This is a genomic window from Microcoleus sp. MON1_C1 (assembly GCF_036701945.1).
Lineage (GTDB): Bacteria > Cyanobacteriota > Cyanobacteriia > Cyanobacteriales > Microcoleaceae > Microcoleus.
Map to the genome: position 1 here is coordinate 1 of NZ_JAUBRO010000045.1, position 56,994 is coordinate 56,994.

The 56,994-nt window shown below is 44.8% G+C and carries 44 protein-coding genes and 1 pseudogene; 22 read left to right on the plus strand and 23 right to left on the minus strand.

Features of this window, described 5'->3' with window-relative positions; translation table 11 throughout:
• Positions 1-337: 337 nt before the first annotated feature.
• From dnaB to QUA62_RS22310, 3 genes are all read right to left on the minus strand, one after another.
• Entirely contained in the window at positions 338-1,663 is a 1,326-nt protein-coding gene (gene dnaB, locus QUA62_RS22300; protein WP_333063067.1) for a replicative DNA helicase, read from the minus strand.
• A gap of 160 nt (positions 1,664-1,823) precedes the next feature.
• Complete coding sequence (gene rplI / locus QUA62_RS22305; protein ID WP_333108796.1) at positions 1,824-2,282, minus strand: 50S ribosomal protein L9; 459 nt, start codon at positions 2,280-2,282, stop codon at positions 1,824-1,826.
• A 269-nt stretch (positions 2,283-2,551) separates the two neighbouring features.
• On the minus strand, positions 2,552-7,651 hold the full coding sequence (locus QUA62_RS22310) for a PAS domain-containing protein (protein ID WP_333406769.1): 5,100 nt from the start codon (positions 7,649-7,651) through the stop codon (positions 2,552-2,554).
• A gap of 619 nt (positions 7,652-8,270) precedes the next feature.
• On the opposite strand from QUA62_RS22310, the gene QUA62_RS22315 reads away from it, so the two are divergent.
• A complete protein-coding gene (locus QUA62_RS22315) occupies positions 8,271-9,110 on the plus strand; it encodes a glycosyltransferase (protein ID WP_333406771.1) in 840 nt (279 codons plus the stop codon).
• Between the two features lie 2 nt (positions 9,111-9,112).
• Here QUA62_RS22315 and gloB read toward each other — a convergent pair whose 3' ends face one another.
• A complete protein-coding gene (gene gloB / locus QUA62_RS22320) occupies positions 9,113-9,886 on the minus strand; it encodes a hydroxyacylglutathione hydrolase (protein WP_333406773.1) in 774 nt (257 codons plus the stop codon).
• A 228-nt stretch (positions 9,887-10,114) separates the two neighbouring features.
• Between gloB and QUA62_RS22325 the strand changes: the two genes are divergently transcribed.
• From QUA62_RS22325 to QUA62_RS22385, 13 genes are all read left to right on the plus strand, one after another.
• Positions 10,115-10,318, plus strand: coding sequence for a hypothetical protein (locus tag QUA62_RS22325; RefSeq protein ID WP_190659093.1), 204 nt, complete (start codon positions 10,115-10,117; stop codon positions 10,316-10,318).
• A gap of 200 nt (positions 10,319-10,518) precedes the next feature.
• On the plus strand, positions 10,519-11,529 hold the full coding sequence (galE, locus tag QUA62_RS22330; protein WP_190659095.1) for a UDP-glucose 4-epimerase GalE: 1,011 nt from the start codon (positions 10,519-10,521) through the stop codon (positions 11,527-11,529).
• 96 nt (positions 11,530-11,625) lie between these two features.
• Positions 11,626-12,666, plus strand: coding sequence for a hypothetical protein (locus tag QUA62_RS22335; RefSeq protein ID WP_333406775.1), 1,041 nt, complete (start codon positions 11,626-11,628; stop codon positions 12,664-12,666).
• Positions 12,663-13,595, plus strand: a complete 933-nt coding sequence (locus tag QUA62_RS22340; RefSeq protein WP_333406777.1) for a beta-1,6-N-acetylglucosaminyltransferase — start codon at positions 12,663-12,665, stop codon at positions 13,593-13,595. The genes QUA62_RS22335 and QUA62_RS22340 overlap by 4 nt, the downstream gene beginning before the upstream one ends.
• Positions 13,596-13,862: 267 nt before the next feature.
• Positions 13,863-14,516 (plus strand): hypothetical protein, encoded by a 654-nt coding sequence (locus tag QUA62_RS22345; RefSeq protein WP_333406779.1) that lies wholly within the window; start codon positions 13,863-13,865, stop codon positions 14,514-14,516.
• A gap of 281 nt (positions 14,517-14,797) precedes the next feature.
• Positions 14,798-15,949: a glycosyltransferase family 4 protein gene (locus QUA62_RS22350; RefSeq protein WP_333406780.1), complete on the plus strand. Its 1,152-nt coding sequence runs from the start codon at positions 14,798-14,800 to the stop codon at positions 15,947-15,949.
• Positions 15,950-16,041: 92 nt separating this feature from the next.
• On the plus strand, positions 16,042-18,045 hold the full coding sequence (locus QUA62_RS22355) for an ABC transporter ATP-binding protein (protein ID WP_333406782.1): 2,004 nt from the start codon (positions 16,042-16,044) through the stop codon (positions 18,043-18,045).
• A 325-nt stretch (positions 18,046-18,370) separates the two neighbouring features.
• Complete coding sequence (locus QUA62_RS22360; protein ID WP_333406784.1) at positions 18,371-19,570, plus strand: glycosyltransferase family 4 protein; 1,200 nt, start codon at positions 18,371-18,373, stop codon at positions 19,568-19,570.
• Between the two features lie 118 nt (positions 19,571-19,688).
• Positions 19,689-20,654 (plus strand): glycosyltransferase family 10 domain-containing protein, encoded by a 966-nt coding sequence (locus QUA62_RS22365; protein ID WP_333406787.1) that lies wholly within the window; start codon positions 19,689-19,691, stop codon positions 20,652-20,654.
• Positions 20,651-21,760, plus strand: a complete 1,110-nt coding sequence (locus QUA62_RS22370) for a formylglycine-generating enzyme family protein (RefSeq protein WP_333406789.1) — start codon at positions 20,651-20,653, stop codon at positions 21,758-21,760. Before QUA62_RS22365 ends, QUA62_RS22370 begins: the two co-directional genes overlap by 4 nt.
• A gap of 113 nt (positions 21,761-21,873) precedes the next feature.
• On the plus strand, positions 21,874-22,848 hold the full coding sequence (locus QUA62_RS22375) for an Npun_R2821/Npun_R2822 family protein (protein ID WP_333406791.1): 975 nt from the start codon (positions 21,874-21,876) through the stop codon (positions 22,846-22,848).
• Entirely contained in the window at positions 22,845-23,717 is an 873-nt protein-coding gene (locus tag QUA62_RS22380; protein WP_333406793.1) for an Npun_R2821/Npun_R2822 family protein, read from the plus strand. The genes QUA62_RS22375 and QUA62_RS22380 overlap by 4 nt, the downstream gene beginning before the upstream one ends.
• A gap of 225 nt (positions 23,718-23,942) precedes the next feature.
• The gene (locus QUA62_RS22385) at positions 23,943-24,965 is read left to right on the plus strand and encodes an Npun_R2821/Npun_R2822 family protein (protein WP_333406795.1); all 1,023 of its coding nucleotides are present in this window, start codon (positions 23,943-23,945) and stop codon (positions 24,963-24,965) included.
• 14 nt (positions 24,966-24,979) lie between these two features.
• On the opposite strand, the gene QUA62_RS22390 is transcribed toward QUA62_RS22385, so the two are convergent.
• The 4 genes from QUA62_RS22390 to QUA62_RS22405 all read right to left on the minus strand — a co-directional run bounded on the left by QUA62_RS22390 (position 24,980) and on the right by QUA62_RS22405 (position 29,898).
• Complete coding sequence (locus QUA62_RS22390) at positions 24,980-25,930, minus strand: NAD-dependent epimerase/dehydratase family protein (protein WP_333406797.1); 951 nt, start codon at positions 25,928-25,930, stop codon at positions 24,980-24,982.
• 186 nt (positions 25,931-26,116) lie between these two features.
• The gene (locus tag QUA62_RS22395; RefSeq protein ID WP_190659115.1) at positions 26,117-26,491 is read right to left on the minus strand and encodes a hypothetical protein; all 375 of its coding nucleotides are present in this window, start codon (positions 26,489-26,491) and stop codon (positions 26,117-26,119) included.
• A 148-nt stretch (positions 26,492-26,639) separates the two neighbouring features.
• The gene (locus QUA62_RS22400) at positions 26,640-28,316 is read right to left on the minus strand and encodes an AarF/ABC1/UbiB kinase family protein (protein WP_333406799.1); all 1,677 of its coding nucleotides are present in this window, start codon (positions 28,314-28,316) and stop codon (positions 26,640-26,642) included.
• Positions 28,317-28,740: 424 nt separating this feature from the next.
• A complete protein-coding gene (locus tag QUA62_RS22405; protein WP_333406801.1) occupies positions 28,741-29,898 on the minus strand; it encodes a DegT/DnrJ/EryC1/StrS family aminotransferase in 1,158 nt (385 codons plus the stop codon).
• A 127-nt stretch (positions 29,899-30,025) separates the two neighbouring features.
• Here QUA62_RS22405 and QUA62_RS22410 point away from each other — a divergent pair, with 127 nt between their 5' ends.
• Positions 30,026-30,805 (plus strand): ABC transporter permease, encoded by a 780-nt coding sequence (locus tag QUA62_RS22410; protein ID WP_006634775.1) that lies wholly within the window; start codon positions 30,026-30,028, stop codon positions 30,803-30,805.
• A 162-nt stretch (positions 30,806-30,967) separates the two neighbouring features.
• On the opposite strand, the gene QUA62_RS22415 is transcribed toward QUA62_RS22410, so the two are convergent.
• The 8 genes and pseudogenes from QUA62_RS22415 to QUA62_RS22445 all read right to left on the minus strand — a co-directional run bounded on the left by QUA62_RS22415 (position 30,968) and on the right by QUA62_RS22445 (position 40,363).
• A complete protein-coding gene (locus QUA62_RS22415; RefSeq protein ID WP_333406803.1) occupies positions 30,968-31,735 on the minus strand; it encodes a hypothetical protein in 768 nt (255 codons plus the stop codon).
• Complete coding sequence (locus tag QUA62_RS22420; RefSeq protein WP_333406805.1) at positions 31,728-32,636, minus strand: ATP-binding protein; 909 nt, start codon at positions 32,634-32,636, stop codon at positions 31,728-31,730. Before QUA62_RS22420 ends, QUA62_RS22415 begins: the two co-directional genes overlap by 8 nt.
• A 75-nt stretch (positions 32,637-32,711) precedes the next feature.
• Positions 32,712-32,867 (minus strand): annotated as a pseudogene (locus tag QUA62_RS29480) (AAA family ATPase); the annotation flags it as partial.
• Positions 32,868-33,185: 318 nt separating this feature from the next.
• On the minus strand, positions 33,186-35,075 hold the full coding sequence (locus tag QUA62_RS22425; protein ID WP_333406807.1) for a hypothetical protein: 1,890 nt from the start codon (positions 35,073-35,075) through the stop codon (positions 33,186-33,188).
• Positions 35,076-35,234: 159 nt separating this feature from the next.
• Positions 35,235-35,909, minus strand: a complete 675-nt coding sequence (locus tag QUA62_RS22430; protein ID WP_333406809.1) for a nitroreductase family protein — start codon at positions 35,907-35,909, stop codon at positions 35,235-35,237.
• 127 nt (positions 35,910-36,036) lie between these two features.
• On the minus strand, positions 36,037-37,020 hold the full coding sequence (locus QUA62_RS22435; RefSeq protein ID WP_190659127.1) for a GntR family transcriptional regulator: 984 nt from the start codon (positions 37,018-37,020) through the stop codon (positions 36,037-36,039).
• A 215-nt stretch (positions 37,021-37,235) separates the two neighbouring features.
• Complete coding sequence (locus QUA62_RS22440; RefSeq protein WP_445301699.1) at positions 37,236-38,792, minus strand: adenylate/guanylate cyclase domain-containing protein; 1,557 nt, start codon at positions 38,790-38,792, stop codon at positions 37,236-37,238.
• A gap of 182 nt (positions 38,793-38,974) precedes the next feature.
• Positions 38,975-40,363, minus strand: a complete 1,389-nt coding sequence (locus QUA62_RS22445; protein WP_333406813.1) for an aminopeptidase P family protein — start codon at positions 40,361-40,363, stop codon at positions 38,975-38,977.
• 395 nt (positions 40,364-40,758) lie between these two features.
• Between QUA62_RS22445 and QUA62_RS22450 the strand changes: the two genes are divergently transcribed.
• Both QUA62_RS22450 and QUA62_RS22455 read left to right on the plus strand, forming a co-directional pair.
• Positions 40,759-41,202 carry a DUF4332 domain-containing protein gene (locus tag QUA62_RS22450; RefSeq protein ID WP_333406815.1) on the plus strand — a complete coding sequence of 148 codons (444 nt, stop codon included), beginning with the start codon at positions 40,759-40,761 and terminating at the stop codon, positions 41,200-41,202.
• 29 nt (positions 41,203-41,231) lie between these two features.
• Positions 41,232-41,591: a Spx/MgsR family RNA polymerase-binding regulatory protein gene (locus QUA62_RS22455; RefSeq protein ID WP_333406817.1), complete on the plus strand. Its 360-nt coding sequence runs from the start codon at positions 41,232-41,234 to the stop codon at positions 41,589-41,591.
• Between the two features lie 2 nt (positions 41,592-41,593).
• Here QUA62_RS22455 and QUA62_RS22460 read toward each other — a convergent pair whose 3' ends face one another.
• The 4 genes from QUA62_RS22460 to QUA62_RS22475 form a co-directional block, all read right to left on the minus strand.
• Positions 41,594-42,022: a GNAT family N-acetyltransferase gene (locus QUA62_RS22460; RefSeq protein WP_333286186.1), complete on the minus strand. Its 429-nt coding sequence runs from the start codon at positions 42,020-42,022 to the stop codon at positions 41,594-41,596.
• Positions 42,012-43,622, minus strand: coding sequence for a cyclic peptide export ABC transporter (locus QUA62_RS22465; protein ID WP_333406819.1), 1,611 nt, complete (start codon positions 43,620-43,622; stop codon positions 42,012-42,014). Before QUA62_RS22465 ends, QUA62_RS22460 begins: the two co-directional genes overlap by 11 nt.
• 99 nt (positions 43,623-43,721) lie before the next feature.
• The gene (locus tag QUA62_RS22470; RefSeq protein WP_333406821.1) at positions 43,722-44,324 is read right to left on the minus strand and encodes a Uma2 family endonuclease; all 603 of its coding nucleotides are present in this window, start codon (positions 44,322-44,324) and stop codon (positions 43,722-43,724) included.
• A 143-nt stretch (positions 44,325-44,467) separates the two neighbouring features.
• Positions 44,468-46,039: an NAD(P)H-quinone oxidoreductase subunit N gene (locus QUA62_RS22475; protein ID WP_333406839.1), complete on the minus strand. Its 1,572-nt coding sequence runs from the start codon at positions 46,037-46,039 to the stop codon at positions 44,468-44,470.
• Positions 46,040-46,304: 265 nt separating this feature from the next.
• Here QUA62_RS22475 and QUA62_RS22480 point away from each other — a divergent pair, with 265 nt between their 5' ends.
• From QUA62_RS22480 to QUA62_RS22500, 5 genes are read left to right on the plus strand one after another with little or no spacing between them, the layout of a single operon-like run.
• A complete protein-coding gene (locus QUA62_RS22480; protein WP_333406823.1) occupies positions 46,305-46,520 on the plus strand; it encodes a hypothetical protein in 216 nt (71 codons plus the stop codon).
• A gap of 35 nt (positions 46,521-46,555) precedes the next feature.
• Complete coding sequence (locus QUA62_RS22485; protein ID WP_333406825.1) at positions 46,556-47,536, plus strand: ABC transporter substrate-binding protein; 981 nt, start codon at positions 46,556-46,558, stop codon at positions 47,534-47,536.
• Positions 47,537-47,545: 9 nt separating this feature from the next.
• Positions 47,546-48,538 (plus strand): ABC transporter substrate-binding protein, encoded by a 993-nt coding sequence (locus QUA62_RS22490; RefSeq protein ID WP_333406827.1) that lies wholly within the window; start codon positions 47,546-47,548, stop codon positions 48,536-48,538.
• Positions 48,535-50,634 carry a SpoIIE family protein phosphatase gene (locus QUA62_RS22495; protein ID WP_333406829.1) on the plus strand — a complete coding sequence of 700 codons (2,100 nt, stop codon included), beginning with the start codon at positions 48,535-48,537 and terminating at the stop codon, positions 50,632-50,634. Before QUA62_RS22490 ends, QUA62_RS22495 begins: the two co-directional genes overlap by 4 nt.
• Positions 50,635-50,658: 24 nt before the next feature.
• A complete protein-coding gene (locus tag QUA62_RS22500; RefSeq protein ID WP_333406831.1) occupies positions 50,659-51,174 on the plus strand; it encodes a helix-turn-helix domain-containing protein in 516 nt (171 codons plus the stop codon).
• A 217-nt stretch (positions 51,175-51,391) separates the two neighbouring features.
• On the opposite strand, the gene QUA62_RS22505 is transcribed toward QUA62_RS22500, so the two are convergent.
• The 3 genes from QUA62_RS22505 to QUA62_RS22515 form a co-directional block, all read right to left on the minus strand.
• On the minus strand, positions 51,392-52,402 hold the full coding sequence (locus QUA62_RS22505) for a poly(ethylene terephthalate) hydrolase family protein (protein WP_333406833.1): 1,011 nt from the start codon (positions 52,400-52,402) through the stop codon (positions 51,392-51,394).
• Between the two features lie 243 nt (positions 52,403-52,645).
• Positions 52,646-54,004 (minus strand): response regulator, encoded by a 1,359-nt coding sequence (locus QUA62_RS22510; RefSeq protein WP_333406835.1) that lies wholly within the window; start codon positions 54,002-54,004, stop codon positions 52,646-52,648.
• Positions 54,001-56,994, minus strand: a 2,994-nt coding sequence (locus QUA62_RS22515; RefSeq protein WP_333406837.1) for a PAS domain S-box protein, incomplete at its 5' end; no start/stop codon positions are given. The genes QUA62_RS22510 and QUA62_RS22515, both read right to left, overlap by 4 nt.

Sequence of the window (56,994 nt, forward strand, 5' to 3'; positions counted from 1 at the left end):
TTTTCTTCCTTATATTTTGGTGCTGGGTCACAAAAACGATACATACTAATTGTAGCACTACTTTATGAAATTGGTATTACACCGGAATGATGTTGACGGTTGACTGTTGACGCCGTGAACAGTCAACCGTCAACCGTCAACCGTCAATAGTGAACTCGAATTTACTATTCCGATGCTAACGGATTTGATATTATAACTGCCAATTCAACTGACATAATATATAGCAATTCCTTGCAGGAGTCGTAAACTTTTGACCCCACCCCAACCCTCCCCTTATCAAGGGGAGGGAGTAAGAAATTCACAAATGATGCGAGGATTGCTATAAGCCCTGGTGGATTTACGATCGCTTCGGAGATGCCAGATTGCGAAAGCAGGTATATTGGGCGTCAAATAATAGTTTGATGATGCCTGTGGGGCCGTTTCTGTGTTTGGTAATAATTACTTCTGCAATTCCGCGATCGGGCGAATCAGGGTTATAGTATTCATCGCGGTAGAGCATAATTACTAAATCCGCGTCTTGCTCGATCGATCCACTTTCTCTCAAATCAGACATCATCGGTCGCTTGTTTGTCCTCGCTTCCACACCCCGACTCAACTGAGATAAGGCAATAATCGGCACGTTGAGTTCGCGGGCTAAACCTTTAAGACTTCTGGTAATTCGAGATAGTTCTTGCACGCGGTTGTCGCTGGTACCTTCCATTAATTGCAGGTAATCTAGCAAGACTAATCCTAGAGTTCCGCCTTGTTCTGCTTGGAGGCGGCGGACTTTCGATCGTATTTCTGTGACGGTAATATTGGGAGTATCGTCAATAAATAGTGGCAGTTCTGATAAATTGCCAATGGCTGTACTAATTGGTTCCCATTCGTTTTGACTGATTCTACCCGATCGCAATCGGTTGCTTTCTATTTTGGCTTCGCTGGACAGGATGCGCTGCACTAGCTGTTCTTTCGACATTTCTAAGCTGAAAACGGCAACCGGCAATTTTTGCTGTCCAGCGGCGATGTGGTGGGCGATATTGGTACAAAAGGCCGTTTTGCCCATCGCCGGCCTAGCTGCAACGATGATTAAATCCGATCGCTGAAAGCCTCCTGTCATAGCATCTAAGTCATAAAAGCCGCAGGGAATACCGGGAAGTGTCAGGCCTTCATTGCGATTTTCTAGGTCTTGAAATGTTTGGTTTAATGTTTCACCGATCGATACTAAATCCTGTTGCGGGCGTTCTTGAGTTATGCTGAAAATTTCTTGTTCGGCGCGGTCTAAGACTGTTTCTAGTGGTGTTGCCGTCTCGTAACCTAATTGTACTATGTTGTTGCCAGCTTCGATTAATTTGCGGCGCTGATATTTGTCTTCAACTAAAACTGCATATTGGTCGATGTTGACTGCAGAAACTGTGCGATCGACTAATTGTGCTAATTTAGTTAGTCCTCCTACTTGCTCTAACTGGTTGCGATCGGTTAGCGCAGTTGTTACCGTCATTAAATCGGTAGGTTGACCCTGTAAAAATAGCCCTAATGCCGATCGATAAATGACTTGATGAGCGGTGATGGCAAAAAACTCCGGTCGCAGCAGTTCGGCAATTCGGGAAATAGCTTCGGGGTCAATTAAAATCCCGCCCAAAATTGCTTCTTCTGCCTCTATATTTGTCGGCATCAAATCGCTCATTAGTCAATATTTCTCAGTCATTAGTTATTAGTTGCCAGTTATTAGTCGTCAGTTCTCAATCTGTAAGGAAGGCGTTACTCACTTCGCAAGTTAGCAGTGCTTAGTTGTTAGCTAATGACTAATGACTAACAACTAATGACTGATGACTGATAACTCTTAATTACATCGGAACAACTTGAATATCAACTTCGGCGGTAACTTCTGCGTGTAGTTTGATTTCAGCTTTGTATGTACCAGTTTGGCGAATTTCGGGTAGGGTGATGCCGCGCCGATCGACTTCTTGACTGGTAGAGTTGAAAATCAGTTCTGCTACTTCTTGGTTGGTGACAGTACCAAAAATCGCGTCTGCTTCGCCAACTTGCTTGGAGATGATGAAAGGCCCAGCCGATTGGAGGGCGGTTTTGCGGACTTCAGCTTGCTGCTTGAGCTCTAGCTGGCGCAGTCTTTCTTCTTCACGGCGGCGCTCTGCTTGCTTCAGAATGCCCGGAGTGGCTTTAAATCCCATTCCTTGGGGTACTAGGTAGTTGCGGGCGTAGCCCGGGGCTACTTCTACTACGTCGCCAGCTTTACCGAGTTTGCTGACATCTTTATTTAAAACTAATTGGACGCGCTTGGCCATGATCGTGGGTTGTGGGATTTTAACTGCAACTTTTTATAATAGCGAAGTTTGAGGGGCGATCGCAAGGAAGTTCGGCAACGGATTATTTAACGGATGTAACGGATATAACGGATGTAACCGATGGATGTTGAGATTCGAGGTTCGAGATTCGAGGTTCGAGGGAAGAAACAGGGATAATATTTTTAACGGGCAAATTCAGTTTGAAATTACGCAAAACGGGGGTGCTGTAATGAGCCAAATCAACTACAGTGCAATGTCTTACCGAGCACTCAGGCTTTATTTTCAAGGCGCTTGGCGACGATCGATCGCGCTACAGTAGCAACTAACTCAGTCGGCTCGATCGGCTTGGCTAAGTGTTTGTCAAATCCGGCTTGCAAAACTTGGCGCTCGTTCGCTTCTCCAGCATAGGCCGTTAAGGCGATCGCCAACAACTGCCGATACTCAGGCGCAAGCTGAGTGCGGATGCGATCGATCAACATATACCCATCCATATGCGGCATTCCAATGTCGCTGACGAGCAAATCCGGCGCAGTTTGTTCGATCGACTCTAGCACCTCAGCAGCAGATGACAGGGAAATCACCTCTGCACCCGCTTCCTCAAGCACGAAAGCGACAAAATCTCGCGAGTCAGGTTCATCATCTACCACCAAAATTCTCAATCCAGCTAGCGGCAAGGATGAGAGCTCGGGAGGAGCAGCCCCATGACGTTCTTCCTCCTCCTGCCTTCTAGAATCATCATTTAAAAGCGGTAATCTCACCGTAAACGTCGCTCCTTGACCTTCTCCGGCGCTTTCTGCAAACACCGTTCCGCCGTGAAGTTCAGTGAGTTGGCGGACGATCGCCAATCCCAATCCCAAGCCGCCAAATTTGCGAGTTGTAGCGCCATCTTCTTGTCGGAAATGGTCAAAAACATAAGGCAAGAAATTGGGAAGAATGCCTTTACCAGTGTCTATGACTTGAATTTGAGCTTGGCCTTCGATTTGCATTAATCGAACTTCAACTCGACCGCCTTCGGGCGTGAATTTCACCGCGTTTGACAGCAAATTCCAGACAATTTGCTGCAAGCGACTTGTATCGCCGAGAATTTGCCCGACATCGGGATTTAAAATTGTTTGAATTTGAATTTTTTTGGCTTCGGCTGCTAATTGCACGGTTTCCAAAGCAGACATGATAATGGTTGCCACATTCACCGGAGCGACATTCAATCTGAGTTTCCCTTGCAGAATCCGAGACACGTCAAGCAAGTCTTCGATTAGTTGAGATTGTAGTCTGGCGTTGCGCTCGATCGTCTCAAAGGCCTTGGCGCTTTGACTCGCGTTCAGCTTGCCACCGACGAGCAGTTGCGACCAGCCTAAAATCGGATTCAGGGGCGATCGCAACTCGTGAGAAAGCACCGCCAGAAACTCGTCTTTAATGCGGTTAGCTCGCTCGGCTTCCGCGCGAGCAGTTTGTTCTAATTGCAGAACCATATCGCGCTCGGTTTCCACTTGTTTGCGCTCTGTAATGTCGATAACAGAGCCGATATAACCCTCAAATTGTCCGCTTTCGGAAAATCTGGGAGCAGCCGCATCGATCGCCCAAGAATATCCGCCATCCTTGCGCCCGACGCGAAATTCTACGCGGTAAGGTTCCTGGCGTTCGTTGGCTGTCAAAAATGCTTTTTTGACCTGTTCTCGGTCTTCTGGATGCGCCGCGTTTACCCAACCGAATCCCAAACCAGTTTCCTCTGTTTGACCTGTGAATTCATACCAGCTTTCGCTCAGGAAAGTGCAATAGCCTGTGGAGTCTGTTACCCATACCATAAAAGGAGCGTTGTTAGCCATATTGCGGAATCGTTCTTCGCTTTCTTGCAGCGCTGCTTCGGCTTGTTTGCGTTCTGTGATATCCCGACAGACAACCACTCCGCCTTTGATTTCGCTGCTAGTATCAACTACCGGATAACCGCTGATACTGATCCAGCGACCTTCGGAATCTTCGCGGCGCACAAATACCTCTACATCATTGACATATTCACCTTTGATTGCTCTGGCTAGAGGTAGTTCAGCGTTGGGGAAAAGGGTTTTTTTGTCATGCAAAAATAGTCCGTAGGTGCTCGACCATTCCTCATAGGATTTTTCATTCGATAGCGGGCCGAATATGCCTACGGCGGCTCGGTTAAACAACACCAACTCCCCTTGTTGGTTTGCCAAAATCAAACCATCACCAATACTGTCAATAATTACTTGCAGTAACTTAGTTTGTTCTTGCAGGGCGACTTCTGCTCGTTTGCGATTTGTGATGTCGCTGGAGATGCCAATCAAGCCGATGACTTCTCCCGCCTGATTGCGGTAGGGAGCTTTCATTACCAGAAATGTCCGAATGCCATCGTGAGATTCTTCGAGGACTTCTGTTTGTCCAGATTCCATAATGCGCCGATCGTTTTCCGTGACTCTGGCTGCAAGTTCTACTACTGGGTATAAATCGATATCGCGACCACCAATTACTTCAGAAGCAGGTTTGCCCATTATTTCCAGCGTGGCTGGATTTGCATAAATAATCTGTCCTTCTCGATTTTTGACAAAAATTGGCGTGGGCGCTGACTCGTTAATCACATTCAAAATCGCATTTTTTTGCCGCAGTTCTTCTTCTGTGTGTTTGCGATCGCTAATATCGCTCCAATAAGCCGTAAGTCCTTCGGCCGCAGGATAGGCGCTCACTTCTATATACATCTGGAGCGAGGGCGAATACTCTTCAAACTTGACAGAAACTTGCTCGTTAACGACTCGATGGAATTCTTGATATGTCCTCGAATTGGATTCTGGCTCGGCGGGGAATACCTCCCAGATCGATCGACCTAGCAAGTCCGATCGAGAGCGAGAAAGCAGTTTTTCAGCAGTGGCATTAACGTAGGTATAGCGCCATTGTGAATCGAGCGCCATAAAGGCATCGGTAATACTTTCTAGAATATTGCTGACTTGTTGGTTGGCCGCTTGCAGCGCAAGTTCAGCGTTTTTGCGCTCGGTGATGATTTCGCAAAAAATCATGATGCCGCCAATCTCATTGGTGTTGGTTCGCCAAGGATGAATTTCCCAGCGCACCCAGTCGATCAAGCCATCAGGGCGGGGAAACTGATCTTCTTGGCAGATTTCGACTTCTCCCGCCAGACAGCGCTGGTGGACTTGTTTAAAACGATCGGGCAAATTGGGAAAGATGTCGTAGTGCGATCGGCCCACAATGTTTGGATCACCGAGCCCGTAACTTGACAGCCAGCGGTCGCTCACCAGCATATACCGCATCTGGCGGTCAAACATCGCCACTCCCGCAGGCGAATGTTTGACGAACAGCCGCAGTTGTTCTTCCTGCTGCCGCAACCGATTCTCCGATTGTTTGCGATCGCTGATTTCTTTGAAAAGTATGGCGACTTGTCGGCTCTGTGGCTCAGCAGTGCGGAACGCCAAAACATCGAACCAGCGGTTCATGACTTTCGAGCCGTGCTCAAAGCGCAGGGGTTCCCCCGTCAGCGCGACTTTGCCGTAAATCTCAAACCAATAATCTTGGATATCCGGAACGAGCTGTCGCACCGTTTGACCCACAGGTTGTTCTAGTCCGGTTTGTTTCAAGAAGGCCGGATTGACTTCCAAAAAGCGGTAATCGATCGGCTTTTCGTTTTCGTCAAACAGCATTTCGATGACGCAAAAACCTTCGTCTAGGGACTCAAACAAAGTGCGATAGCGTTCCTCGGAACGGCGCAAAGCAGCAAGAGCTTGTTTGCGATCGCTAATATCCATAAACGCCGCCACACAGCCGCGAACTGCGCCTTGTTCGTCAAATAACGGCACCGCATTCACCAACCAATCAAAGGCCACCCCGTCCTCGCGCACCATTTGAATTTCCACATCTCGCACTTCGACGCCGGAAGCCACGGCTAGTTGCATGGGGAGTTGTTCTCCCGGAATTTCCTGTCCGTTGCGGAGTCGTCTAAAGGGAAGGACTGCCGCTTGCTCTCCGGTTCCAGAAACATTGGTATCGGGCGACACTTTCAACATCGACTGGGCAAACCGGTTAGCGCGAATTACTTGACACTGTGGGTCGTCGGCGATCGTAATACCGACAGGTACAGCATCAAGTATCGATTGCAGTTCATTAATTCGTCGCTCTAGTTCTTGGTTGAGCCGTTGAATTTCTTTTTTGGTAGCTTTGCGTTCGGTAATTTCATGCACCGTCACATTCACGCCCAAAACGCGATCGTCCTGGGCTTTCAGCGGATAGAGACTCAACAGCCAATCCTGTTCGACTCCTGGCTGTGCTGAGTTCGTCCCGCGAACTTCGAGCTGTTGAAGTGGTATTTTAGTTTCAATAACTTGTCGGTAAAGCGGCTCTAAATCATCTGCCATTTCTGGCAAGATTTCGCGCAATGTTTTGCCGATGTGGGCGGCGGCTGGAACTCCGTTAATTTCTGCTAGCCGATCGTTGAGGCGGACAAACCGCAACTCGGTATCTATAAAGCAAAGTCCGATCGGCGCACTAGCATAAATTGCCTCGATTTCTGCTAGTTGTTGGTGTGCTGTTTGGGCTTGTTGAATAAAAACAGCCCGATCCGCCTTCTGCTGAGTCACATCTTGAAAATAAACGGCAAGCCCCGATGGGATTGGATAGGCTCGTACCGCATACCAAGCATTGAGCGGTGGATAAAAAGATTCAAAACTAACTGTAACTTGGAATGTGGCGGCGTGGCGATATTCCTGCTCAAACAAACTGCCCACTGATGCGGGAAACTCTTCCCAAATCCTGCGGCCAATCAAATCTTTCGAGGGTCGATTCAGCCACCGTGCCGCTTGCGAATTGAGGTAGGTAAATCGCCAGTCTCGATCCAAAGCAAAGAACCCGTCCGAAATACTTTCAAGGGTGTCTGAGAGTTGTTGCGCGGGCGCGTTACAGACTGGTTCGGGCTGAGGTTGAGCGATAGGAGTGAAGGTTGTTACTACCGCATAGGGAGTCGATCGATCTCCCTGAAATAAAGGTTGAGAATTGAGCGTCAACCAAATCAATTCTCCCTGTGGCCGATCGAAGCCCATGATGACATTTAAACATGGTTGCCCGGTTTGCAGCGCCACCATCGCCGGATGTGTGTCGCCGGGAAAATCCGAGCCATCTTCACGCAGAGTCTGCCACCGACTGTTGATTGAAGTGCATAAGAGCATCTGTTGTGCTGTCATCCCCAACAGATCCTGGGCGTGAGAATTGCACCCCTGAATGCTACCATCTGCCAATTGCAGAACCATCCCTACATCAGTTGGCAAAGGCGCGGCTGGGTAGAACGCTTTGTTAGAATCCGTTGAAACAGAGGGGTCGATTTTTGCTTGGGGTTCAGTATTGCGGGGGTTTTGCATCGGTTTCTAACAACGCTTATTTTACTTTGGGCAAAGCCAATCGCGCTCAATAATAGGGAAATAACCAGAGGAACTTTTGATTGGAGCAGGGTGACACTTCAAACCTAAGATGGATGTCGATCGTTGTGCGGTAATATCGATCTCTAGACAATTTATTTTATCGTAGAGTCCCACGTCTGAACCATTTGCGGGATTCAGCACAGGCGACGAGGAATTTTCTGGCTGTTTCAAATGCCAGGTTAGTCCATCTCATTATTTTTCGCGTGGCTGCATATTACCAATGGCTGTTGCTCGTTTTCGGGTGCGAACAGATGGCACTTGTGCACAGATAAATAAGTGGATGAAGCTTGAAAATACATAAGGTCTCTCTGGGAGCGAATGAAACGAAGCAATCACTCTTGTTATGCCCGCCTTACATTCTGTTACATTGTAAACTTTATTTGCGCCTACCTACTTAGAAACCCCGTTTCTTTGTGTAAATCTAACCGGAAATTTAGGCAAGACTTTGTTCGTCTCAACGGTAAACGGGCGCTCGCATTTACCTCAATACAGGGTCGCCTGCTTCCTCCAGTCCCAACGTTTGTGTCACGTTTGCCGTTCATCCCACAAACTTAATCGTATGCACATATTCACAGCCGCCGATCGCACCTATATTCTGGGGTTAGCAGCACTTCTCAAGTCTGTAGATCTGAATGTTAGCAAATCGGGGGAGGAGCCTGTCAAAATTAGCGTTGTATCTACCAGGATATATTCACAGCAAAAGGAACAGTTACAGAATTGCTGCAAATACCAGATTGAATGGCAAGAATTGCAATCTAATTACGACCAACTTCTTTCGGTATCAGCTTCTAAACTTCCTTACGTTAAATTGGAGCCGCGAAAATATACCAAAGAAACAGAAAGGCTGATTTGGCTCGACAGCGATACGATCGTTCTGGGTAGCTTAGAGGGGCTGTGGAACCTAGATTTTCAAACTCTGCCGATAGCAGCCGCAGCCAACGTCTGGGGAAATCCCAACAATTATCAAGATCGAAACCCTTATTTCAATAGTGGTGTTTTAGTTTACAACATGAAGCTTTGGGAGGAAGAGCAACTGTCCGAAAAGTTGCTCCAAAACGCTAGGTTTCACGTTTGGGGCGATCGCGATCAAGGTGCATTAAATTCAGTTTTAGTGGGAAGGTGGAAGCAATTAGACCAAATATGGAACAACCACAAGACTGATGATATGTCAAGTAAAGTGATGCACTTTATGTCAAGACCGAAACCGTGGGAAAGCTCCGCCCCCAATCAATTATGGCTTGATATGTTGTCTCAAACACCGTTTAAGGACGAACTGGAAAAAATTCCAAATAAGTTTAAGGGGCTGTCGAGCTTTCAGGTAAAATACAAAAGACTTGACCGATGGTTGAGCGAACCAATACTCAAGTTTAAGAGTTATCTGAAGAAACAAAAACTTTAAGGTCAAAATTGGTCTTTCATGCCGCGCAAGCGAGCGAAGGTTTGCACTGGATCGCGGGTGTTGGCGGCGGATTGGATGTTGGGAAAATCCCAGCGCAAAAATGGGTTTGTGCTTTTTTCGAGGCCGATCGATGATGGTATTGTAGGTTGCGATCGACTCCGCGCTTCCTTGACTTCGGCGAAGCGCTGCTGTAAATCGGGATTGTCGCCATCCACACTCAAGGCAAATTGCAGGTTGTTCAGCGTGTATTCGTGGGCGCACCAAACTCTGGTATTGTCGGGCAAATTTCGCAGTTGTCCTAGAGAGGCTAACATTTGGGCGGGAGTGCCTTCTTTGAGCCTGCCGCAGCCTCCCGCAAATAAGGTGTCGCCGCAGAACAATTCGCCGATTTCGCTGGGGTTGCTGGGGGGGAAATAGTAGGCGATGTGAGCTTTTGTGTGGCCGGGTACGAAGAAGACTTCGGCGATTCTGTTGGCGAAAGAAACTCGATCGCCCGCTTGTAAAAACACTTGCTGTCCGGGAATTCTGCCTCTATCTTCTGCCCCACCGTAAACTTTAATTTGGGGAAAGCGATCGATCAGTTCCTGATTGCCGCCGATGTGGTCGCGGTGGTGGTGGGTATTGAAAATTGCGGTTAATTCGGCTCCGAGTGCTTGCAGTTGCTCTACTACTGGCTGCGATCGCGCTGGATCGACGACGGCTGCTGTGTGGCTATCGGGGTCGTGCAGCAAGAAAATGTAATTGTCGGACAGTACCGGAAGCCGATAAACCTGCATAGAAAAGTGCCTCTCTAGGAAAAATATTATATAATTAAATTAGTTCTGAACGCTATCCGAAGGCTGATTGCAGATTTATTAAGTCCGCGTATCTATCTGGGGAAGTAAAACTCTGATACGTTATTTATGCTGTTGAGCCAAGTGATTTACGGTCGGGTAGGCACCAGTTTTGGGTCAATAAGTGCAATCGGCTTTAATTATTTTAGCATACAAGCGATCGAAGAATAAATGCGAACATCTCACAACAAATCGAACTTAACAATTTCTCAAAAAGTCGATCGGATTGTAGCGTCTGGTAAGATCACTCGCCGGGAACACTTAGTTTTGACTTCGGCTATCCTATCAGATGATAAAATTTCAGAAGAGGATCGACATCAAATCAATCGGATATTTGATTATATCCAAATTGGTCGCCTCAAGTTTATCGATTGAACAGAAAGACTTGCACAGTCAGCATCTATCTGGAGTATAAAAAGCGTTGTTTAGGAGTGCGATCGTTCTGTCCCGCACAGCAAAGCCTATATATTTCGCTTGAATTCTCCGGCTCACGCCTAGTGTGAAAGCGTCTGATGTGGCAGTCTCAAGTTAACAAGGCTCTTGGCAATCCCAGCTACAAAAACAGGCAGAAGAAAATGAGTGCAGACAAACCAACTATTTTGGTGACGGGCGGAGCTGGATATATTGGCTCTCACGCGGTATTAGCGCTGAAAAATGCCGGTTACGGTGTGGTGATTTTGGATAATTTAGCTTACGGTCACCAAGATATAGTAGAGCAGGCTTTGCAGGTGGAGTTTATAGTTGGCGATACGAGCGATCGCACTCTTCTCGATAACCTGTTTGCTACGCACAAAATTGATGCGGTAATGCACTTTTCTGCATACGCTTACGTGGGCGAATCTGTTACCGACCCAGCTAAATATTACCGCAACAATGTCATCGGTACTATTACCCTTTTGGAAGCAATGCTCGCTGCTGACGTGAAGAAATTTGTGTTTTCTTCTACTTGCGCGACTTACGGCGTACCGCAGAAAATCCCGCTCACAGAAGACCACCCACAAAACCCGATCAATCCCTACGGTGCTACTAAGTTAATGGTAGAACGGATTTTGTCGGATTTTGACGCTGCGTACGATTTCAAGTCTGTTTGTTTCCGCTATTTTAACGCGGCTGGGGCCGATCCGAACGGGTTGTTAGGAGAGGATCACAATCCAGAAACTCACCTGATTCCGCTGGTGTTGTTCGCTGCTTTGGGGAAACGAGATTCGATCGCGATTTTTGGCACGGATTACGATACTCCTGACGGTACTTGCATCCGGGATTACATTCACGTTAACGATTTGGCATCCGCTCACATTTTGGGATTAGAATATTTGCTAAATGGTGGCAAATCTGATTTCTTTAATTTGGGCAACGGTGGCGGGTTTTCGGTGAAAGAGGTGATAGAAACGGCTCGCCAAGTGACGGGAAAAGAGATTAAGGCTGTTGAGCGTGAGCGGCGTCCGGGCGACCCTCCTGCTTTAGTTGGTAGCAGCAAAAAGGCGATCGAAACCTTGGGTTGGTCTCCTGAATATCCCGACATTAAGAACATTATATCCCATGCTTGGCAGTGGCACCAAAAACGCCACTCGCAGGCAGAACTATAAAGATAGAAGGCAGAATTAAAATTTTAATTCTGCCTTCTATCTTTACAGGAAATGAGTTAAAATACAATATTATTTAGGTGCTCATTGAATTGGGAAATGAAAGAAAGTTTACCACCCATTTATTTTTATATTCCCAAAAGCCAGTGGCCTGTAGGAGATATGCCACAAATCCCCGAGGAATACGGCGACTGGATGAGTTCTTGGAACAGCAGGTACGGCCGAGGAAAGTATGACTGGACATTGCAAACTTATCTTTATTTGAAAGCAGATGGGTTGTCATGTAAACTAATAAATTTTGTGCCGAAGGAAGGAATTGTAATTTCCCATCGAGATTTTTGGTCGGACAACTTAAAACCATCTTCAAAGTTGTTGATTGTTTGTATAAAAGTAGATCGAGAACCTCACCCATATGCTCAGTTACAAGTTGTGCAAAATAATCAAGATGAATTATTAAAGCGCTCGCAATTTTTGTGGCAGAGTTATCCCCTGAGATTTTGGCTGCAATCCAAGTTAATTCCGCGCGATCATCGCAACCGGGGCGATCGTTTTGAAAATGCTGCTTTTTTCGGCGTTTTAGACACGCTAGCTGCTCAATTGCAACAACCACAGTGGGAGGAACAACTCAGCGCTTTGGGTTTGCGGTGGGAGGTGGTAAAATGCGATCGCTGGCATGACTACAGCGAAGTTGATGTAATCGTCGCTGTTCGGAGTTTTGAGGGCAGTAACACTTTTGACTCGAAACCAGCATCGAAATTGATTAACGCTTGGCACGCGGGAATTCCAGCCATTTTGGGGCGGGAATCAGCCTATCGCCATGAACGCAAAAGTGAACTTGACTACATAGAAGTAGCTTCGACAGAGGAGGCCATTGCTGCTCTCTTTCGTCTGAAAAATGATTTTAATTTTCGCCAAGAAATGGTAAACAATGGGAAGATCAGAGCTCAGGAAATGGGTAATACTCAAATTACTTTCCAGTGGCGTAATTTTTTGACAAACGTAGCTGTTCCTGCCTATTACCGCTGGTGTATGGCATCACTGGCGCAGCAGCAAATATTTTTGATGCGTCGCTATCTAATTCTGAAAGCGAACCGCGTACAAAGCCAGTTAAATCAACTTTTATCTGTCAAATCACCATGAAAATTTGCTATTTTATCCAAACGCATCAAAATCCTCACCAAATTTATCGACTGGTTCGTACCATTAAGCGAGCGAGTCCTGATGCTCTAATTCTGATTAATCACAACTTTAATCGATGCGATTTAGGATTGACCCCGCTTCAAGATTTGTCAGATATACATTTATTGCAAAATCAGGAGTATTTAATCCGAGGTGATTTTTCTTGTCAAGTTCAACCATACTTAAATGCAGTTAACTGGTTGTTTGAAAACAATTCTGATTTTGACTGGCTAATCAATCTGACTGGTCAAGACTATCCGACTCAACCCCTGTCAGAAACTGAAAACTTTCTCGCGAGCACAGACTGCGATGGTTTTATCAGCTATTGGGATATTTTTGCTGACCAAATACCTTGGGATCGAGACAAGGGTTTTAAGCGGTATTATTGTATTTACTGGCGAATGCCAGGGAAATCGAGCTACCTTTTTTTGAAAAATTTTCAGCAATTGTCGATCGTCAAAAAAATGACTTGGCTGAAATTTTATCTGACTTATGGACCACTGGTAGGGATACCGTGCCGCTCAACTCCATTTAACAATGAATTTATTTGCTATGGGGGTCGGGCGTGGTATACTCTTTCTCGAAAGTGCGTTGAATATATCAAAAATTTTGTTGACAGTCGCCCGGAGTTTGTTGCCTACTATCAAGGAACGGTCGTACCTGAAGAGTCTTTTGTACAAACTATATTGGTGAATAGCAAAACTTTTAATTTGGTGAATGACGATCGGCGCTACATTGATTATAGAGGAGCAGTTGCTGGTTCTCCCCGCACCCTGACAATTCAAGATTATGCCACAATTACTAATGGCAAGTTCCACTTTGCTCGCAAATTTGATATGCAACAAGATGCTGAAATTATGGACAAGCTAGATGCGGTGATTTTTAATTGAGTTAATGTCATACTCTGGAACTACTAAAACAAATAATACTTAATTTTGGATTTAATTATTATAGGGCGTCGCTGATCCCACCCAGAGAGAAAAGTGAAATTAGAAACCAAGGGATTTATCACTATATTAACCGGTCTTTACTCTTTCCAAGATTGTGTTCATTTTCTGGCTTCTGTCAGGAAGTTTCACCGGGAACCCATTATTATTTTAATAGATAGAGTCCCTCTAATTTTATATCCTTTACTTCGGGTGTTCGGAAATGTCATATTGAAACCTGCACTCTCTAATGAAAATCCTGTTTTAGCGTCGCGGCTAGCTAAGCTGGCTTTGTACGGGGAATCTCTGTTTGATAAAACTATTTATATGGATTGTGATATTTGTTTGCTGTCCCCAATAGATGAGGTTTTTGATTTTCTTGATGGGGTGGATTTGTTGGTGACGGAAGATGTGCAGCCTGCGATTGCTAAAGCGGCAAATTTATTAAGAGTGAAGCAGAATATTCTGTCAACTTTGCAGTCTGTCGGGTTGCCGCTAAATGAAAATAGCATTCAATACAATGGCGGATTTATCGCTTTTACGAAAAGCAGTAAAACTCAGGAATTGTTCACAAACTTTAAGAAATATTTCGATATGGTAGTGGCGCATCAAAATGTGCTACTATTGAAAGACCAAGGCGCTTTTGCGGCGGCTGTTGAATCGGTGAAACCGAAAATGGCAACTTTGTCCCCGGTTTACAACTACTTGGATAAGTGGAAAGATGTTTATACGATCGACAAACCGATTAAAGTAATGCACTGCACTTATCCTTACCGCCCTCAGTACGCGAAGAACGTGACGCGATCACTCTTTACTAGAATAGTCGATCGCACGGCTAAAATATTTTTACCAAATCAACTTAACAATCCCTGGCGTTTAAAATAATTAAAGTTTGTTGGCCAACTGCATCAAAAGCAACAAAATTCAGCCAACAATAAAAAAAAATTAGCCTCAACATATCCGAAAATTTACCGAGAATAAGTATTGCTGGCTTGAGTAACAGTCCTGGATGCCTCACTGTTTTTTTTTACCAAAATACTTCGTTGCTGCCCTTTCCCCTTGTTAAGAACCCGGTTTCTTTGGTCTGGAGCGCGCAAGTCCCCATCGCCTTGACAAAAGCTCGGTTAAGGAGGAAAATCAAACAAATGTTTTAAAAAAAATACTCAGTGAAAGTTTCATTAGTAGTGAGCGATTTGTCAGGAGGAGGTGCAATTCGTGCTTTTCTCTTAGCTCAAGTCCTTACCGAGCTTAAATGTGATGTAGAAGTTGTTGGATTTCAGTTTGGCCAGGAATTGTATGCTATTCCTCCCAGAGACATCCCGGTATGTGCGATACCGGGTAAAAAATATCCGGGGTTTTTGAGGGATACTCAAAAACTTTTGAAAAAAATAGATGGGGATATTATTTATGCAGTCAAACCTAAACCTACAAGCTTTGGTTTATCGCTACTAAAAAAACTGGCGAGTCGCCACTTTATAATTTTAGATATAGACGACTGGGAACTGAGTTGGTACGGTGGAGATGAATGGAAATACAGTCCATCTTTCAAACAACTTTATCGAGATATTTTCAAACAAAACGGTCAATTGAGAGAACCCGATCATCCCCTCTATGTCAAGTGGATGGAAAGTCTAATCCACCGTGCCGATGCAGTCACCGTTGATACTGAGTTTTTAAAACAGCGTTTTGGTGGCGTATATTTGCCTAATGGCAAGGATACCGCAATGTTCGACCCTGCTAAATACAATCCTGAATTGAGCAGACAGCGTTACGGCTTGTCCGGGTATAGAATTCTGATGTTTCCCGGTGCGCCACGACCTCACAAAGGTGTTGAGGATATTTTGATGGCCCTCGAACAGTTAAATGAGCCCGATTTAAAATTAGCGATCGTCGGCGGAAGTCCTTATGATGATTATGATGATAAACTTGTGAAACAATGGGGGCGTTGGATTGTTAAACTACCAAGGTTTCCAGTCGAGACGATGCCGTCCGTTGTAGCGGCGGCTCATGTTGTCGTTGTTCCTCAGCGAGAAACTCTCACAGCCGTGGCTCAGTTTCCGCTCAAGTTGACAGATGGCATGGCAATGGCTAAGCCTGTTTTGTCTACGCGAGTGGGGGATATTCCAACAATTTTAGGGGGAACGGGTTATTTAGTCGATCCGAGTTCTCCCGCTCAAATTTCACAAAAAATTCAATGGATATTTCAAAATTTGACAGCGGCGAATTTACAAGGAATGAAAGCTCGGGAAAGATGTGTGCAAAAATATAGTATTCAAGCAATGACACCGATACTTTCAGATATAATTGCAGGTATGTAGAGGTAATTTTAAAACGGCTCAATGGAGGAAGAAAAACTGGCTGTCATTAAAGAATATTTTGAGATGTCGTACTGTTTAGCTGGGAATGCTTCATGTCTGCCAATAAGCTACTCCTAAAATTTGCCAGACGATATCCCGGTAGGATTCTCTTAACTGTGATGCTGGGCTTTTCTGGTGCTTTATTTAACGGTATCAGCACTACTCTGATTGTACCAGTGCTTTTAAGTTTTTTAGAGGAAGTTATCGAGCTGCGCGGCGCTCCACCTCTAATTAAAACTTTGATGTATCCCTTTGAGGGACTGCCGGAAAATCAGCGCTTAATGTTGATGACCGGGGCGATTGTTCTGGCAATTTTTTTAAAAAATGTTGCCAGTTATATCAATACTTTAGTAGCTACTTCTCTGACGCGCTCTCTGACTTTTGATTTGCGAGAAGCAGGTTTGCGGTTGTTGTTAGAAGTAGATTTAGATTTTTACTCTAAAACTAAAGTTGGGGATTTAATTAATAGATTGGGGGGAGAGATTGGTCGGACTGCTAGTGCAGTTGGCACGGCGATCGGAATGTTTACTACCTCAATCACTGTTTTGGTGTTTGTGGGTCTGCTGCTTTCTATCTCGTGGAAACTGACGGTGACAGCTACAGTTTTGCTGGCGTTAGTTGCTTGGACAAATCAATATATTATTAACCGTTCCAAGCATTTTGGCTACCTGCTTTCTGAAATGTCGAAAGATTATTCGGTTAGGGTGCTGGAAACGATTACTGGGATTCGGCTGGTCAAGTCAACGGGGAACGAGGAAAGGGAGTATCAGCGGATCAAGCATTTAATTCAAAGGCGAGAACAAGCGGATTTTCAGGCTCAGGTAAATTATGCGGCGATCGCCCCAATTAACGAAGTTGTTAATTTGATAGTTATAATTTTGATTGTATTTATAGGTCGCACAATATTTGCGAATGAGATAGAGTCTATTTCTACAATTTTATTAACCTATTTATTGGTACTTTTTCGGCTAATTCCTTTAATTTCTCAGTTGAATAGCGGGCGCAGTCAATTTGCGAATACGTCGGCTAGTGTAGAGGTGGTTAATGATTTTTTGAGCTGCCAGGACAAGCCATTTATGTTGAACGGTTCTGTGCCTTACACTCAGTTGAAATCGGGAATTCATTTTAATAAAATATCTTTTAGTTATCCCCAGCACAAAAATTTAGTTCTTCAAGGAGTTGATTTATTCCTACCTCACGGCACTACTTTGGCTTTGGTAGGAACTTCGGGTTCTGGCAAGTCAACTTTGGCAGATTTACTGCCGAGATTTTACGATCCTACTGAAGGTCATATCTCGCTCGATGGCAGGGATTTGCGCGAATTTGAGCTGAAAAGTCTCAGACAAGCGATGGGTATTGTTAGCCAAGATACGTTTTTGTTTAATGCTTCAGTTCGCGAAAATATTGCTTACGCTAGGCCTCAAGCGACTGAGGAAGAAATTGTGGAAGCGGCGAAGGGAGCGAATGCTTATGAGTTTATCCAACTGTTGCCGGAGGGGTTGGATACTCAAATTGGCGATCGGGGCGTGATTTTATCGGGAGGGCAGCGTCAGAGAATTTCAATTGCTAGAGCCCTGCTGCAAAACCCGGAAATCTTAATTTTAGATGAGGCAACGAGTTCGCTGGATACGGTTTCGGAAAGGTACGTGCAAGCGGCGATCGAGAAATTGAGTTGCGATCGCACAACCTTAGTCATCGCCCACCGCCTCTCCACAGTCCAAAAAGCCAACAAAATCGCCGTGATCGATCACGGACAAGTAGTAGAAATGGGTTCCCACGAAGAATTACTAGCAAAAGGAGGTTACTACACTCGCTTGTATTCAGTGCAATTTGCCGAAGAAACCGCTCGCGATGAAGCTCTAATTAGAGGTTCTTACGAAATTCGCACTCGCCTGACTCCCATGATAGCTTACCTCAAATTGCTAGTAGATGAAATGGTAGACTCTCCCGAAGAAAGAGACGAGTTAATCCGAGAATCATTTCACTCTGCTGCTAATATTTTCACTACTTTAGAATTTATAGAAAAGACTATTAAGCGTCAGGCTGTTAAAAAGTAGTCAGAAGGAAGAAGGAAGGAGGAACAAGGAAGAAGTAAGAATTTAGGAAGAAGGAGCCATAAGTCATATCATGTCGGGTTGATTTACCTTTGTTCCCAGCGTCCGCCTAGGAATACATACAGCATATTCCATGTATATGTGGTACACACAATCTTGTAGTAAGTAAGGTGCGTCGCCACCCGTCAATCTGCAAGTTCTCTTGAACATTTTACAGCGACGCACCCGGAGAGAACACGAACCACACAATATCTGTACTTCATGAACCTGGAATATGCTGTATGTGGAGGCTCTGCCTCCCCTTACCAATTACCAACTAGCAATAACGATGTCTAAATATTATGTATTTTTTACCAGAAATATCTTACCGCAACCCAATATCGCGAGCTTAGTTCAAGTTGCACACTCTGCCAATGCCGCAGCAAACCTCGGTTATCCAGCAGTTTTGGTATACCTCCGCAAAGGCTGGAGTGCTTTGAATCCGGTTGATTTGCTTTTTCCTTTTCAACCGAGGAAACCAGATGACAAACTTGCCAAAATTTACAATATTCAAGATAAATTAAAAGTAGCAGATTTGCCCATGCCGTGGCCGATCGACCTTTGGGATAACAAGTGGACGAGTGCGAGTACAATAGTATCAAAATACTACTTACCGATTCACCTGCTTAAATCCACTAACATTGTCCACACCCGCGACTGGAACTTTGTCAAAGCTGCCATTAAAAACAGTATTCCCGCTATCTACGAACAGCACCACCACGAAGACAAAAATTTTGAACCAGAAATTGTCCGCAATCCTCTGTTTCAAATTGCTGTAACTGTTGCAGATACTGTCCGAGACAGCATGATTTTGAATGGAATGCCGCCGGAAAAAGTAATTACGCTGCACAACGGTTTTAACCATTTGTTTCTCGCCCGACAAACAGAAGCTGCCCAGAATTGGCGACAGCAATTATTAGAAGATGACAGACGGCATTTAGCAGTTTATGCAGGGGGACTTTACCCGTTTAAAGGTGTTGATATGTTGGTGGATGCGGCTAAGGAATTGCCGCTGGTTCAATTTGCGATCGCGGGCGGTGATTCATCCCAAGTAACAGCATACCAGCAATTAGCCAAATCCAAGCAAGTTAACAACATTAAATTTCTCGGCTACCTGCCTCAAAATCAACTGGCTAGCTTGCTGCAAGCAGCCGATGTTTTGACTCACCCGCACTGTTTGACAGAGGCCGCGACCTTCACATCTCCTTTAAAATTCTTTGATTACATGGCATCGGGAACTCCGATTGTTGCGACGGAGATTGCCTCTTTAATGGAATTTAAATCGGGAAATATAGCAGCAACTTGGTGCGAACCGGATAACCCGCACCATTTCGCGCAAAGCATTCGAGATTGTTTAACCAAATATCCGAGGAAAAGCGAAGGCTATGCAGAAACAAGGGAGTTTGTCAAGCAATTTTCGTGGGAAAATAGGATAGAGAGAATTTTAAGTTATGTGGATGACCAAGTGCGATCGCAAATCATTCATTAATACTCATCCGATAATTTGAAAAACCTCCGGGGCGATTTTTACTAACAATTATCGCCTAAAATTAATAATCTCATAAACCCGCCCCGCCCACACGCGAAAACCAGATTTATTATTAGATATGAACCAAAAAATCATCGGCACAATCACCACCTACCCAGGCATGAGTCAAAGCGACTGGCTGTGGCAACAAACCCCCCACAACTTCGGCAAATGGGGCAACATTCAAATGCTAGCAAATCACCCCGAACCAGACTTTTTACTCATGTATCAATTCGACTTTCCCAAACCTTCCAAACAGCAATCCTGGATCGACAAAATCCGCCGTCCAAGCCCCCAAAATCCCGAAAAAGACATTCGAGAAAAATTGCGCGGTGTCCCGAAAGAACGCATAATTTACCTAATCCGCGAGCCGCCATTACCAGAAGTTATTGAAATTACCAAAGCCAACTACGACCAAGCAAAACTTTATTGCGATTACGTTTCCGGACCCGACGATTTCGCACCAAAACCCGATTATATGCCCGCGATTTGGTATTACTCTAACTCGTTTCGAGAACTCGATGAAATGCCTGCGCCGCCGAAAACTAAATCCTGTTCTTGGATTACTTCAGGTGTTAGCCGCAGCGCCAATCACCGACGCCGATTAGACTTTATCAAATTGCTGCAAAAACAAGAATTGGATTTTGACCTTTACGGGCGAAACTTGCCAACTTGGGCGCGCGGGAACGGCACTATGAACAATAAATGGCACGCTGTCGCACCATACTATTACAACTTAGCTATTGAAAATTATGCCGAAAACGATTGGTATGTCAGCGAGAAGCTTTGGGATGCTTTGTTAGCTTGGTGTTTGCCAATTTATTACGGCGGTTCGGCGGCCGATAAGTTGTTGCCGGCGGGGAGTTTTCTGAGGCTGCCGAGTTTGGATGAGAAAGGAGTAGAATTTATTAAAGAGGTTTTGGCTACGCCGGATTATTGGCATGAAGCCAGGGAAAAAATTGCTGAAGCTAGACAAATCATTCTCCACGAATTGAACTTGCTCAATTGGCTGTCTAACTTTGTATCTTATGAAATAGCGCCATGACAGAAAACCAAAATCAACCCAGAGAATACGATGCCGTCAAGGGCGGTGAATCTCAAGCGCCATTGGGTGCAGCCGTTTTAGGCGGGATTCCCGGTGTTAAGAGTCGTTTTGCTTCACCGATTGTCGAGGTGAAAATTGCTGCACTGTCTGAAGCACTGAAATATGGAGAAGCTGGCTTAGATTTAATCATTGGGGTACTGGAAGATGAATCCATGCAGGTGAAGTTTGCCGCCTATTCGCTGCTGAAGGAGAAAGATGAACCAAATATAAAGCAGCAGTTACACAAGTTACAAAAATCTTTTCCTACCTTTGAGTTTGACGTGATCACAGTTAATGCTGAAGGAAAAGAAAACAGTCGTCATACTTCCTCTGCTTGCTTCTTCTCCGAAGACTTAGGAAATGGAGTTTTGCTAGAAATGGTTTATATTCCCGGCGGCACATTTATGATGGGTTCCCCGGCAACAGAGAAAGATCGAGATAAGAGCGAAAGTCCGGAGCATCGAGTAACAGTACCTTTTTTTTATGCAGGCAAATACCCCATCACTCAGGAGGTATGGGAAGCAGTGATGGGAAATAATCCATCATGGTTTCAATGTGAAAAACGTCCTGTAGAAAATGTATCGTGGCAAAATGCAGTCGAATTCTGTACTCAACTCTCGCAAAAAACCGGGAAAAAGTATCGCCTCCTGAGCGAGGCAGAATGGGAATATGCTTGTCGTGCGGGTACGACAGGGCCATTTCATTTTGGGGAAACCATTACCCCGGATTTAGTCAACTATAACGGAAACTATCCATACGCTTCGGTATCCAAAGGACTTTACCGTGAAGAAACAACGACTATGGGGAGTTTTCCTGCCAATGCCTTTGGACTGTACGATATGCACGGTCAGGTTTGGGAATGGTGCAGCGATCGCTGGCACTATAACTATAACGGCGCACCTAATGACGGAAGTTCCTGGGAAACTGGCTCACATGATTACCGAGTGCGACGTGGAGGTTCGTGGAACAGCAATGCGGTCAATTGCCGCAGTGCCAACCGCAACAGGAACTTGCTGAGCAACAGGTACTGGGGCATAGGTTTTCGCGTAGCGGTAGCGTCGGTATAGCCTTTATCCTCGTTTTCCCCCGATCGCCCTTCTCTACCCTTTTACCCTTTAAATGATTCGGCGGTTGAAACCGCAACAACACAAACAAAGTCCGCCTTCGCGAGACTATAGATATGGATGGAATTTGCACCCTAGCCAACGATACAGTTTACGACCAACTAATTGCCTTGCTTAACAGTATTGAAGTTATCTTAGGCTCAAATACTCCTGTCTGCATTTATCCTTTCGACGACCAAATACAGCAAATCCAAGCTGAAATTGTCAACCGTCCCAACATCTTTATTTATGAAGATAGCGCATCTATTCAGCGATGGGATAAATTCATGCAAGCAGCCGCACCCGAGCGTTTGAACCGCAAAAAATTCCGGCTTTACGGCGCACACCGGCGCTTTTGCGCTTTCGACGGCCCGTTTGACAAATTTATCTACATGGATGCCGATACTTTGGTGATGAATTCCCTGGATGCGGTTTTTCAGAAGTTAGAGGAATCGGATTTTGTGGTTTATGATTTTCAATTTCGCGACCCAACTAAAGTATACAATATTCAGTCACCCAAACTGCTCGAAATTTTTGAGCAAAATCGGATTGACTCGGAAATATTTTGTTCTGGATTTTACGCCAGCAAGCAAGGATTTTTTGAGCTAAATACTAGACAATGGCTGTTAGCTAAACTGCACTCGGGCGAGGCGGAAATTCTCTATGAAGGTGCGGGAGAACAGCCGTTGCTCAATTATATGGTGATGAAAACGGGGATGAATAGCTATAATTTTGCTTATAGCCTCCCGGATGGCGAAAAAACTGGGTGCAGCGTCACTTCCAAACATTTTGAAGAGCAAGATAACATTTTGTACGACAAGGGAAACCGACTTACTTACATTCATTATATTGGTGTGGCGCCGGATTTAATTCGGAGAGTTTGTGCAGGCGAAAATATTGAGTTTCCCTATCGCGATTTGTTCCTGCATTACCGCTATCTCCGCGAACCGTCCAAGCGTCCGGTTTTTGCCAAACCGCCAAAGTCTTATACTGAGGTTTCTGCGCCGAATTTGTTAAAAAGGGTATTGAGAAGGTTGAGGATAAATGTATGAGTCGCGGTATTTATATTGTTGCGAATGATAAAGTGATCGAAAGTGCGATCGCCCTTTTAAACAGCATACGTCTGTACAATTGTCAAGTACCTGTTTTTCTGATTCCCTTCGACGACAATTATCAGCAAGTCGCAGCCGCCCTCAGCCGTCTCCACGGGGTGCGATTGTTCCCAAATCTGGAGTTTGTCGAACAGTTTACCAGGGAAATTGGCCAAATGTTCGATCGCAACTTTTTAGCCCTCCCCAACAAAATGCGAAAACTCGCCGCCTGGTTTGGTCCCCTTGACGAATTTCTGTACATCGATACCGATATCATCGTCTTTGAAGACATCGCAGCCAACCTCGACAAACTATCAGAAGTAGACTTTTTTTGCTGCGACTACCACCACCTCAGCGAAAAACTGCGAAATGTATTTTCACCACTTGTAAAAGAACAAAATATCTTTACTGACTCACAGCTTCAAGATGTATTCAACAGCGGTTTTTGGGCCTCCAGAAAAGGAACTATTACAGAATCGCAAATGTATGAGATTTTGCGAGAATGTTCGCAGCATCGAGAATATTTTGATTTTACTCAAAATGTCACCGACCAACCTATACTAAATTATATCATTCTTAAATTGATTTCCAAACGCTGCAATCTTGTTAAAGATTCAGCAACCGAACCGGGAAGCTGGGCTGGTTCCAAGCATTTTCAGGAAATAGATTATGTTCTTTATGACAAAGGCAAAAGGTTGAAATATCTTCACTGGGCTGGAATACCGATTAAATCGGGTAGTCCTTATTGGAAACTTTGGAAACATTATCGTTATCTCAACGAGGAAAAACCCAATTTAGTGCAAAAGATATTTCGGGTTTTCAGTAGGTGAGGATAAAATTATATGTTGTATCATTATCAAAAAGCTTTGAATAACAGGCAAGATGCCTGTTCCACACTTCATAAATTTTGTTGTATTTTTGAAACCCAACAAGCTTTGAAAAACAGGCATCTTGCCTGTTCCACAATCAATAAATTTTATTTCTTGTGGTGTGGGCATCTTGCCCGCACCTAAAAAGTAATGTATATGCACTGGGTTACTTATTAACTAAAAACTATGGCTGATGGCATTTATATTCTGGCAAATGATGTTGTTTTTGACCACTTAGTCGCTTTATTGAACAGTCTCGAAGTCAATGGGGCAAAAAATATTCCTGTTTGCATCATTCCCTATGATGATAACTTGAAAAAAGTGCGATCGCACATTTCGCTCCTACACAATGTCACACTGTTTGACAATACCGATTCCATCGATTTTTGGGAAAACTTTGCGACTCAAGCTTGGACATCTCACCGCAAGGCTCAACAAGTTTGGCAAGCTAAAGGTTGGGGGCAAGTTCATGGTTTGGGAATGCACCGAAAATTTTGCTGTTTTGACGGCCATTTTGACAAATTTGTCTATTTTGACTGCGACACTCTGTTGATGGGTTCTCTGGATTATATCTATCAAAAACTTGATGAGTTTGATTGGGTAGCCAACGATTTTCAATACAAATCTGACATCAATTATGTATTTGATTCATCATCCCCAAAACTCGCAGAAATTTTCAATCGTGGCAAACTGGAATCTCATATTTTTTGTGCTGGTTGGTTTGCTTCAAAAAAAGGTATTTTAAATCGAAATAACTCAAGCCAACTTTTAGATAAATTAACTTCGGGAGAAGCAGAAATTTTGTCTTTGCGGGGAACTGACCAACCTTTATTTAACTATTTAGTCGCCCGCAGCGCTATCTCTTTTTATAACTTTGCTTATCATCAACCTGCACTCGTAACGGGAAATCATTGGTCTTCTCAATTTGAGGTGATAGATTATGTTCTATATGACAAAGGCCGGCGGCTGACTTACTTGCACTACATGAGTATTTCGGCTGCAAAGTTTACTCAATTGTGTGCTGGCGAAGATGTTGAGATTCCGTACCGAGAGGTATTTCTGCACTACCGCTATTTGAATTCGCCGCAAACACGACCAAAACTCGCACCTCCAAATTGGTTGGTTCGCTTGCAGAGAAATCTCAAAAGTTGGGGAATTCAAAAAGTTAACAATGTTCAATTTAAGTTGCGGAATTTCTGGGATAGATAGCATCTAACTGTACTCTAACTGTACAAAGACTGAATCCACTCCCATTCGTGCCTTAAACCTTCTTCTAAAGCAACCAGCGGCTGATAACCTAAGATTTTCTTGGCTTTAGACACATCCGCGCTAGTGTGCCGCGCGTCTCCCCTCGCAGCTTCAGTAAAATCTATCCGAATAGGTCGATCGACAATTCTCTCTATTGTATCAATAACTTCTTTTAAAACTACCCGACTTCCCCCACCAATATTAAAAACTTCCCCCGCAGCTTCCGGAACCTCAGCCGCCGCTAAATTCGCCGCAACGCAATCGCTGATAAACGTAAAATCCCGCGTTTGCAATCCGTCGCCGAAAATTGAAATCGCCTCATCAAACAAAATTGACTTAAAAAACTTGTGAAAAGCCATATCGGGGCGCTGTCTCGGCCCGTAAACAGTAAAATAGCGCAGCGAAGTAGTAGGAAGGCCAAAATTTTTGTAATAAAGCCCGCACAAACGTTCACCGGCTAATTTCGTAATTCCGTAGGGAGAAACCGGCTGCGGACAAGCATTTTCATTCGTGGGAAAAGATTCAGCATTGCCGTAAATTGAAGAAGAAGAAGCATAGACAAACTTTTGCAATCTTGGCGCATCTTTTGCCGCTTCTAACAATACTTGAGTGCTGTTAATATTGCGTTCGGTATAGCTGCGAAAACCGTCGCCCCAGCTAGCACGAACTCCTGCTTGCGCCGCCTGATGAAATATTACCTTAACATCGGATAAAAGCGATCGCCAATTTTGAGACAAAATATCGCCTTCCACCAATTCAAAACCCGGATACTTTTCAAATCGTGCAATATTCTTGCGCTTGAGATCCGGATCGTAATAATCGTTGAACTCATCAACACCGATCACCGTCTCGCCTCGATTTAAAAGAGTTTCTACTAAGTTAGATCCAATAAATCCCGCCGCACCCGTAACAAGTAAAATACTCATTCGATTTTAGATTTTAGATTTTAGATTTTAAAAATTTTACACAAATTATTGCATAAGTTGTCTTCTTTTTCTTTCTCTTCCTCTTCGTTCTCTGCGTTCTCTGCGGTTCAAAAAGCATCAAATAGGATAATCTTAGAGAACTATCAACCCCCTTCCTTCTGATAAAAAGAGGTTGATAGTTAACTTTCATTGTTCAAAAGAATCCAGATCCAGCGCTTGGGAACCTCCGCGTTCTAACTCGATCAAAAGCTTACCTAGCTGAGTCCAAACTAGCCAGCCCGTGAGTAGCGTCAGTGGCAAAGCTAGGGCATAAGAAAGTAGTTTTGGGAAGCCAAAAATCTCCATCCCCGAAGCTAAAAATACGCAAATACCGCCCGCCATTCCCAGAAAAGGCATCTGCAATGGCAGCCCTTGCAGGTTAGCCAAAGTGCTAGTAGAACGATTTTTAGACCACAGTTGTACGGATTGTTTGAGAGTTGCTTCAAATGCTACACCGGAGGCGATACCTGCTAGCAGTCCAGCCGACATTAAAAAATAGGGAGGTTCTGGAAAATAATACACGAATAATTCCTTAATTTGGGTAATTGAGAATTGGGAATTGGGAGTGAGTAATTGAGAATTGGGAATTGGGAATCGGTAAAAGTAGAATTATTTTTCTTTCTTCTTCCCTCTTCCTTCTTCCTTCTTCCCTCTTCCTTCTTCCTTCTAATTAAAACCGAGTTAGCGCCGCTGCTCCTGCTGTGGAAAACTCCGTCAAAGCGCCTAGAGCAACGTTGAACAGGCGACTGGGCTGCAAATCTTCCTTGACTAAGTTCCACAGGCTGCGAACTTCTTCGGTGTGGAGGCGATCGTCCTCAATCAAAGCTAACATTAGCTGGCGTCTCAAAAACGACCCTTCCTCTGACAGCAAAAATTGCAAGCCTAGTTGTGCTGTGGGTAGCAAGTCAAAACTACGATCGGATCGGGCGATCGCGATCATGTCCTCCAACCTGTTCCACTGGAATTTGCCATCCTTGAATAATACCTCAATCAGACGCCGCCGCAGAGCCGGAGATTCTCCGTTCAACAAACGTCGCGCTACATAAGGATACGCCACCTCGACTATCTTAAAATTGGGATTCAGCGTCAGGGCCAAACCTTCTTCTGTCACCAGAGAGCGAATAATTAAGGCAAATTTCGCCGGCACCCGGAAAGGATAATCGTACATCAACTCCGAAAACTGGTCTGTAATCGTCTTGAAGTTAAAATCTGACACCTTTTCGCCGACGATATCACCTAATACAGATTCCAACGCCGGGATGATCGGCATAATATCTGTATCTGGTGTCAAAAAGCCCAGTTTGACAAAATCCTTAGCTAACTCTAAGTAATCTTTGTTGATCAAATGAACGATAGAATCAACCAAAGTTTCTTTAGTTGTTTCTTCCATCTGATCCATCATCCCAAAATCAATGTAAGCCATGCGGCCATCCGCTAAGGCAAACAGATTTCCCGGATGGGGGTCAGCGTGAAAAAATCCGTGTTCCAGCAACTGTCGCAAACCGCTGCGAACTCCGACTTCAATTAAACTATCGGTATCCAAACCTGCGGCTTTAACACGTTCTATATCTGTCAGCTTGATGCCCTCAATCCATTCGAGAGTGAGAACGCAGTTGGAAGTATAGCGCCAGTAAATGCTCGGAACTTTTACTGTCGGGTCGTCGGCAAAATTTGTAGCAAATTTCTCGGCGTTCCGTCCTTCATTGAGATAATCAATTTCCTCGAACAATTTGATACCGAATTCATCGACTATTAAACAAAGGTCGTGACCGAGATTCAGCGGCAACAAGGGGCCCAACCATCCAGCGGCCCAGCGCATTAAATAAAGATCCAGGCTCAAAACTGGCAGCAAATTCGGTCGCTGAACCTTGACTGCTACTGCTTCCCCGGTGAGGAGGCGAGCTCGGTAGACTTGACCGAGACTTGCCGCGGCGACAGGTTCGGGAGAGATTTCGCTGTAGGTTTCGCTAATTTTGCGATCGAGTTCCGCTTCAATAATCTCGAAAGCGCGCACGGAGTCAAACGGCGGCAATTGATCCTGAAGTTTGATCAATTCTTCGAGAAAGTCTTTGCGGATCAAATCCGGCCTGGTAGAAAGGGCTTGGCCGACTTTAATGAAAGTGGGGCCCAAGCGAGTGAGTATTTGTCGCAGGTGGGCGGCCCGTTCCGGCTGGTGTGCTGCGACTTCGTGCTGCCAACTGTCCCACAGCATCCCCAGAACGAAGCCCGCAAAAGACCAAATAACGGTAATTGCGCGCCAAATTGCTTTCCAAGGACGGTTGCGGTAATACTGAGCGATCGCTTGTGGATCGTAGCGTCTAGCCTGAGTGAATTGATACTGAGGCACTCGTTTATTTTCCTCTTATCTTCTGAAAATTACAGGTTAAATTGAGAATTGGGCATCGGCCATCGGGCATCGGGCATTAGGTATCAGGCATCGGGCATCGGGGATGGAAAGTCGAAAGTTCAAATATTATTTAGTCTTCGTTCTTCGTTCTTCCTTCTTCGTTCTTCCCTCTTCCCTCTTCCTTCTTCCTTCTTCATCATTGACCGATCGCATTGCAAGGTTTAGGCGAGCGGAAAATGCACCCGTTCGAGGCGGATTGCTAGCCTAAATTTGTTTCTTTTCATTAAATATAGTACATAAAAGTACAAGTGATCGGTCAAAATACTTAACGGCTCTCCCTGACCGCTGCACATTCTCACAACACTGCCACCCTGCAATTCTTTTCTCCTGCTGCGTTTCGCTCGCTTATGCCATCGCGCCCAAGCTACCGGATGCGATCGGCCTTTGCCAAGCAATCTTTCAGCCCATAAATCGTCCGCTCTTGTTGATCCCTCGACAGTTCCGGAAACATCGGCAAAGATAAGACTTCGCGACAAACTTGCTCAGCCTTTGGCAACTGACCTGCTTGATAACCCAAAGATTTGTAAACAGGTTGCAGGTGCAAAGGTAACGGATAGTAAACCATCGAACCGATGCCGCATTCCTGCAACTGAGCCCGCATCCAATCTCGAAAATCGCCAGAGGGATTTTGCGCCTCTTCTGCACTTGTCAGCCGGATCGTGTATTGATTCCAAACTCCTTTTGCTTCCGGCAATTCTTTGGGGACGGCAACTCCGGGCACGCGGGAGAGAAATTCGCTGTAAAGTGCCGCTTTCTCCTGCCGCTGCGCGTTCCAACTGTCGAGATACCGCAATTTAATGCTGAGGATCACCGCTTGCAGGGCATCTAAACGGCTGTTGTACCCGATTTCTTCGTAGAAATATCTAGAAGACTGTCCGTGTTCTTTGAGCACTCGCATCGAAGCTGCGAGGGCAGGATCGTTTGTCGTCACCGCGCCACCGTCACCGCAAGCGCCTAAGTTTTTGGTCGGATAAAAACTGAAGCAGCCGACATGGCCGATGCTGCCGACTTTTCGAGACTGCCACTCGGCCCCGACAGACTGGGCGCAATCTTCAATTACGGCTAAGTTGTGTCGAGTCGCAATTTCCATCAACCGAGTCATGTCTACCGGTTGGCCGAAGATGTGCACTGGCATAATTGCCTTGGTTTTGTCGGTAATTGCCGCTTCGAGGAGTTCGACATCCATATTAAAAGTCCCGCTGTCAATATCGACAAACACGGGAGTTGCGCCGACGGCGCTAATTGTCTCAGCCGAAGCAAAAAAGGTAAAAGGAGTGGTAATCACTTCATCGCCGGGGCCAATTTTGAGAGCTCGCAATGCCAAAATCAGCGCATCCGTGCCAGAGTTACAGCCAACGCACTCGGAAACTCCAGTGTAGTCGGCGAACTCTCGTTCAAAACTCTTCACGGCCGGGCCGCCTACGTAGCCGCCAGAGGCAAGCACTTTTTGCACCGCAGCGGTTATCTCGTCGCCAATCTGCGCGTATTGGCGGGTTAAGTCGAGGGGGGGAACATTATTCACTCTTCACACCATAAATTTCAAGCATTATCAAAGCAAATTCTTGCAGCAAAACTGTTTCTCAGAAACCTTTATTGCAATATCTTATATTTGGACAGGCAAACAATCACATTATCGAAAGGGTGGGCCGGTGTTAATTGAGCTAGATTTTACAGATTTGGGTTGGGCTTTGGGGATGGTGGCGATCGCGATCGGGCTTTCGGCGTGGCAGGGATTGGGGCTGGAGGGGGCGATCGCGATCGCGGCGGGGCGCACCCTGATCCAGCTAATCTTAGTCGGATACGTGCTCGCAGTCGTATTTGACCCCGAGGGAAAAAATCCTTGGCTGGTTTTAGCAGTTTTAGCAATCATGCTGACAACAGCTAGTATGGTTGCCAGCAACCGCATCAGCAAAAAAATCAAGAACTTACTGCCCTTAGTTTGGGGTTCAATTTTTATCAGTACGGCCTTGACTCTCGCCTATACAAACTTGCTAATTTTGCAACCTGACCCTTGGTACGAACCGCAATACCTGATTCCCTTAGCGGGTATGATTTTGGGCAATGCCATGAACTCCGGGGCGATCGCCGGCGAAAGACTTGTCAGTACAGTTAATAGCAGCCAGTTAGAAATAGAAACCCATTTAAGTTTAGGTTCGACGCCGCAGCAAGCAGTAAAACAGTACCGCAAAGATGCCATCAAAGCTGGATTAATCCCGCTCTTAAATACAATGACGGTCGTAGGAATCGTGACTTTACCCGGAATGATGACCGGTCAAATGCTGAGCGGTGTCAGTCCTCTTGATGCAGCATCTTACCAGATTTTAATTATGTTTGTGTTAGCGCTGGCAACTGTAATCGCAACTCTACTGTTGACTGAGGGATTGTCCCGGAAGTTTTTCAATCAAGATGCACAATTGATAAAATGGTAATTGGGCATTGGTCATTGTAGATGTAAATTGATTATGATTACCGTAGTGGCGGGTTCACCAATGTCTCCCATACAAATGATAAATATCATAAACCCGCCCCGCCCGTGACTTTATCGACCACAAGATCCGGTCGGGACAGGTTTAGGGAATATCGGGCTGATCTTACTCAGCAGATCCAATGATTGGAATTAATCGTTCCTCGATTTCATCAATATAGGCTGTTAAGCCTGTATGAACACCGTTTTTTCGTAGAAGTTCCAGACTCGTCTCTTCCCAGCACTGTTGTTCGCGTTCCATTTTGCCACCTGTTAGCTTTTCGACAACAACTTTAGGATTTCTAATGCGATCGGGTTCTGTCAATGAGTTAGAGCGTAGTCTGTGTGACTCCTCGCAAGGATTAAACGTCAATTCGGTCATTATCTCTTGAAGAATTTGTTTTTCCTGTTGATTAGATGGAATAAACCCATTCAAAACCCAAGCTTCCCGCATTCTGTCGGGTGTACCAATAATAACTGCTAATTTAGGTTGTCGATCGATCTGTTCTAAACGTGCTTGCTCGATATGTTTTCTTCGCTCAGGTTGACTGTCTAAATCACGCATAAAAATAACGGCTTTAATATCTCTCTTTTGTTTGTGTTGTAGAAAGCTGATTAACGTCATAATTTTATTAGCTGATTGACCATCACTTTTAAACCTTCCATTTGATCTGATGGTGGGGAATTTAAATTTCTCGGAAAAACGTTTAGTTATATCATCGATATTTTTCCAGCAAGAATTCTCTGTGCCAGCTTCTAAACCACTCCATTGAAATAGATGTTGCAGCATCTCAGGTTCTAACCAATCAATTTTATCCACTAAAAGGCGATCGGCTAATTTAGTAGCGGTTCGTGCATCTGCGCTACTCTCCACAATCACCACAAACTCAATCATTTATTTCTCCTGCAACCACCCAATCTTCTCCCTCTGCATCCCAGAATTCTCCGGTGGTTAAAGTTTGTTTTGCCCATTCGACATCAGGATGTTCATCCAAGCGTTTGCAACGAGTCACACCTGCATTGTTGTTACTTAATACGTGGACTTGAGAAGGAATAAGTTCATCCACAATGTAAGGAGAATGGGTAGAAAAAATAATTTGCAGATTGGGGTTGTCTTGAAGAATTTCCTTGAAAACAGCGATTAATTCTCGTTGCGCTTTGGGATGGAGTCCCTGTTCAACATCATCTAGTAACACTAAATTAGGTTGATTGGGATTCATCAAAACAGTCAGTAATCCGAGAGCGAGCATTGTTCCTTCGCTAATGGCATGGGCTGGTATACGCTTACCAGTATTCATGTCTAGGACAACTTCTTTTCCTACAATTTCCTGACTTTCTTCGTAGGAGATAGATTTGCCATCGACTTCGATTAAGCGTTGGCGATTGACCATAACTTTAGCTCGCCTTACCCCTACCTCCCGTACACCTGGTACAATCCGTTTCAACATTTTCTCTAAAGATTGAAATTTATCTGGAGCTTCGTCACGAAGATAGTCTAAGGTAGGTGCTAACCCCGAACCATCGAACTCAACTCGCGGTGTAATTGCATCACTGTAAGCTGCTTTAGCAAGGTTAGTAGCTACTAGCTTCAGGTGAACTGAGTATCTCAAAGATTGGGGTATGGGATCTGGAGCATTGCTCAACGAGCTTTTCCATCCTTCTAAACTCCCTTCTTGATCGACTTTCCATGATGCCTTCGGGAACCAAGGAGGATTAAACCGTTGTTGCCAGTGATAGGAAGCTTCCCACTTTCTTTGATTAAGATATCCCCAGAAACCTCTGCCAGTAACAGACATATTCTTTTCTCCACTTGTTGTAAGAAATTCCGGGGCTCTTTCATACTGAAAAATATGTGCAAATGATGAATTATCGTAATTAGCAAGCCGACTGAGATAATGCAATGCTTGCAAAACTGATGTTTTACCCGAACTGTTTTGTCCTACCAGTGCGTGTAGCCGTGAACTATCTAAACTAAGTTCTGTATCTTTATGACTTTTGAAGTTATGAAGTTTGACCTTTTCTAGCATTTGATTGCTAACATCCTTTTATACAGTTTGATTGCCGAGTTCGTAGTCTGTGTTAACGAAGTCAGGACTTACTCAAAAAGTGGTTTCACACGCTACTTATAGCGGTAAGGTGCGCGGCCCGGCGCACCCTACGTATAGAGGGCACTTGGCGATCGCACTCCGGCTCAAGAAACCAGGTTTTTTACCTTGGGTGCGGGCTGCAATGAGGTATTTTGCTTAAAAAACCCGGTTTCTGGCCATCCGTGCGTCGAGGACTAAAACAGCGAACAAGGCCAAGGATAAAAATAGGACGATCGCACTTCAACGCACTTTAACGCGCTACTTCGGTTCGTGACTCCCAATTCGCTGGCCTTCGCCATCGTACACCTGCATCGGGATTTTGGCGTTTTCGGCGATCGCCTCCAAAGCTTTTTGCAATGTTTGAACGTGCTTTTCTACAGCTTGACGAGTCTTAGTAGCATTGTTGTTGTTCGCTTGGATGAAAGTTTGTTGCAGTTTCTGCACGTAACCTGGAGTCATCTGCACCGCAATCAAATCTTTGCTAACAGTATAGTCGCAAATCTTGGGGTTGCCTTTACAAGTTCTATCTAAATCGGTGCGGGCTTTTTGCAGGTTTCTTTCTTCCTGCAACCTTACTTCTGCTTGCTGCAAGGAAGTTTTGTAGGAAGCGATCAGCGGTTGGGCTTTCTGAGAATAGGAAGTTGCCGCCGGCACTTGCTCCGCGTAACTCAAAGCTCTCCGCCAGTATTCAGATGCTTTAAACCAGGCGTTTTTGCCTTCAAAAATTTGAGCTTCCGCTGCTAAAGTCACAGCTTGAGTATACGCATTTTCGGAAATTCCTTCGACATTTTTGCGCTCGCGAGCTTCTGAAAGTTTGGTTTCGTATTTGGGAACTAGCAGTTTAGCTTGTTGGTAAGATGTCGTGCTCGTGGGAATTGTTGATAGGATGTCTAGGGCTTCTTCCCAACCTGATTGCACTTGATCCCAAGTCTCGGCTGTGTGAGCTACTGCTTCGCGAGCTTCTGCTATTTGGGCTGTGCTTTTGGCGGCGAGCAGCGTTTTTTCGGCTTGTTTCTCTGTGCTTAACTGCCGATTTCCAGTTGCTAAATTTTTCCGGTATTCTTTTGACTTTTTCTGAGCAAATGGATAAGCTGGGCTGTCCGGGGGGATTTCTGCGAGTTCGGCGATCGCACTTTGCCACAGAGCTTGCGCTTCCTGGCCGTCCTCGGCAGAATAAGGCGGATTTTGGGTTTTCTGGGCTGCTGACTGTGCGAGGCGCGCTGCATCGATCGCAGAGTTTAAATTCTGATTTTGCTTCCGGTAGTTTTCCAGGGCGCTTTGAGCTTCACCGCGATGAATTGACCAGGAGGGAATCGGTTCCAAAAGGGCGATCGCCTGTTTTAACTGTCGCTGCGATTCTTGGGGGCTGTTGGCAACTTTTGACGTTTTCAGAGTCTTCGTCGAATTCTCGCTCAACTGTTTGGCATCAGCTAATGCAGTACATTCTCCGATGACGCAGGGGCGGCTCAGCATATAATAACCGCCTGCCAAAATTAGCGCCGCCATGCTGACCATTCCTGCTGCAGCCAGCATCGCAAACGGTGAATGCTTGGGTTTTTGGGCAACTGTTACCGCTTCCATATCCAGCGGATTGAAGGGATTGTCGGCAATATCTACCGGTATTGCAGCTACCTTAAAGGCGATCGGCTCGGAATTGCTGGAACTCTCAGACAAATTGGGGAAATATTCTTCATCCCACGCATCTTTCCCATCCGTTTCTAACGGTATCTCCTCCTCTAAATCCGCCGTCTGGGCCGCATTTTCTGTTAAGACTATCCCGGTTTCTTCTGCGGGAGTATTCTCTGTTTTTTTGAACACCTGCACTGTTTTGGGTCTTGACAAAACAGGGTTGTGCATGGTAAAAGAATGGAAAGCATAAGGCTGTTTTTGCCCGGTAATTTTTAGGCAAAGTCCAATCTGTTGAATAGATTCTGGTTCTATTTCGAGAATTGCTGCTTCTAGCACCGCAAAAGTCGGTTTGGCTTTGAGAACTAAACTGCGCGGGTGTTCTCCCACAACCGTTAAAGATTCATCTCGAAAATCGCAACTAATATAAAGGGGTAATTTTTTAAATCCGGCTGCTTGCAAGTGCTGCTGCAACTTTACTTCTAGAATTTGTGCGTTGCTTTGTCGCGTTGCTACTGTCATATTTTCTCCTCTGTCCGATCTCACCACTTTCGATTTTAGATTGTGAATTTTAGATTTTAGATTGCAGAACTGTCGGGATTTTTGATTGGTTTGAACTTTGGCACCGATTCATTCCAAATCTTAACTCTTAAAATTCAAGTTGCAACAAAATCTTAACTCTCAAATCTCAGCTTGCAAAGCCTGCCCATAACTTTCGCTGTAATAAACTTGAGTCACGTCAAAACGTCCGCCATATTGTTTGAAAGGTTCTGCTGCATAACCAAGTGGCAGCAAACAGCAAACATCTACTTCTTCGGGAATTTGAAAGGCTTCTTTCACCTTAGCGCTGACAAAACCTTCCATGGGACAACTGTCTACCCCAAAACTTTTAGCTGCAATCATTAAGTGGGCTACTGCGAGCATTGTATGTCTGTTTGTCCAAGCTTCTAGGGAGTCGAAGCAGGGACGGTGCTCGAACAATTGCGGGATTGCTTGGCGCATATAACCGGCTAAATTGTCATTCATTGCGCCTGTGGTTTTGCCCAATTCGATGACGGCTTCGGTGTTTTCGGACCCGGCGGCGCGTCGATCGCCACAACAGATTAATACTACTGGGGCTTCTACCACTTGGCGCTGATCGAAGGCGCAAGCTTTTAATTTTTCTTTGCTGGCTGGGTCTTGAAGTACGATAAACCGCCAAGGCTGCAAATTGTAACCAGAGGGCGATCGCACTCCCAATCGCAAAATCTCTGCCAATATTGCTGGGGGAATCGGATCGGGTTTGAAGCTGCGGGCGGCGCGGCGGCTTTCGATCGCGGTTTTAACATTAATTGAAGGTTGGATTTCAATTGTCATGGGTAATTGGTAATTGGGGATTGGGCATTGGGCATTGGGCATTGGGCATTGGGCATTGGGATTGGTAACTGAAAAAAGTTGGATTGTTTTCTTTCTTCTTCCTTCTTTCCTCTTCCCTCTTCCTTCTTCACCCCAAGCCCAACTCGCGCTTGAGCAAATTAATTGACTTAGATCCGATGTAATTTTCGGAGCATATCAGTTGCGGGGGACGAATAATATCTTCTCTAGCCGCATTGATGGCAGCTTTTACTGTAGCAAAACTCGGTTGGTCGCAAAAAATTGTTCTGGCCGATCGCACGATCGAGTTAATCTTGTAGGCGTCTGACAGCAATGCCGTCATCACCAGCAAATCCTCTCCCCGGATGCTGTGGATGATGACTTCGGTCGATCGTAGCATTCCCGGACTCAGGCTGACGAGACCCAAATAGCTGTCTTTGGGCAAACTCCCGACTAGCTGGATTTCCTGGCTGTAGTCGTAGATGTCTACGGGAATAACTCGCACAGAACGCGGTGCCGAAATCGATTCTGCTTCTCCGATAAAATATCGACTCGTAATCACAGTTCCCGAAGAGATTTGATCCAAAAAAGTACCTAGCTGTTCCATCGGCACTAACTGTATGGGAATGCGAAGAGCTTGTTCGAGTTCTTTCGCCATCAGTTCACCCACGCCGATGTCTTCTGTGGGGGCTGTGACGACCACTCGGGCGCTGCACCTGAGCCGCCAGTCAATTTCCGCCAAAAGTAATTCCCTCGCTTGGTTGAGCGTACAGCCCTGTCCCAGCAGTTGATCGATACTTCCTTGCACTATTTTATTGGCCAGGGGATATTCTTCGAGGATCGGAGATTTGAGTTTGTTGCCACCTTCGTTGCCTAGGGCGCGGACGTAAATGCCCGATCCTGCTTGGGCTTCTACGAGTCCGGTATTTTCGAGCTGGCGGTATACTTTGCTGATGGTGTTGCGGTGCAAACCCGTCTGCATGGCTAGCTGTCTGGTGCTGGGCAAGCGGTGTCCGGGCGGAAATTGTCGCGAGGCGATCGCAAACCTGATTTGATTGAATAGTTGGGTGGATGCGGGAATATCGCTATCTGTTTGAATATGAAATTGAACCATTATTAAAGGCTCCCACGACTTCAACTTAGTATTTTTATAACGTTGAGTACCGCGCATAGGATTGCTCGGATATCTCTGTCTATAGCATAATCTTATTTGGCCGATCTGCTGCAGCCGTTCTGCCACAGGACGATCGGCCCGAAGAAGCGATTAATCGCAGCCTCGGGAGTTTCCCTCAACAATCAGGTACTGTCAAGTCTTAGTTTTATTTACTCTCAGATTTTGAGATCGCTTGCTATTTTCCGGCCCGTCAGCAAATAAGTTTGCATTTCCCCTTTACCTTTAATCTCGATCTCGCCACGATCTTCAAATTCATATTTATCCTGCAGCAACTCATAAGTATAGTGGCTGACTTGAATGCGACCTGGTATGCCGTGAGATTCCATGCGGCTGGCTGTATTCACCGCATTTCCCCACAAATCGTAAATGAATTTTTTAGTACCGATTACCCCCGCTACCACCGGGCCGCTATTAATCCCGATGCGGAGGTCAAATTTCGCGTCTAGCTTCACATTTAATTCCTGAATTGCTGCTAGCATATCCAGCGCCATTTCGGCGATCGCCTCTGCGTGGTCTGGACGTTCAATGGGAATACCGCCTGCTACCATGTAAGCGTCCCCGATCGTCTTGATTTTTTCTAACCCGTGCTTCTCACTCAGTTCGTCAAAAGCTGAGAAAATTTCATTCAGCAAGTACACTAATTTAGTTGCAGACATGGTGGTAGAAATTTGGGTAAAATTCACCAAGTCAGCAAAAAGAATTGTTGCTTTTTCAAACTTGTCAGCAATCACCCCCGGTTGGTACTTCAACCTGTCGGCGATCGCTGCGGGCAAAATATTTAGCAGTAACCTTTCAGTTTTTTTCTGTTCTTTCCTGAGTGCAGCTTCTATCTGCCTGCGCTTGGTTATGTCGTGAAAAAACACAGAAATGCCGTCGTGAGAAGGAAAAACCCGGACTTCCACCCACACTTTCAAGGGACGATAATATTGTTCAAAAGCCACACCAACTTGTTTGGCGACAGCTCCATGATACTCTTCATAAAAATCAGAATTCACTAATTCGGGAAACTCTTCCCAAAAATTTTTACCATAAAGTTCTTCCGGGGAGCGCTGCCAAAATTGCCCTGCTTTGTAATTGACGTAAGTAAATCGCCACTGGGTGTCTAAAGCAAAAAAAGCATCGCTCATTCCTTCTAAAAAATTGACAATTTGCTCGTCTGTAGAACGGAGTTTTGCTTCTACTTGTTTGTTCCTAATCTGTGCGCGCTTTAATTTAGTCAGATTTATTCGCAACTCCATGTGGTTAATAATTTGCCGTCCTAAAGTCCGCAGCGCTTCTAGCTGTTGTGGGGTGAGATTGCGAGGAACTGTATCTATCGCGCACAAAGTGCCTATAGGGAAACCGTCAGCAGTTACTAGCGGGGCTCCAGCATAAAATCGAATATTTGGATCGGAAGTTACTAACGGATTGCCGGCAAAGCGATCGTCTTCTAGAGCATTCGGTACAACTAGCAATTCGTTGGGATTTAAAATAGCGTGGGCGCAAAAAGCTAACTCTCTCGGAGTTTCTGGCGCTTCCAGACCGACTTTTGACTTAAACCACTGTCTGTTAGAATCTATTAAGCTTACTAAAGCAATAGGAGTGCCGCAAATATAGGATGCTAAAGCTGTTAGGTCATCAAAAGCTGCTTCGGCCTCTGTATCTAGAATGTCGTAGCGGTGAAGTGCTTCTAGCCTCTCTTCTTCGTTGCTGGGCAAAGGCGCAGCCTGCATCGGCGGCGGGGATACAGGTTTGCGAATAATGCGCGCAAGTCTCAGTGCTGCGAATTTTTGGACTTGCGTCGCCAGCCTTTCAACTAGCATCAAAAGACCTATTTGCCAAGCTTTATTCATATTTTTTTATCTTTTCTCACACTTGATGGAACTGCGGGCGATCGATCTAATTCGATGAATACTTATGCACTTACTGCAACTAACTCCTCAATCTCCAGAGCTTTTGTTGGCAATTTCGCTGTCAATACTTCTGTGCCCCCTTCGCGGACAAGTATATCATCTTCAATCCTGATTCCCCGCACGTCTGCGAATTTTTCCAACTCGTCCCACTTAACAAAATTTTTATATTTGGCACGATTTTCAGAGTTATTCAAAATTGCCGGAACTTGATAAAATCCCGGTTCGATCGATACCAGCATTCCCGGACGCAAAACTCGATTCAACCGCAAAAATCCCAACCCAAACCGACTGCTTCTTGTTCTTCCTTCTTGATAGCCAGCCAAATCTCCTAAATCTTCCATATCGTGAACATCCAAACCAATTAGATGTCCGATACCGTGAACAAAAAACAGCGCGTGAGCGTCCATTTCTACCAAATCTTCAACATTGCCGCGCAAAATGCCCAAATCAACCAACCCTTCCGCCATAATCCGAGCAGCTAATAGATGAATATCTTGATATTCCACGCCAGGACTAATTCTCTCAATACAAGCATCGTGCGCTGCCAAAACTACATCATAAATCGCTCTTTGAGTCGGAGAAAAATTGCCAGAAATCGGCCAAGTGCGAGTCACATCCGCCGCCCATCCCATTGATGTTTCTGCACCGACATCTGCTAACAGCAAATCTCCTGTTTGTAGGGAATTGTGATAATGTTCGCTGTGCAGCACTTCTCCATGCACCGTCACGATACTAGGATAGGCATAGGTCATATTTTTGGAGATGATGACACTTTCCATTGCAGCGCGCACCCCTGCTTCAATTTGAGCATTTCGAGTTGCCGCCATCCCCGCTTTGTGAGCTTCTACAGTAACAGCCGCAGCTTGACGCAATTCGGCCAAACTGCCTGCATCGTGGCTCAGGCGCAGAGATACGATCGCCTGAGTTAATTCTAGGTCGATTCCGGTTGGCGAGTTGGGCGGTGCAAGAGGGCGATCGATAATTTGAGACTGTTGCAACTGAGTCCAAGAATCCTGAACGGCGATCGTTGCTGCATTTGTCGCTCGGGCTTTCAATTCGGCCATTGGAAAAGCAGCATCAGCCCCAATTAGTTCGGCAATTTCTGCTCTTTTCGGCATTTCTCCGTGCCAAAGCGTGCTGCTAGCAGGTGCCTCATCTAAGAACAATTCTAATTTCCCCGATTCTAAGCGAATCGCAGCATTTTCTAAGGGCAAACCAGCAAAATATAGAAAGTGACTGCTGGCACGAAAGCGATAAGTAAGTGCCGGATAATTGCGAGGAATGCTGCGACCAGACCAGAGAATTACCGGAAAATTAATTAAACTGGCCAGTTTTTGCCGCCGTTGCTGTAAAGTATTAGTTAACAAATCATAACCTTCTGTAATTTTCATGGGTAAAAACTGATAAGTTTGAGTTGGGTTGGCAATCAGCGGGAAGTTTTTGCATTCTCGGCATTAAAGCACTAAAATTCAGACTGCCAACTTGGCAGACATTTTTGAGAAAACTCTCATCTTTATCTGATTTTTTGCTAGCATTTATAGGCGGTCTTTTTTATAGTCTTTGTCGTCATCGCCGGGATGATTTGGTTAAGCAGTAAGCCTGAGCCACAGACAGGAAAAACAGGCTGAAAGTGCTACTTTGCAAGCAATTAGCAGAAATGTCACAACACCTGCAATTAATCAAATTCCTCGATTTGGTTTTTGTTGATTGGGTGACGTGAGCGATCGCCTCTATTGACTGTTTGATATTTTAGACTTTAAAGTATAAGTAAAGTTCACTGAAAAACATGAAAATTTCTCACAAAGCTCCTCAAACTTCAGCGCAAGTCCGCGATTGGCCGATCGCACACTTACCGGGATTGAGCAAGGAAAACCAATCTCAACTAGAAGAGTGCAGCATCACCACAACCGGGCAACTAATTCGCATGACCAAAACGCAGGCGGCGAAAGTGTTGCTAGCCAATCAATTACAGATTAACATTCAATATGTTAATAAATGGGTAGCGATGGCAAATTTGGCTCGAATTCCGAGTGTAGGGTGTGAGTATTGCGGGCTGTTACTTCACGCCGGGGTTGCTTCGCCGGCTCAATTGGCTCAAATGCCCGTGGAGAGATTGCACCAACAAGTTTTAAGGCTGCACGTAGCGACAATGCAGCGCAATGACTTGACTCCTTCAGTCGATCGCGTGCACAAATGGGTTCAACAAGCTAGATTAGTCAGTAGTCAGTAATCATTAGTCATTAGTCAACAGTCATTATTATGTCAATTCAAGTTTACGGAATCCCGAACTGCGGCACCTGCAAAAAAGCTTTCCAGTGGCTCAAAGATAGCGATGTTAATTACGAGTTTATTAACACAAAAGAACAGCCACCGGCTCGCGCCACAATTCAAAGCTGGGTAGCTGCTTTGGGTTTTCAACCCATGCGAAATACTTCCGGTCAATCTTACCGCGCTTTGGGCGACGACAAGAAAAATTGGACGAGCGAACAGTGGGTGGAGGTTTTTGCTAAGGATGCGATGCTGCTGAAACGTCCTCTTTTCGTTAAAGATGGAACGGCTGTTTTAGTAGGTTTCAAAGAAGACGCACTTAGAGAAAAATTGGGGCTTTCAAAGGGCTGAGTTCAGCCTGTTGTTCGCCGCAAAAACTTAAGTTCGCCCATATCATCCGAGAAACCCCAACGCTCGTAAAACGGCATCATGTTCGGCAAACAATTAAGATAAAAATGCTCGACACCTTGCAGTTCGGGATGAGTTAAAACTGCATCCATCAACTTCGCACCCAGTCCCATCTTTCTGTGTGTCGGCTTGATAATGACATCAAAAATCATGGCTCTGTATACGAAATCGGTAATGACGCGGGTAATGCCAATTAGCCGATCGCTCTCATCGACCAAACCAATGATAACATCAGTAGAAGCCAGCATTTTCACCACATCCTGCCGCGTCCGCTTGTCGCTCCAAAACTCGTTTTTGTACAAATTCATCAAGTCGGAAACCTGGCTTTCGGTCAAAGTTTCGACAATTCGGTAGTTATCCATTTTATCGGTCATACTCTACTTTACCGTAATCTAGTTTAATTGCGCGATCGGCTAAATCAAAATAGCGATCGTCGTGACTAATCACAAAAACCGTTTTCCCCCGCCGCTTCAACTCCGGTAGCAACTGCTTGTAAAAAATATCCCGGAAAAACGGGTCTTGATCCGAAGCCCATTCATCAAACAAATAAATCGGTCTATCTTCCAAATACGCCGTCAGCAAAGCCAGCCGCTTTCGCTGTCCCTGAGACAAAGCCGTAGTTGACAAAACTCCATCTTTCACCTCAACTTTATTGTCCAAATGAAACTCTCGCAAATATTCAGCAGCCTGCTTGTCCAAATCGTGATTAGTCATCCCCAAAAGCCTTTCAAACAGATAGAAATCCGAATAAATCGCAGAAAAATGCTGCCTGTACCACTCTCGATTTTCCTCAGTAATTGGCTGACCATCGAGGAGAATTTTTCCCGATTCAGGAATATACAAACCAGTGATTAACTTAGCTAAAGTAGACTTACCGCTGCCATTCCCGCCAATTATAAACACCAATTGACCGGGATGAAACTTCAAATTTAGCTCGCCCAAACTAAAATTGCTGTCTTCTTTTTCTCCCGGATAGCTGTGAATTACTCGATTTAACTCCAGCGTCGCCCACTCAGCAGTTTTAATCGGTTTAACCGTTGAACTTATCTCAGCTTGACTCGCCAAAGCCAATCCCATTCTCTCTATCTTTTCCACAGAAGTATTAGCCCGAAAAATCGCCGGCAACCTTTGCAAAATATTCTGAAACGGAGACATCAAATAGGTACTTGTCAGAATGTAAGCTGACAAAACAGGTGTAGAAACTGGCACAAATTTAGGCAAAGCAAACAGCAGCAAACCCATCAACATAAAAAATAGCAACTGACCGACTCCAATCGCAATTGCACCAGTATTCAAAGCAGTCACGTTATAATGGCGGGAAGCATCAGCACTCACCTGCAATTGTTCCGTAAAAAACTCTTGGCGGCGCAAAGAATGCAGTTTAAGTTCCTTAATTCCATCAGTAATACTGCGAAAATGCTTAAACAATATATCTTGTTCTTCTCTGGCTAAATCGAAGAATTTCCGCATTTTGCTGAGCAACAACTGCACGGTGCCAATCATCAGCACCAAAAAACAAAAGACAACAACAAAAACCGTACCCGAAATCGTGCTTAAATAAGTTAAGCAGCCCACGACAACGGCGATATCAACACAAAGAAAAGGAATCAAAAATATAGTATTAGAAAGCGTTCCCACATCATCAGTCAGAGTTGCCAGCAAGCGGTTAGCGCCCAACTCTTCCAAATTCCGCAAAGGAGTAGACAAAATCCCGCGACTCAAACTCAGACGCAAATTATAAACCGCTTCTTGAGAGAGATAAATTAACAAAAATTGGGATACAAAGCCACTCAAAAGAGCCAAGATTGCTAATCCCGCAAAATACCAGACTAAATTACCATTGGAATTGTCGCTGATTGCCCGATTAATTAGGGAAATTAACATAGCGCTGCAACCGCCGCTGATTAAGCCTGTGAGTATGGCGATGGAAACATTTAACCAAGAAGCCTTTAATAGTAACCAAATTACATTCATCGTTTACCTCTATAATAATTTTATGTCCTTTCTAGAACAGGCAAGATGCCTGTTCCACAAGAAAATTTACTTTTTGTGGAACAGGCATCTTGCCTGTTCCTAAATAGATACTTGACAAGGTTGCAACATCTCAAATACAACCCGCTCATAAATATCAGTCATTGGCATTTCTACTTCCACTGACTCGAAGGAAACTGTTGCTGTTTCTCCCTCATATTCTCGAAACAACCACTCATTAGAGGCAGTTTTAATATATTGTTCTACTAAAATTTCGTAGGGGGTGACTAATAGATATTCCCGCAATTTAGGAATCGATCGATAAAACCGAAACTTATCTTCTCTATTAACATCCTCGCTATACTTAGAAAGCACTTCTACAATCAACACAGGATTTAGTATTTCATCACTGCGTCCCTCGGTAAAAACTGGCTCCCCTTCAATCACCATCACATCCGGGTAAGTTCCCCGTCGATACCGAGGAATCCACAACCGCAAATCGCTGATAAATACTTTTGCATTCTTCCCCCGCAAAGCAGTATGTAAATAAGCACAGATATTGCCTTTAATCTGGCTGCGATTAATCGTGCTGCCTGCAATTGGTACAATTTCTCCATCGCGGTATTCATTTCTAAACTCAGCAGTTTCCTCTAACTCCCGGTACTCATCTGGAGTATAAAACTTTTCCTTACTTTGTACTAACATTATTGCCTCTGTACTAACTTTTATCTGCGTTAATCTGTCTACATCTGCGGTTAAAAATCATAATTAACAGTATATCACAACAAAAAAGAAACGCCCAACTGCAAAGAGTCAGGCGTTTTCCACTATTTCACAAACAGGAAAAATTAATCCCGGCGAGACACCAAATTCGATTCTATTTTCGCACCCGCAACAGGTTGCACATGACTCAATGCCGACTGCAACATGGGAGTTTTGGTAATAGCATCATTAGCCAAGTTAAACAAAGGGTTCGACAAAATTCCCGCCAATGTGGTCGCAACCAAGGTGAGTACAACGCTGACTTGCAAAGGCCGCAGTCCCTGAAGGTTCCAGCGAATTTCGGGATAATTTTTTACCGCGTCTGACATCTCTTGAGGTTCTTTTACTACCATCATCTTGACAACGCGGATGTAGTAGTAAATCGAAACTACGCTGGTAATTAATCCCAGAATAACTAAGCCGTAAAGTCCTGCTTGCCAGCCGGCCCAGAACAGATAGATTTTGCCGAAAAATCCCGCCAGGGGCGGAATTCCACCGAGAGAAAGCAGGCAAATACTTAAGGCTAAAGTTAACAGCGGGTCTTTTTGGTACAAACCCGAGTATTCGCTAATTTGGTCGGTTCCAGTCCGCAGCGAGAACAGGATGATGCAGGCGAAAGCACCCAAGTTCATAAACAGGTAAACCAACAGATAAAATATCATGCTGGAGTAACCGGCTTCTGTTCCTGCAATCAAACCCAGCATTACAAAACCGGCTTGGGCGATCGACGAATAAGCCAAAAGCCGCTTCATGCTAGTCTGGGCGAGGGCAACCACATTTCCCAACACCATGCTGAGAATGGCTAAGGCCGTGAATACGAAGTGCCACTGTTCGGTAAGTGCGGGGAAAGCACTTGTTAACAAGCGGATTGCTAGGGCAAAACCGGCTGCTTTGGAACCGACAGAAAGGAAGGCAACAACGGGTGTAGGAGAACCTTCGTAAACGTCAGGAGTCCATTGGTGGAAGGGAACCGCAGAGATTTTGAAGGCGATACCGGCGATCGCAAAAACCAAAGCAATCACCAAACCCAGAGATTGACCTTCATCCACAGTAGAAAGGTTAGCCGCGATCGTACTCAGCTTAGTTTCGCCGCCAGACAACCCGTACAGCAGCGAAAGCCCGTAGAGAAACACCGCCGAAGAAGACGACCCAATTAACAAATATTTCAAAGCAGCTTCATTGGAACGCGGGTCGCGTTTTGTGTAACCCGTCAGCAAATAAGACGAGATACTCAGAGTTTCCAACGAAATAAAAATCATCACCAATTCATCAGCGCCGCTGAGGAACATTCCCCCCAAAGTAGCGGTCAGCAAAATGCCGATAAATTCCGCTAAAGCAGTACCCGTTTGCAGTACATAGCGGACGGATATCAAAATAGTGACAGCCGTACTCAAAGCGATAATTCCGCGAAACACCAAACTCAAGGCATCGCTGTTAAAACCGCCCAGAAACGAGATGGTATCCGTGTTATCCCACTGCAAACACAAGGCAGCGACGGCGGCCAACAAACCCGCAACGGCAACGTAGGGAGTCCAAGCCGAGGAACTGCGGCCTACGATTAAATCGCCGACGAGAACCACCAAGAGGGTGATGATGACAATTCCCTCTGGCAAGATAGTTCCAGCATTTAGCTGGGCAGCAAGAGTAGCAAAATCCATATTTTCAGGCAGGTTGGGTAGTACAAGCCGCAAAGGCTGTAATGGGCTGTGAACTTGTAAAAATTCTTTACCAAACACAGATTGTAGCGGATTACAGCTTCGCGATCCCAGTTGGGCGGGTGTTTGTTGCCGGAGAGTTGATACTCGGTAGCGGTTTTGCATACATTTGCGGGCATTGTAGAGATTGCCCCCTGATGTCACCTAGGACGAGAGTCGCCATCGACCATAACTGCCACAATGTAGAAAGTTAAACCAGTAATTCGGCATGACTGACTCGCTAATTGCCTACAAACAGCAGATCCTCAATGACTTCAACAACGACCCCGACTACGAGAAGGAATTTCACAAACAGGCTGCAACTCGGTTAGTAGAATTGGCAAAAGTGCGATCGGGCAAGCTTGTTCTAGATATAGCCACCACAACAGGTTTAGCGGCGATTGCGGAGGATGCACTTAGGTCGATCGGGTTCCAGAAAATATAAGTCGCCTTTTCTACACTAGGAATGCTTTAGATAGTATGTCTAAACTACTCAATTACATCTGTATCTTTATTATTATCGGCTGGCTACTGTTTGCTTGTCATTCTCCCGAATCTCTCAAAGTAAAACCTCCTCCCCTAAAAGTATCTTGTGTCTCTTTTGTTGGCTATACACCTCTAATCATTGCTCAAGACAAAGGATTCTTCAAAGCGCAAGGGGTAGACGTGGAACTCAGCTATGTACGCTACTCACAATTCCAAGACGCGGATTTCAGTGCAGGGAAGTATGATGGGATCGGATTGACCTTGGGCGATTTGGTGATATTGAGTGCCACAAATCCTGATATGCAAGCTGTGATGGTTTTGGATGAATCGACAGGTGCAGATGTGGTAGTCGCGCAATCGGAGATTAAAACAATCCCTAACTTGAAAGGAAAAAAGCTCGGTGCAAATCTAGGCAGCTTTAGCGAGGTTTTCGTTACTGAGATGTTGAAAGCCTCTAAACTGACGAGCGATGATGTTAGCCTGGTTAAAGTCGAGCCTTTAGAAGTTCCCAATCGCTTACAAAACAATGCTATCCAAGCAGGGCACACTTGGGAACCGCATCTTTCTGAAGCATTAAAATTAGGGGCGCATATCCTGTTTACAAGCAAACAAACCCCAGGCTTAATTTTGGATTTGGTCGCGTTTCGGGGTGAGGTGATACGCGATCGCCCCGAAGATATTCGCGCCTTTGTGCGAGGCTGGCTTCAAGGCTTGTCCTATTGGGAAGCAAATATTCCCGAAGGAAACGAGCTCGTGAGCAAAGCGTTGAATATGCCAATCAAGACAAGCTCTTTCGAGGGAATAGACCTCACTGACCTTGCAGAAAATCAAAAGTTCTTTCAATCAGACAGCCCTAATTATATCTACAAAACCGCCAAGAAATATGCGGACTTTTTTATTCGCGCTGGCAATGTGACGCGCCTTCCCAATCTAGAAACCTTGTTCAATTCTTCTTTCTTAACCCCCCCCTCATAGTCGGAAACCATGAAGCGCTCCTTTTTCAACAGCATCTTTATTATTATTACCTGCGGGCTGCTGTTTGCTTGTCATTCTGTGGAATCTGTAAAAGTAAAACGTCCTCCCCTGAAAGTAAGTTTGATCTCTTTTGTTGGCCATAGACCGGGCCTCATTGCTCAAGAGAAAGGATTCTTCAAAGCGCAAGGGGTAGACGTGGAACTCAGCTATGTAGACTACTTACAATTGCAACAAGCGGATTTCAGTGCAGGGAAGTATGATGGAATTGGATTGACCTTGGGCGATTTTATGATCTTGAGTGCCACATATCCTGATATGCAAGCTGTGATGGTTGTGGATGAATCCACAGGTGCAGATGTGGTAGTCGCCCAATCCGACATTAAAACAATCCCTAACTTGAAAGGAAAAAAGCTTGGTGCAAATCTAGGCGGCTTTAGCGAAGTCTTCGTTACTGAGATGTTGAAAATCTCTAAGCTGACGAGCGATGATGTTAGCCTGGTTAAAGTTGATGGTTTAGAAGTTCCCAATCGCTTACAAAACAATGCTATCCAAGCAGGGCACACTTGGGAACCGCATCTTTCTGAATCATTAAAATTAGGGGCGCATATCCTGTTTACCAGCAAGCAAACCCCAGGCTTAATTTTGGATTTGGTCGCGTTTCGGGGTGAGGCGATACGCGATCGCCCCGAAGATATTCGCGCCTTTGTGCGAGGCTGGCTTCAAGGCTTGTCCTATTGGGAAGCAAATATTCCCGAAGGAAACGAGCTCGTGAGCAAAGCGTTGAATATTCCCATCGAGACAATCTCTTTCGAGGGAATAGACCTCACTGACCTTGCAGAAAATAAAAAGTTCTTTCAATCGGACAGTCATAATTATATCTACAAAACCGCCAAGAAATATGCGGACTTTTTTATTCGCGCTGGCAATGTGACGCGCCTTCCCAATCTAGAAACCTTGTTCAATTCTTCTTTCTTAACCCCCCCTCCTAGTCGGAAACCATGAAGCGATCGTCGTTTTTAAACAGCATTCGTACAAAGTTAATCGTGTCGTTTCTGCTCGTTGCTCTAATTCCGTTGCTGTTGTTAGCATTTATCAACAAGCAGACAACTCAAAACGCACTGACCGACAACGCACGACAAGCCCTATCAGCAGAGGCTAACGAAACCGCTAACAGAATAGATGGATTTATCGATGCGAATCTCAATGCCGTGCGCGTAGAAGCGATTTTACCAGGTTTGGCTGCCTATCTGGGCCTACCTCCAGAACGGCGAAATGGTAGTCCGCAAGAGATGTTAGCGACTGAAACCTTAACCCGGCTCAGTCGCAAAGATATGCTTAATATTATCTCCTATGCCTTGCTCAACTTAGAGGGACGGAATGTACTCGATACGAATACACCGGATGTTGGACGAGATGAATCCGGTCAAGATTACTTCCAAGAACCGCTCAAAACTCAACTATCTTTTGTTTCTAGTATTAGGCAATCGCCGACAATTCCCAACCTCGTTACGCTCATCTTTAGCAGTCCTGTTCGCGATGCGAAGGGAAATATATTGGGTGTATTGCGGGTGACATACAATGCCACATCTGTCCAGCAGTTGGTGACTCGGGAAACTGAACACGCAGGTGCGAAATCGTTAGCAGTTCTTTTAGATGAATACTATATCCATCTGGCACATAGCACTACACCTGAACTCCTTTTCAAATCGATTGTGCCTTTGTCACCCAATGTTGTAGCTAAACTGCAACGCGAAGGGCGTTTGCCTAAGACTCTAACGAAAGAACTTGCAATCAATTTGCCCGACCTCAAGCAAGCATTAGACACTAAACAGCCTTATCTAACCACACGATTGGCAGCTACGGGTAATAATGAGTTGAGCCTCTTAGCGATCGCTCGCCTGAAATATAAACCTTGGTCAGTTCTTTTCGCACAGCCGATTGCCGTTGCCCTAGCACCTGTAGAAAAACAAATACGTGATGCACTTATTTTATTAGCAATCATCGCCACAATTGTAACTATCATCGCTTTGGCGATCGCACAACTATTAACCAAGCCTGTGATTTACCTCACCGAAGCCGTTGCCCAGTTTACGGCAGGTAAGTTAGACATCCGTGTGAAGATGCGATCGGGAGACGAAATCGGTCTGCTGGCACGATCCTTCAACAGCATGGCGAGGCAAATCCAAGAATCCTTTGAAACCCTCGAAGACAAAGTTAAAGAACGAACAGCAGAACTCGCTAATGCTAATCAGGAAATCATTGCCCTCAACGAAAAACTCAAAGTAGACAACCTCCGCTTAGGTGCAGAATTAAATGTGGCGCGTCAGATCCAGCAAATGATTTTGCCTAACCCTGAGGAACTGGAAATTGACGGACTAGATATCGCCGGATACATGGAACCCGCTGATGAAGTAGGAGGTGACTACTACGACGTGCTACAGATCGATGGTGTTGTCACACTGGCGATCGGTGATGTCACCGGACACGGCCTCGAAAGCGGCATTCTGATGCTGATGGCGCAAACCTCAGTTCGCACCCTGCAAGAGATTCGTGAACTAGACCCCGTTCGATTCCTGGATGTACTCAACCGTACCCTCTACAAAAACGTACAGCGCATGAACTCTGAGAAAAGTCTGACGCTGGCGATTTTGAGCTACTCCCAAGGAGTCATTAGCATCAGCGGTCAGCATGAAGAAACGCTAGTTGTGCGAAAAAATGGAGATGTTGAGCGCATCGACACCATGGAGTTAGGCTTCCCGATCGCTTTAGATGATGACATCGCAGACTTCATCAGTCACATCCTGATTGAGCTAGAACCTGGAGATGGCGTGGTGCTTTATACTGATGGGATTCCAGAAGCCTATAACATCCGCAAAAAGCAGTATGGACTGAAGCAATTGTGTCAAGTAATCAGTCAAAATTGGCACAAGTCGGCAGCAGGAGTTAAGGATGCGGTGATTGTAGATGTGCGGCAACATATCGGTAAGCAGAAAGTGTTTGATGATATTACGTTGCTAGTCTTTAAGCTGCAGGCGGACGTTACTGAAAAGGGAAATTTAGTTAATAAAATTATTTCTCCAGAAGAAATGCTACAATGAAGAACAAAGTTTGAGTAATACTTTATGAAAGTAAACTACCAAGAAAGAATTGATTTAACAGCAGACGAGTTAAAAATAATTCTGTCGGAGCAGCGAACTCTACCTAATAAACAAAAAATTCAGGCACTTTATTGGTTAAAAACTGGAGCTAGTCAAAGCCTTACAGATGTAGCTGAACGTTTAGGTGTACATAGAATTACTGTACATAGATGGTTAAAACAATATATTGCTGGGGGTCTGTCAGAACTGTTAGAAATACGGCAAGCAACTGGTAGACCCCGAGTAATTCCTTCAGCGGTAATAGCCGGAATATCAGAAAAATTAAGTGAAGAGTCCTGTGATTTTAAGACTTATAAAGAAATTGGTCAATGGGTAGAAGAGAACTATCAAATCTCAGTCAAATATCAAACATTACACAAGCAAGTACACTATCGCATGAAAGCCAACTTAAAGGAACCCAAGCCTGTGAGTAACGAAAAAGCTCAGGAGGCAGCCATTGAGTTTAAAAACCATTCAAAAAACTTGCTCAAAAACGATTAAAAGGAACAAGGTAACAGCTTTTAAAGTAAAATTTATAGGTAAAGTAAAAGGGAATTTCAAAGCTTATTATTGAGAGAGCTATAGCAATCCTAAATCAGGTGTGAAATTATTACTCCCTCCTTTTGATAAGGGGAGAGTTGGGGTGGGGTAAAAATTTTACGACTGATTTAGTATTGCTATATTAGCTTTAATCTATCTGACGTTTTTTGAGGTGGAGCTACTTAGAAGATGGTTTGGGAACTGCAACGGTGGTAACACGGACATTCGGATCGAGGGCGTCACCTTGAGAGTAAATATAATCAAATGCAGCTCGATCTTTAAGCATATTTGCCCGCAAAAATAGCGCGCTCCAACGGGCGATCGTTTCAATACCCACGGCTCGCTCTAAGGTAGCAGTATTGCGATCGGGGTTCGCACCAGCGGGGTTATTAACATTGGTAATGCCGAAGTGATTTGCACCCATAACAGTAATCAAAGCTTTGGGTGGTGTTTGAATTTGATCAAAGGTGCTTTGAGCTCGTTCAGGCAGGGCGACACCATCGATATCGCCTTGAATCAACGCCACTGCAATGCCATCATTAGCGATGGGTACAAATTCATTAGCAATGGGATTCCGCAAGTTAGCTCCAAAAAATGCACCCGCTAATAGTTCTTTCGGGCGCGTAAATGGCTCTTGACACAAATACAATTCTGGGAGACATTTATTAGCAATCACCGATAACCCCACCGCGCCACCAAAAGAATGACCCAATAAACCAAGGCGCTGCGTATCGATAACAGACGCAATCGGAGATGTGGGGTTTGTGTTTTCGATCGCCATTTGAGACAAAACCGCCGCAATTTGCGAAGTTTCGGACGCCAAATTAGGGGGTGAAGTGGGATTGAAGGGCGAAGGGCGCAAATGGTTCGGAACGACTACCACAAAGCCGTGCCGCGCCACCTGGCTAGCGTAATCTGAATAAAATGATTTATCTACAAGCGCACCTTGCAATAAAATTACAATGGGGAAAGAGTAATTACCAGAATTAAGATCGGATGGTTTAGGATAATAAATGTCAGCTAAATCGTTATTAGCAGATATCGTCCTACTGTAAAAGCTGGTTTCTTTAAATGGCGGTGCATAATCGATTGTTGTGGCAAATACTTTGCCACCAAGGACAACAAACGCAGCAATTGCACAAACAAGTGCTAGGGTTTTTGCCGAAAAAAAATGAGGGTTGAAATTCATAATTATTTTGGGTTTGAGAGTGCGTGCATAAGCTACTGAGAAAAAGCCAGTCGGCGACGGTTGGTAATTTAAGGAACGTTGCCGGAAAAGGTTGCGGACTCTGTGACTAAGAGTATCAACTTGTTGTTAATAGAAGTTTGTGTAAAAATTGCCAATAAACTGACTGATAAATAAACACGGTTCCTGATTTTACACCCTTTTTAACTACTTTTATTTTAGTGTGGCTTATAACCCGACCAAATCTTATTTAGAAAAACGTTTTTTAGAGTGGTGAATCGGAATTCCGATGGCTAATGTCGCTCCTTGAGTCGGTACCGAAAAACAACGGAGTTCCCCGCCGTGCTCATCCACTACAATAGCATAGCTAATCGATAACCCCAAACCCTTTCCTTGACCCACTTTCTTCGTTGTAAAAAATGGCTCAAATATGCGTTGTTGAACCTCTTCGGTTATGCCGGGTCCATTATCAGTAATATAAATACCCACTTGAACTTCGGACAGTAACTTCGTGCAAATAGTAATAGTAGGGATTTGGCTGCTATCACCTGCCTCCTTGGCGCAACTTTTTTGTGACTGCAACGCATCAATCGCATTGGTCAGGACGTTCATAAAAACCTGATTCATTTGCCCCGCATAGCATTCTATCTTTGGCAGAGCCTCATACTCTTTTACCACTTTAATTATCCTTTGGTCTGCTTCATCTTTTAGCCGATGCTGCAAAATCATCAGCGTACTTTCAATTCCTTCATGAATATCCACCGCTTTCAACTCAGCTTGATCGAGTCGGGAAAAATTCCGCAGCGATTGCACTATTTCTCCGATTCTGTCAGCTCCTATGCTCATAGAAGCAATTAGCTTCGGCAAGTCATTCCTGAGAAAAGTGAGATCGATTGCCTCCAGTTGTTGCTGGATAGCTGCTGTGGGATTGGGAAAATCTTCTGCGTAGAGTTGCACCAGCCTCAGCAAATCTTCAGTGTACTCCGTTATCGGACAGAGGTTCCCTTTAATGAAACTAATCGGATTGTTAATTTCGTGAGCTACCCCCGCTACGACATTCCCCAAACTTGACATTTTCTCGTTTTGGATGAGTTGAGCTTGCGTATGTTGTAACTGTTGTAGAGCCAGCTCTAGCTGGTGAGATTTCTCCCGCTCTTTAGCTTCGGACTCCCGCAATCGCGCATTTTGCTCGTGCAATTTTTTTTGCAAACGCTGAATAGTTAGGTGATTTTCGACACGAGCTAAAACTTCTTCTAAATGAAATGGCTTGGTGATGTAGTCTACTCCTCCCACAGCAAATGCTTGGACTTTATCCAACACTTGATCTAGGGCGCTCAGGAAAATTACTGGAATACCCGAAGTCCTGCAATCCGCTTTTAAATGTTGGCAAACTTCGTAGCCATTCATCTGGGGCATCGTGATGTCAAGCAAAATCAAATCTGGTGGGGTAGAACGTGCTGCTTTTAATGCCATTTCCCCGTTTATTACGCCCCGAACTTTATATCCTTTTTCGCTCAACATAGTGGATAAAAGACGCAGGTTGTCTGGGGTATCGTCAACCACTAAAAGATTGGCCAAATGAGATTCTAATTGCTGGCTTTTCATGGAATCATTTCTTCAGTTAAGTTAGTAATTTTATCAAAACGAAAGTTGTTAGCCCAATCAGCGATGGTCTCCGCGAAAGAAGTATTAGATTCGGGGATTGCGGTGACCAAACTTAAAATCAGCTCTGCATCAGCATCGATAGCTGCTTGATGTAACTGTATCACCCACTCCGCAGGCAGTGTCGCCAAAGTTGTCCTTAAATCTTCAGTTTTTTCCCCTTCTTTTACACTCAAGTCTTGACCCTCAAGCTGAGATAATGTAAAGTTCGGTAAATCTTCATAGATATACTGTACCCCTAAATGTTCAGCCATTTTGGCAAAAATAACTTCTTCTTGGAAAGGCTTGCTCACAAAATCGTCACAGCCTGAGGATAAAACAATGGCTCGCTCTTCCTCAAAAGCGCTAGCGGTCAACGCAAGAATCGGGGTAGCCTCCTCTTGAATCTTGGCTTTAATTTGTCTGGTGGCCTCATACCCGTCTATCACAGGCATTTGCATATCCATCCAAATTAGGTGAGGTTTCCAAGTTTCCCAGATTCTAATAGCTTCTTGACCATTTACTGCTTCCCGCACCTCCAAGCCAAGCGGTTCGAGAAGATGAACCAATAGCAAACGGCTCTCCCATTTATCATCAACCACCAAGATGCGATATGAGGGTTGGTTGGGTTCTAAACCAATTACCCGCCTTCTTGATTGTCGAGGTTCAACTTCAGCCATCTCAGGGGAGCTAATTTGGATATCAAAACTAAAAATTGTTCCTCGATTCAAGGTACTGCTGACGGTAATGTCTCCTCCCATCAGTTGTACGAATTGTCGGCTGATGGGTAAACCCAAGCCAGTTCCTTCTTGAGATTTCCGACCCGCATCAGTTTGTACAAAAGCCTTAAATAGAGAGCCTACCTCAGTAGGAGCAATGCCGTAACCAGTGTCTTCCACTTCAAACGTAATAGTCCGTGGTTCGTTGTCTGTTGGGGACTTTTGTTTTGCACTAATTGCTGCAACCCGAAGCATTACACTTCCCTTCGCAGTAAACTTTATCGCATTTCCTAGCAGATTAATTAAGACTTGACGCAATTTACTTTCGTCAGTCTTTACATACTGAGGAATGTTAGAATTGATGTGCCAACTGAGCTGTAAACCTTTAGAATCAGCTTTGAGTTTGAGCATTTCTTCGAGAGAATGGAGCACATGATACAGGTCAAAGCTAGTAGGATTTAAGGTAATCCGACCTGCCTCGATTTTAGACATTTCCAGCACGTCATTAATCAGCGTCAGCAAATGCTCGCCAGAACGACTAATGATGCCGAGCTGTCCCTGCTGTATGTGAGAAAGGGATGAGTCGCGGGCTAACACTTGGGTAAAGCCGAGAATTGCATTGAGGGGAGTTCGCAGTTCGTGACTCATATTTGACAAAAATTCGCTTTTAGCCTTGTTAGCCGCATCTGCCACTTCTTTGGCTTGTTGTAAGGCTTCCTCTGCTTTTTTGCGCTCCGTAATATCGCTTGCTGTGCCCGTTATTCCTAGAAAATTGCCCTCGGAATCCCGCACTACAATTGAATTAAGCCGGAGAGTGATAGGTCTGGTGTCTTTAGCTAATTGTATAGTTTCATACTGAAATACGGACTCTCCGTTCAGCATACGTTGGAATATCTCGTTATCTTTGGGAAGTTGTTCAGGTGGCTTAAACTCAGTGAATTTTCCCCCTATCATTTCTTCAGGGCAGTAGCCAAAAATATGTTTGACGGCAGCGTTGACGAAAGTATAACGCCCTTCAGCATCAACTGACCAAATCATATCCTGCGATGTTTCAACTAAGTCGCGATATTTCCCCTCGCTTTCTTTAAGTGCTTCTTCTACCCTTTGACGTTCGGTGATGTCGTTAGTGACTATAAGAATACACGCTTCTCCACCTAGTTCAATAATATCTGATGATACCAGCATCTTCCTCATCTCGCCTGAGGAAGTACGACAATCAAATTCCTGATTGCGAAGCACTCCTGATTCTTGCAATAGCTGTCTGTATCTGCCACATTCTTCTAAATTAACCCAAAGATTCAACTCAATTGGTGTAAAACCAATTACCTCTTCGCGAGAGTAACTAAAAGTGCTGAGAAAGCTGTCGTTCACTTCGATGTAGCGTCCATCTGCGAATCGGGCGATCGCGATCGGGTTAGGACTGGAACGAAAGGCTTTAGAAAACTTTTCCTCAGACTGGCCCAAGGCTATTTCTGTCTGCATTCTGACAGAGATTTCTTGTTGCAATTCTTGGGTTCTTTCCATCACCTTACGTTCCAGGGTTCGCGAGTATTCCCCTAATTGGTCATAGAGTTGGGCATTTTTGATAGAAATTGCCGCTAGGGAACACAACATTCTGACCACTGACAAGCGGTTGGGAGTAAACGCGCCTGTAGTTAAATTATTTTCTAAGTAAACAAGACCAATGAGTTGACCTTGCCCTTCAATAGTAGTACACAAAACGGACTTAGGTTGATGCAATTTAATGTAAGAATCATTGAGAAAGTTTTCAGCTCGACGGGCGTCATCCAGAACCACATCTTGTTGACTCCTGACCACATAATTAATTATTGAAAGTGGGACTAAAAAGCTGTTTTGAACCGACACCATTTGAGGCACAAATACTTGGTATGACTCAAGCTGACCCGCTGCTTCTATCCACAGCTCACTTCCTCTATCTAAGATGAGAAAACCCGAAGTAGCGCCTGCATTTTCTAAGACTATTTTTAGTAATTTTGCCAGTAAGTTGTCGAGAACAATTTCCCCAGCCAGCACTTGCGAGGCTTTCATCACTGTCGCAAAATCTAGTATATTTGTATCGGTCATTGTGGTTGAAGCGCTCGACTGCGTGCTACTTATAGATACGGTTTCTCGCTTAGCAATGCTTTGAAGTAACTGCGGATACCTTTTTTCTAAGTCTTCAACCTTGGCTAGTGCACCCCAACGGGCATAACAGTAATATGCCTCCTGCATATA

Bases quoted from the DNA above. Each gene is read 5' to 3' on its own strand.
- QUA62_RS22420 (WP_333406805.1), bottom strand. From the start codon at position 32,636: ATGTCTGTTACTGGCAGAGGTTTCTGGGGATATCTTAATCAAAGAAAG.
- QUA62_RS22380 (WP_333406793.1), top strand. From the start codon at position 22,845: ATGAGTCGCGGTATTTATATTGTTGCGAATGATAAAGTGATCGAAAGT.
- QUA62_RS22315 (WP_333406771.1), top strand. From the start codon at position 8,271: ATGCACATATTCACAGCCGCCGATCGCACCTATATTCTGGGGTTAGCA.
- QUA62_RS22495 (WP_333406829.1), top strand. From the start codon at position 48,535: ATGAAGCGATCGTCGTTTTTAAACAGCATTCGTACAAAGTTAATCGTG.
- QUA62_RS22340 (WP_333406777.1), top strand. From the start codon at position 12,663: ATGAAAATTTGCTATTTTATCCAAACGCATCAAAATCCTCACCAAATT.
- QUA62_RS22485 (WP_333406825.1), top strand. From the start codon at position 46,556: ATGTCTAAACTACTCAATTACATCTGTATCTTTATTATTATCGGCTGG.
- galE (WP_190659095.1), top strand. From the start codon at position 10,519: ATGAGTGCAGACAAACCAACTATTTTGGTGACGGGCGGAGCTGGATAT.
- QUA62_RS22415 (WP_333406803.1), bottom strand. From the start codon at position 31,735: ATGATTGAGTTTGTGGTGATTGTGGAGAGTAGCGCAGATGCACGAACC.
- QUA62_RS22370 (WP_333406789.1), top strand. From the start codon at position 20,651: ATGACAGAAAACCAAAATCAACCCAGAGAATACGATGCCGTCAAGGGC.
- QUA62_RS22475 (WP_333406839.1), bottom strand. From the start codon at position 46,039: ATGGATTTTGCTACTCTTGCTGCCCAGCTAAATGCTGGAACTATCTTG.
- QUA62_RS22490 (WP_333406827.1), top strand. From the start codon at position 47,546: ATGAAGCGCTCCTTTTTCAACAGCATCTTTATTATTATTACCTGCGGG.
- dnaB (WP_333063067.1), bottom strand. From the start codon at position 1,663: ATGAGCGATTTGATGCCGACAAATATAGAGGCAGAAGAAGCAATTTTG.
- QUA62_RS22510 (WP_333406835.1), bottom strand. From the start codon at position 54,004: ATGAAAAGCCAGCAATTAGAATCTCATTTGGCCAATCTTTTAGTGGTT.
- QUA62_RS22425 (WP_333406807.1), bottom strand. From the start codon at position 35,075: ATGACAGTAGCAACGCGACAAAGCAACGCACAAATTCTAGAAGTAAAG.
- QUA62_RS22505 (WP_333406833.1), bottom strand. From the start codon at position 52,402: ATGAATTTCAACCCTCATTTTTTTTCGGCAAAAACCCTAGCACTTGTT.
- QUA62_RS22450 (WP_333406815.1), top strand. From the start codon at position 40,759: ATGAAAATTTCTCACAAAGCTCCTCAAACTTCAGCGCAAGTCCGCGAT.
- QUA62_RS22390 (WP_333406797.1), bottom strand. From the start codon at position 25,930: ATGAGTATTTTACTTGTTACGGGTGCGGCGGGATTTATTGGATCTAAC.
- QUA62_RS22465 (WP_333406819.1), bottom strand. From the start codon at position 43,622: ATGAATGTAATTTGGTTACTATTAAAGGCTTCTTGGTTAAATGTTTCC.
- QUA62_RS22360 (WP_333406784.1), top strand. From the start codon at position 18,371: ATGTCTAAATATTATGTATTTTTTACCAGAAATATCTTACCGCAACCC.
- QUA62_RS22460 (WP_333286186.1), bottom strand. From the start codon at position 42,022: ATGACCGATAAAATGGATAACTACCGAATTGTCGAAACTTTGACCGAA.
- rplI (WP_333108796.1), bottom strand. From the start codon at position 2,282: ATGGCCAAGCGCGTCCAATTAGTTTTAAATAAAGATGTCAGCAAACTC.
- QUA62_RS22385 (WP_333406795.1), top strand. From the start codon at position 23,943: ATGGCTGATGGCATTTATATTCTGGCAAATGATGTTGTTTTTGACCAC.
- QUA62_RS22435 (WP_190659127.1), bottom strand. From the start codon at position 37,020: ATGGTTCAATTTCATATTCAAACAGATAGCGATATTCCCGCATCCACC.
- QUA62_RS22355 (WP_333406782.1), top strand. From the start codon at position 16,042: ATGTCTGCCAATAAGCTACTCCTAAAATTTGCCAGACGATATCCCGGT.
- QUA62_RS22335 (WP_333406775.1), top strand. From the start codon at position 11,626: ATGAAAGAAAGTTTACCACCCATTTATTTTTATATTCCCAAAAGCCAG.
- QUA62_RS22430 (WP_333406809.1), bottom strand. From the start codon at position 35,909: ATGACAATTGAAATCCAACCTTCAATTAATGTTAAAACCGCGATCGAA.
- gloB (WP_333406773.1), bottom strand. From the start codon at position 9,886: ATGCAGGTTTATCGGCTTCCGGTACTGTCCGACAATTACATTTTCTTG.
- QUA62_RS22365 (WP_333406787.1), top strand. From the start codon at position 19,689: ATGAACCAAAAAATCATCGGCACAATCACCACCTACCCAGGCATGAGT.
- QUA62_RS22325 (WP_190659093.1), top strand. From the start codon at position 10,115: ATGCGAACATCTCACAACAAATCGAACTTAACAATTTCTCAAAAAGTC.
- QUA62_RS22310 (WP_333406769.1), bottom strand. From the start codon at position 7,651: ATGCAAAACCCCCGCAATACTGAACCCCAAGCAAAAATCGACCCCTCT.
- QUA62_RS22500 (WP_333406831.1), top strand. From the start codon at position 50,659: ATGAAAGTAAACTACCAAGAAAGAATTGATTTAACAGCAGACGAGTTA.
- QUA62_RS22440 (WP_445301699.1), bottom strand. From the start codon at position 38,792: ATGCAGGCTGCGCCTTTGCCCAGCAACGAAGAAGAGAGGCTAGAAGCA.
- QUA62_RS22480 (WP_333406823.1), top strand. From the start codon at position 46,305: ATGACTGACTCGCTAATTGCCTACAAACAGCAGATCCTCAATGACTTC.
- QUA62_RS22455 (WP_333406817.1), top strand. From the start codon at position 41,232: ATGTCAATTCAAGTTTACGGAATCCCGAACTGCGGCACCTGCAAAAAA.
- QUA62_RS22470 (WP_333406821.1), bottom strand. From the start codon at position 44,324: ATGTTAGTACAAAGTAAGGAAAAGTTTTATACTCCAGATGAGTACCGG.
- QUA62_RS22445 (WP_333406813.1), bottom strand. From the start codon at position 40,363: ATGAAAATTACAGAAGGTTATGATTTGTTAACTAATACTTTACAGCAA.
- QUA62_RS22375 (WP_333406791.1), top strand. From the start codon at position 21,874: ATGGATGGAATTTGCACCCTAGCCAACGATACAGTTTACGACCAACTA.